General features: G+C 75.7%; 51 protein-coding genes, 3 tRNA genes and 2 riboswitches (2 of these 56 only partly in view). Of the genes, 24 read left to right on the top strand and 30 right to left on the bottom strand.

The genetic code is table 11. The annotated features are described in order from the left end of the window. Together kdpC and IR170_RS19820 are read left to right on the top strand one after the other, a co-directional pair. Window positions 1–481, top strand: the 3' portion of a protein-coding gene (kdpC, locus tag IR170_RS05225; protein ID WP_193661428.1) for a potassium-transporting ATPase subunit KdpC. Its footprint begins 155 nt before the window's first position; only the last 481 of its 636 coding nucleotides appear in the window; its start codon lies off the left edge, out of view; its stop codon occupies window positions 479–481. After that, a complete protein-coding gene (locus IR170_RS19820; protein ID WP_264674740.1) occupies window positions 478–609 on the top strand; it encodes a hypothetical protein in 132 nt (43 codons plus the stop codon). The genes kdpC and IR170_RS19820 overlap by 4 nt, the downstream gene beginning before the upstream one ends. A 15-nt stretch (window positions 610–624) precedes the next feature. Here the strand turns inward: IR170_RS19820 and IR170_RS05220 are convergent, their stop codons facing one another. Beyond that, on the bottom strand, window positions 625–1,047 hold the full coding sequence (locus IR170_RS05220) for a hypothetical protein (RefSeq protein WP_056863681.1): 423 nt from the start codon (window positions 1,045–1,047) through the stop codon (window positions 625–627). Between the two features lie 155 nt (window positions 1,048–1,202). On the opposite strand from IR170_RS05220, the gene IR170_RS05215 reads away from it, so the two are divergent. The 4 genes from IR170_RS05215 (at window position 1,203) to IR170_RS05200 (ending at window position 6,710) form a co-directional block, all read left to right on the top strand. After that, a complete protein-coding gene (locus IR170_RS05215) occupies window positions 1,203–2,105 on the top strand; it encodes a carbohydrate ABC transporter permease (protein WP_193661427.1) in 903 nt (300 codons plus the stop codon). A gap of 1 nt (window position 2,106) precedes the next feature. Further along, entirely contained in the window at window positions 2,107–3,084 is a 978-nt protein-coding gene (locus IR170_RS05210) for a carbohydrate ABC transporter permease (RefSeq protein WP_193661426.1), read from the top strand. Between the two features lie 119 nt (window positions 3,085–3,203). Beyond that, window positions 3,204–4,547, top strand: coding sequence for an ABC transporter substrate-binding protein (locus IR170_RS05205; protein ID WP_193661425.1), 1,344 nt, complete (start codon window positions 3,204–3,206; stop codon window positions 4,545–4,547). Between the two features lie 114 nt (window positions 4,548–4,661). Further along, a complete protein-coding gene (locus IR170_RS05200) occupies window positions 4,662–6,710 on the top strand; it encodes a beta-galactosidase (protein ID WP_193661424.1) in 2,049 nt (682 codons plus the stop codon). A 33-nt stretch (window positions 6,711–6,743) separates the two neighbouring features. On the opposite strand, the gene IR170_RS05195 is transcribed toward IR170_RS05200, so the two are convergent. Then, complete coding sequence (locus IR170_RS05195) at window positions 6,744–7,727, bottom strand: LacI family DNA-binding transcriptional regulator (RefSeq protein ID WP_193661423.1); 984 nt, start codon at window positions 7,725–7,727, stop codon at window positions 6,744–6,746. A 246-nt stretch (window positions 7,728–7,973) separates the two neighbouring features. Between IR170_RS05195 and IR170_RS05190 the strand changes: the two genes are divergently transcribed. Continuing rightward, on the top strand, window positions 7,974–11,819 hold the full coding sequence (locus tag IR170_RS05190; protein WP_193661422.1) for an Ig-like domain-containing protein: 3,846 nt from the start codon (window positions 7,974–7,976) through the stop codon (window positions 11,817–11,819). Window positions 11,820–11,897: 78 nt separating this feature from the next. Here the strand turns inward: IR170_RS05190 and IR170_RS05185 are convergent, their stop codons facing one another. The 5 genes from IR170_RS05185 to IR170_RS05165 all read right to left on the bottom strand — a co-directional run bounded on the left by IR170_RS05185 (window position 11,898) and on the right by IR170_RS05165 (window position 17,745). Next, window positions 11,898–12,452 carry a type 1 glutamine amidotransferase domain-containing protein gene (locus tag IR170_RS05185; protein ID WP_056863687.1) on the bottom strand — a complete coding sequence of 185 codons (555 nt, stop codon included), beginning with the start codon at window positions 12,450–12,452 and terminating at the stop codon, window positions 11,898–11,900. Between the two features lie 157 nt (window positions 12,453–12,609). Beyond that, a complete protein-coding gene (locus tag IR170_RS05180) occupies window positions 12,610–13,713 on the bottom strand; it encodes an SLAC1 family transporter (protein WP_193661421.1) in 1,104 nt (367 codons plus the stop codon). A gap of 84 nt (window positions 13,714–13,797) precedes the next feature. Then, entirely contained in the window at window positions 13,798–15,465 is a 1,668-nt protein-coding gene (locus IR170_RS05175; protein WP_193661420.1) for an HNH endonuclease signature motif containing protein, read from the bottom strand. Between the two features lie 533 nt (window positions 15,466–15,998). Beyond that, window positions 15,999–16,074, bottom strand: a tRNA-Lys gene (locus IR170_RS05170). 66 nt (window positions 16,075–16,140) lie between these two features. Beyond that, entirely contained in the window at window positions 16,141–17,745 is a 1,605-nt protein-coding gene (locus tag IR170_RS05165; protein WP_193661419.1) for a phytoene desaturase family protein, read from the bottom strand. A 165-nt stretch (window positions 17,746–17,910) separates the two neighbouring features. Here IR170_RS05165 and IR170_RS20215 point away from each other — a divergent pair, with 165 nt between their 5' ends. From IR170_RS20215 to IR170_RS05130, 7 genes are all read left to right on the top strand, one after another. Then, window positions 17,911–19,920, top strand: a complete 2,010-nt coding sequence (locus IR170_RS20215) for an ATP-binding protein (RefSeq protein ID WP_193661418.1) — start codon at window positions 17,911–17,913, stop codon at window positions 19,918–19,920. 44 nt (window positions 19,921–19,964) lie between these two features. Beyond that, window positions 19,965–20,912 carry a pirin family protein gene (locus IR170_RS05155; protein ID WP_193661417.1) on the top strand — a complete coding sequence of 316 codons (948 nt, stop codon included), beginning with the start codon at window positions 19,965–19,967 and terminating at the stop codon, window positions 20,910–20,912. Between the two features lie 36 nt (window positions 20,913–20,948). Continuing rightward, window positions 20,949–21,671, top strand: a complete 723-nt coding sequence (locus IR170_RS05150; RefSeq protein WP_251534198.1) for a (2Fe-2S) ferredoxin domain-containing protein — start codon at window positions 20,949–20,951, stop codon at window positions 21,669–21,671. A gap of 174 nt (window positions 21,672–21,845) precedes the next feature. Next, window positions 21,846–25,469 (top strand): cobaltochelatase subunit CobN, encoded by a 3,624-nt coding sequence (cobN, locus tag IR170_RS05145; RefSeq protein WP_193661416.1) that lies wholly within the window; start codon window positions 21,846–21,848, stop codon window positions 25,467–25,469. Then, window positions 25,466–26,278: a precorrin-6A synthase (deacetylating) gene (cobF, locus tag IR170_RS05140; RefSeq protein ID WP_193661415.1), complete on the top strand. Its 813-nt coding sequence runs from the start codon at window positions 25,466–25,468 to the stop codon at window positions 26,276–26,278. Before cobN ends, cobF begins: the two co-directional genes overlap by 4 nt. Then, entirely contained in the window at window positions 26,275–27,732 is a 1,458-nt protein-coding gene (locus IR170_RS05135) for a cobyric acid synthase (RefSeq protein ID WP_193661414.1), read from the top strand. The genes cobF and IR170_RS05135 overlap by 4 nt, the downstream gene beginning before the upstream one ends. Continuing rightward, window positions 27,729–28,454 (top strand): cobalt-precorrin-6A reductase, encoded by a 726-nt coding sequence (locus tag IR170_RS05130; protein ID WP_193661413.1) that lies wholly within the window; start codon window positions 27,729–27,731, stop codon window positions 28,452–28,454. Before IR170_RS05135 ends, IR170_RS05130 begins: the two co-directional genes overlap by 4 nt. Here the strand turns inward: IR170_RS05130 and IR170_RS05125 are convergent. Then, the gene (locus tag IR170_RS05125; protein ID WP_193661412.1) at window positions 28,405–29,340 is read right to left on the bottom strand and encodes a cobalamin biosynthesis protein; all 936 of its coding nucleotides are present in this window, start codon (window positions 29,338–29,340) and stop codon (window positions 28,405–28,407) included. The genes IR170_RS05130 and IR170_RS05125 overlap by 50 nt on opposite strands. Before the next feature lie 14 nt (window positions 29,341–29,354). Between IR170_RS05125 and IR170_RS05120 the strand changes: the two genes are divergently transcribed. Continuing rightward, on the top strand, window positions 29,355–29,903 hold the full coding sequence (locus tag IR170_RS05120; RefSeq protein WP_193661411.1) for a bifunctional adenosylcobinamide kinase/adenosylcobinamide-phosphate guanylyltransferase: 549 nt from the start codon (window positions 29,355–29,357) through the stop codon (window positions 29,901–29,903). 5 nt (window positions 29,904–29,908) lie between these two features. Here IR170_RS05120 and IR170_RS05115 read toward each other — a convergent pair whose 3' ends face one another. The 4 genes from IR170_RS05115 to IR170_RS05100 form a co-directional block, all read right to left on the bottom strand. Next, window positions 29,909–30,664, bottom strand: a complete 756-nt coding sequence (locus tag IR170_RS05115; RefSeq protein WP_193661410.1) for an adenosylcobinamide-GDP ribazoletransferase — start codon at window positions 30,662–30,664, stop codon at window positions 29,909–29,911. After that, the gene (gene cobT / locus IR170_RS05110; RefSeq protein WP_193661409.1) at window positions 30,657–31,739 is read right to left on the bottom strand and encodes a nicotinate-nucleotide--dimethylbenzimidazole phosphoribosyltransferase; all 1,083 of its coding nucleotides are present in this window, start codon (window positions 31,737–31,739) and stop codon (window positions 30,657–30,659) included. The genes IR170_RS05115 and cobT overlap by 8 nt, the downstream gene beginning before the upstream one ends. After that, window positions 31,736–32,539: a CbtA family protein gene (locus IR170_RS05105; protein ID WP_227488414.1), complete on the bottom strand. Its 804-nt coding sequence runs from the start codon at window positions 32,537–32,539 to the stop codon at window positions 31,736–31,738. Before IR170_RS05105 ends, cobT begins: the two co-directional genes overlap by 4 nt. Window positions 32,540–32,632: 93 nt before the next feature. Next, complete coding sequence (locus tag IR170_RS05100) at window positions 32,633–32,869, bottom strand: CbtB domain-containing protein (protein ID WP_193661408.1); 237 nt, start codon at window positions 32,867–32,869, stop codon at window positions 32,633–32,635. A 235-nt stretch (window positions 32,870–33,104) separates the two neighbouring features. Between IR170_RS05100 and IR170_RS05095 the strand changes: the two genes are divergently transcribed. Beyond that, window positions 33,105–33,338, top strand: coding sequence for a hypothetical protein (locus tag IR170_RS05095; RefSeq protein WP_193661407.1), 234 nt, complete (start codon window positions 33,105–33,107; stop codon window positions 33,336–33,338). A 13-nt stretch (window positions 33,339–33,351) separates the two neighbouring features. Here IR170_RS05095 and IR170_RS05090 read toward each other — a convergent pair whose 3' ends face one another. The 5 genes from IR170_RS05090 to IR170_RS05075 are packed head-to-tail and all read right to left on the bottom strand — an operon-like array spanning window position 33,352 to window position 39,085. Next, on the bottom strand, window positions 33,352–34,035 hold the full coding sequence (locus tag IR170_RS05090; protein ID WP_193661406.1) for a hypothetical protein: 684 nt from the start codon (window positions 34,033–34,035) through the stop codon (window positions 33,352–33,354). Further along, entirely contained in the window at window positions 34,032–35,078 is a 1,047-nt protein-coding gene (cobC, locus tag IR170_RS19325) for an Rv2231c family pyridoxal phosphate-dependent protein CobC (protein WP_227488413.1), read from the bottom strand. Before cobC ends, IR170_RS05090 begins: the two co-directional genes overlap by 4 nt. Beyond that, window positions 35,071–36,438 carry a cobyrinate a,c-diamide synthase gene (locus tag IR170_RS19320; protein ID WP_319804911.1) on the bottom strand — a complete coding sequence of 456 codons (1,368 nt, stop codon included), beginning with the start codon at window positions 36,436–36,438 and terminating at the stop codon, window positions 35,071–35,073. Before IR170_RS19320 ends, cobC begins: the two co-directional genes overlap by 8 nt. Then, window positions 36,435–37,052 (bottom strand): cob(I)yrinic acid a,c-diamide adenosyltransferase, encoded by a 618-nt coding sequence (cobO, locus tag IR170_RS05080; RefSeq protein ID WP_193661405.1) that lies wholly within the window; start codon window positions 37,050–37,052, stop codon window positions 36,435–36,437. The genes IR170_RS19320 and cobO overlap by 4 nt, the downstream gene beginning before the upstream one ends. Next, complete coding sequence (locus tag IR170_RS05075) at window positions 37,052–39,085, bottom strand: VWA domain-containing protein (protein ID WP_193661404.1); 2,034 nt, start codon at window positions 39,083–39,085, stop codon at window positions 37,052–37,054. The genes cobO and IR170_RS05075 overlap by 1 nt, the downstream gene beginning before the upstream one ends. A 23-nt stretch (window positions 39,086–39,108) precedes the next feature. Continuing rightward, window positions 39,109–39,254: riboswitch (cobalamin riboswitch) on the bottom strand. A gap of 27 nt (window positions 39,255–39,281) precedes the next feature. On the opposite strand from IR170_RS05075, the gene cbiE reads away from it, so the two are divergent. Together cbiE and cobM are read left to right on the top strand one after the other, a co-directional pair. After that, window positions 39,282–40,613, top strand: coding sequence for a precorrin-6y C5,15-methyltransferase (decarboxylating) subunit CbiE (cbiE, locus tag IR170_RS05070; RefSeq protein WP_319804910.1), 1,332 nt, complete (start codon window positions 39,282–39,284; stop codon window positions 40,611–40,613). Then, window positions 40,610–41,380 carry a precorrin-4 C(11)-methyltransferase gene (gene cobM, locus IR170_RS05065; protein ID WP_193661403.1) on the top strand — a complete coding sequence of 257 codons (771 nt, stop codon included), beginning with the start codon at window positions 40,610–40,612 and terminating at the stop codon, window positions 41,378–41,380. Before cbiE ends, cobM begins: the two co-directional genes overlap by 4 nt. A 6-nt stretch (window positions 41,381–41,386) precedes the next feature. Here cobM and IR170_RS20210 read toward each other — a convergent pair whose 3' ends face one another. From IR170_RS20210 to IR170_RS05050, 3 genes are read right to left on the bottom strand one after another with little or no spacing between them, the layout of a single operon-like run. Beyond that, the gene (locus IR170_RS20210) at window positions 41,387–42,952 is read right to left on the bottom strand and encodes a precorrin-2 C(20)-methyltransferase (RefSeq protein WP_193661402.1); all 1,566 of its coding nucleotides are present in this window, start codon (window positions 42,950–42,952) and stop codon (window positions 41,387–41,389) included. Beyond that, window positions 42,949–43,617 carry a precorrin-8X methylmutase gene (locus tag IR170_RS05055; protein WP_056903584.1) on the bottom strand — a complete coding sequence of 223 codons (669 nt, stop codon included), beginning with the start codon at window positions 43,615–43,617 and terminating at the stop codon, window positions 42,949–42,951. The genes IR170_RS20210 and IR170_RS05055 overlap by 4 nt, the downstream gene beginning before the upstream one ends. Continuing rightward, window positions 43,614–44,534: a nitrite reductase gene (locus tag IR170_RS05050; protein ID WP_193661401.1), complete on the bottom strand. Its 921-nt coding sequence runs from the start codon at window positions 44,532–44,534 to the stop codon at window positions 43,614–43,616. Before IR170_RS05050 ends, IR170_RS05055 begins: the two co-directional genes overlap by 4 nt. A 74-nt stretch (window positions 44,535–44,608) precedes the next feature. Next, window positions 44,609–44,741: riboswitch (cobalamin riboswitch) on the bottom strand. Window positions 44,742–44,856: 115 nt separating this feature from the next. On the opposite strand from IR170_RS05050, the gene IR170_RS05045 reads away from it, so the two are divergent. Beyond that, entirely contained in the window at window positions 44,857–45,462 is a 606-nt protein-coding gene (locus IR170_RS05045) for a hypothetical protein (protein ID WP_193661400.1), read from the top strand. Window positions 45,463–45,466: 4 nt separating this feature from the next. Here IR170_RS05045 and IR170_RS05040 read toward each other — a convergent pair whose 3' ends face one another. The 4 genes from IR170_RS05040 to orn form a co-directional block, all read right to left on the bottom strand. Next, window positions 45,467–46,240, bottom strand: coding sequence for a hypothetical protein (locus IR170_RS05040; RefSeq protein ID WP_193661399.1), 774 nt, complete (start codon window positions 46,238–46,240; stop codon window positions 45,467–45,469). 31 nt (window positions 46,241–46,271) lie between these two features. Next, the gene (locus IR170_RS05035; protein ID WP_193661398.1) at window positions 46,272–46,943 is read right to left on the bottom strand and encodes a Type 1 glutamine amidotransferase-like domain-containing protein; all 672 of its coding nucleotides are present in this window, start codon (window positions 46,941–46,943) and stop codon (window positions 46,272–46,274) included. A 148-nt stretch (window positions 46,944–47,091) separates the two neighbouring features. Further along, window positions 47,092–47,164, bottom strand: a tRNA-His gene (locus IR170_RS05030). Between the two features lie 49 nt (window positions 47,165–47,213). Beyond that, window positions 47,214–47,840, bottom strand: coding sequence for an oligoribonuclease (orn, locus tag IR170_RS05025; protein ID WP_056863712.1), 627 nt, complete (start codon window positions 47,838–47,840; stop codon window positions 47,214–47,216). Between the two features lie 108 nt (window positions 47,841–47,948). Between orn and IR170_RS05020 the strand changes: the two genes are divergently transcribed. Beyond that, entirely contained in the window at window positions 47,949–48,674 is a 726-nt protein-coding gene (locus IR170_RS05020; protein ID WP_056863713.1) for a DsbA family protein, read from the top strand. Further along, entirely contained in the window at window positions 48,671–49,744 is a 1,074-nt protein-coding gene (locus IR170_RS05015; RefSeq protein ID WP_056903589.1) for an adenosine deaminase, read from the top strand. Before IR170_RS05020 ends, IR170_RS05015 begins: the two co-directional genes overlap by 4 nt. On the opposite strand, the gene IR170_RS05010 is transcribed toward IR170_RS05015, so the two are convergent. Beyond that, window positions 49,717–50,535, bottom strand: coding sequence for a PIG-L deacetylase family protein (locus IR170_RS05010; RefSeq protein WP_227488717.1), 819 nt, complete (start codon window positions 50,533–50,535; stop codon window positions 49,717–49,719). The genes IR170_RS05015 and IR170_RS05010 overlap by 28 nt on opposite strands. Before the next feature lie 70 nt (window positions 50,536–50,605). On the opposite strand from IR170_RS05010, the gene IR170_RS05005 reads away from it, so the two are divergent. The 3 genes from IR170_RS05005 to IR170_RS04995 all read left to right on the top strand — a co-directional run bounded on the left by IR170_RS05005 (window position 50,606) and on the right by IR170_RS04995 (window position 53,795). Continuing rightward, entirely contained in the window at window positions 50,606–51,253 is a 648-nt protein-coding gene (locus IR170_RS05005; RefSeq protein ID WP_193661396.1) for a response regulator transcription factor, read from the top strand. Between the two features lie 71 nt (window positions 51,254–51,324). Beyond that, window positions 51,325–51,993, top strand: a complete 669-nt coding sequence (locus tag IR170_RS05000; protein WP_193661395.1) for a helix-turn-helix transcriptional regulator — start codon at window positions 51,325–51,327, stop codon at window positions 51,991–51,993. A gap of 92 nt (window positions 51,994–52,085) precedes the next feature. Beyond that, on the top strand, window positions 52,086–53,795 hold the full coding sequence (locus tag IR170_RS04995; RefSeq protein WP_193661394.1) for a SpoIIE family protein phosphatase: 1,710 nt from the start codon (window positions 52,086–52,088) through the stop codon (window positions 53,793–53,795). Here the strand turns inward: IR170_RS04995 and IR170_RS04990 are convergent. The 5 genes from IR170_RS04990 to IR170_RS04970 form a co-directional block, all read right to left on the bottom strand. Continuing rightward, a complete protein-coding gene (locus IR170_RS04990) occupies window positions 53,726–54,343 on the bottom strand; it encodes a hypothetical protein (protein WP_193661393.1) in 618 nt (205 codons plus the stop codon). The two genes, IR170_RS04995 and IR170_RS04990, sit on opposite strands and share 70 nt — an antisense overlap. Window positions 54,344–54,383: 40 nt before the next feature. Beyond that, window positions 54,384–54,457 (bottom strand) — tRNA-Arg (locus IR170_RS04985). A 67-nt stretch (window positions 54,458–54,524) separates the two neighbouring features. Further along, entirely contained in the window at window positions 54,525–55,586 is a 1,062-nt protein-coding gene (locus IR170_RS04980) for a zinc-binding dehydrogenase (RefSeq protein WP_319804909.1), read from the bottom strand. 13 nt (window positions 55,587–55,599) lie between these two features. Continuing rightward, window positions 55,600–56,637 (bottom strand): hemolysin family protein, encoded by a 1,038-nt coding sequence (locus tag IR170_RS04975; protein ID WP_056863719.1) that lies wholly within the window; start codon window positions 56,635–56,637, stop codon window positions 55,600–55,602. Then, window positions 56,634–56,869, bottom strand: the 3' portion of a protein-coding gene (locus IR170_RS04970; RefSeq protein WP_193661392.1) for a hemolysin family protein. 1,108 nt of this gene lie beyond the right edge of the window; only the last 236 of its 1,344 coding nucleotides appear in the window; its start codon lies off the right edge, out of view — the gene reads right to left on this strand; the stop codon is at window positions 56,634–56,636. Before IR170_RS04970 ends, IR170_RS04975 begins: the two co-directional genes overlap by 4 nt.

Here is a 56,869-nt window from a genome sequence, read left to right as displayed (position 1 = left end):
CGAGGGGGAGCGCACCACCGACCCCGACGAGGCCGCGGGCTCCGCCCTCGTCGGACAGCTCGTCGACGACGACCGGCTCTTCCGGCCCCGTCCCTCGGCCGCCGGCGAGGGCTACGACATGCTCGCGACCTACGGCTCCAACCTCGGCCCCGAGAGCCCCGAGCTGCTCGACCTCATCGCCGCGCGGCAGGCCGAGGTCGCCGCCCGCGAGGGCGTCGACGTCGCCGACGTGCCGCCCGACGCGGTCACCGCGTCGGCCTCCGGGCTCGACCCCGACATCTCGCCGCGGTACGCCGCCCTGCAGGTGCCGCGCGTCGCCGCGGCGAGCGGCCTGCCGGAGGCGGCCGTGCGCGAGCTGGTGGCCGAGCACACCGCCGGTCGCACGCTCGGCGTGCTCGGCGAGCCCCGCGTCGACGTGCTCGGGCTCAACCTCGCCGTGGTGGACGCGGCGGGGCTGGAGACCACGGGGGGCGACCGGTGAGGCGCCCGTCGTCACCCCACCCGGGACCGCGGGCACGCATCGCCCACGACGGCGGGCTGCTGCTCGTCGCGGCCGCGTGCGCCCTGGCCGCGCTCCTCGCGACCGGCCTGCGGGTGCTGCTCGACTGAGGCGGTGCCGGGCCCTCAGGCCGGCCGGGCGGTGAAGTAGCCCGCGTCGGCGAGCATCGAGGCGCAGCGGGCGCACAGCTCGACCCGCTCGCCGCCGAGGACGTCGGCGGCCCCCCGCTGACGGACCCCGGTGACCTCGGCGGCGACGGGGGAGAGGTGATGACCGCTCGCGCAGCGCCGCGGGCGGTCGGGGGCGGCGGACGCAGCCGTGGGTCGCAGCGGCAGCGGGTCGCGGGCCGGCGGGGCCCAGGTGAGCGCGAGCGGGAGTCCGGTGAGCAGCAGCGGGTCGCTCGCGTCGCGGGTGGCCAGCCCTTGGAGGAGCAGGGTCGCCGCGACCGCGGGCGTGCGCACGCGGAAGGGGAACCCGGCCTCGGCCGAGCGGCGGCAGTGCTGCAGCAGGGCGGGGTCGACGAGCGGGCTGGTCGGGGTGCTGGACACGGGTGGCTCCTCAGGGGCGGAGACCTGTCCAACGAGTCCCGGGCGAGGAAGTGACGGTCGGGGCGTTGACGGACGCCGGGGCGGGATGTAACCATCCTCACAACGCGATGTTTACGCAAACATCGCATCCGGCGACACCCCGAGGAGGCAGGCCGATGGCGGTCCAGCAACCGATCGCAGACCGCGCCCCGCGCAACCGCCGCCGGTGGACGGGCTGGGGCTTCCTGGCGCCGTTCGTCGCGGTCTTCGCGCTGGTGTTCCTGGCTCCGATCGTCTACTCGGTCCACCTCAGCCTCTTCCGCGACCAGCTCATCGGCGGCACGTCGTTCGTCGGGCTCGACAACTACACCCAGGTGCTCGGCGACGACGCCTTCTGGGAGTCGCTCACCCGCGTCGGCCTCTTCCTGGTCGTGCAGGTGCCGGTGATGCTGCTGCTCGCGCTGCTGGTGGCGCTGGCCATCGACAGCGGGCGGCTCTACGGCGCGTCGTTCTTCCGGATCTCGATCTTCCTGCCCTACGCCGTGCCCGCCGTCGTGGCCTCGCTCATGTGGGGCTTCATGTACGGCGACCGCTTCGGCCTGGTCGGCAACGTCAACGACGCCTTCGGCACCTCGCTGCCCGACCCGCTCAGCCCCACCTGGGTGCTGGCCTCGATCGGCAACATCGTGACCTGGGAGTTCGTCGGCTACAACATGCTGATCTTCTTCGCCGCCCTGCGCACCATCCCCACCAGCCTCTACGAGGCCGCCTCCATCGACGGGGCCAGCGAGTGGCGGGTGATCACCTCGATCAAGCTGCCCGCCATCCGCGGCGCGCTCGTGGTGGCGACGATCTTCTCGATCATCGGCAGCTTCCAGCTCTTCAACGAGCCGAGCATCCTGCAGAGCCTGGCGCCCAACGCGATCACCACCGACTTCACGCCCAACCTCTACGCCTACTCGCTGTCCTTCTCCGGCCAGCAGTACAACTACTCCGCCACCGTCGCGATCGTGATGGGCCTGGTGACCATGGTCATCGCCTACGTGGTGCAGCTGCGCGGCATGCGCAAGGAGCTCTGACGTGACCACCACGCCCCTGGCCCCCACCCCGCCCGACCGTGGCGCGGCCCCCGTCCGCCCGGGCCCCCGCCTGCGCTCCAGCCGCTCCGGCGCTCGCCGCGGCGGCGTCCCGGTGACCGGGGCCCCCGCCGAGCGCCGCGCCCGGCGCAGCCCGCTGCTGACCGCTCTCACCGGCATCGTGCTCGTCTACAGCGTGGTGCCCCTGCTGTGGCTGGTCATCAACGCCACCAAGACCCAGGGCGACCTCTTCACCTCCTTCGGGCTGTGGTTCTCCGACGACTTCTCGCTGTGGTCCAACCTCACCGAGACCTTCACCTACGACGACGGCATCTTCCTGCGCTGGCTCCTCAACACGCTGCTCTACGTCGTGCTCGGCGCCGGTGGCGCCACCGCGCTGGCGGTGCTGGGCGGCTACGCCCTGGCGCGCTTCGACTTCCCGGGCAAGAAGGCGGTCTTCGCCGTCGTCATCGGGGCCGTCGCGGTGCCGGGCACGGCGCTGGCGGTGCCGACCTTCCTGATGTTCAGCCAGATGGGGCTCACCAACACGCCGTGGGCGGTGATCATCCCGTCGCTCATCTCGCCCTTCGGCCTCTACCTGATGTGGACCTTCGCCACCGACGCCATCCCCACCGAGCTCATGGAGGCCGCGCGCGTCGACGGCGCCTCGGAGTTCCGGGTGTTCTGGCAGATCTGCCTGCCGCTGCTCATGCCGGGCGTCGTCACCGTGCTGCTCTTCACCATGGTCGCGACCTGGAACAACTACTTCCTCCCGCTGATCATGCTCAAGGACCCCGACTGGTACCCCCTCACCCTCGGGCTCAACGCGTGGAACGCCCAGGCGTCCACCGCGGGCAGCGAGGCCGTCTTCAACCTCGTCATCACCGGCTCGGTGGTCACCATCCTGCCGCTGGTCGCCGTCTTCCTGCTGCTCCAGCGCTACTGGCAGTCGGGCCTGGCCGCCGGCTCCGTCAAGGAGTGAGCGCGCACCCGCGCCCCACCACCCCGCACCACCACCCGCACCACCACCCGCAGCACCCCACCGATCCCCCCGGGACGCACCGTCCAGGGCAGGCACGATCCGAGAGGACCACCCACACCATGAAGAACACGAACCGACGCAACCGCTGGCTCGGAGCGGTCGCCGTCGCCGCCGTCGGGGCGCTCAGCCTGAGCGCCTGCGGCTCGGGGGACGACTCCGCCTCCGGCGGGGAGCAGGTCTCCGCCGACGCCGTCGACGCCGCGCTCGAGGAGGGCGGCACCCTCACCGTGTGGGCGTGGGAGCCCACCCTGGAGAAGGTCGTCAGCGACTTCGAGGCGGAGTACCCCAACGTCGACGTCGAGCTGGTCAACGCCGGCACCGGCAACGACCAGTACACCGCCCTGCAGAACGCGGTCTCGGCCGGCAAGGGCGTGCCCGACGTCGCCCAGGTCGAGTACTACGCCCTGCCGCAGTTCTCCCTGGCCGGCAGCGTGAGCGAGCTGAGCGGGTTCGGCGCCGCCGACCTCGAGGACACCTTCACCCCCGGCCCCTGGTCCTCGGTGCAGCAGGACGACGGCATCTACGGCCTGCCCATGGACTCCGGCCCGATGGCGATGTTCTACAACCAGGAGGTCTTCGAGGAGTACGGCATCGAGGTGCCGACCACCTGGGAGGAGTTCATGCAGGCCGGTCGCGACCTCCAGGCCGCCGACCCCGACGTCTACATCACCAACGACACCGGCGACGCCGGCTTCGCGACCAGCCTCATGTGGCAGGCCGGGGCCCAGCCGTTCGCCTCCGAGGGCGAGGACGTCACCATCGAGTTCTCCGACGAGGGCGCGCAGACCTACGCCGACACCTGGCAGACCATGATCGACGAGGAGCTCCTCGCCCCGATCAGCTCGTGGAGCGACGAGTGGTTCTCCGGCCTCAACGACGGCACCGTGGCCACCCTGGTCACCGGCGCCTGGATGCCGGCCAACCTCGAGTCCGGCGCCCCCGACGGCAAGGGCGACTGGCGCGTCGCGCCGATGCCGCAGTGGGAGGCCGGCGCCGAGACCACCGCCGAGAACGGCGGCTCCTCGCTGACCATCCCGACCGACGCCCAGGAGAAGGAGCTGGCCTACGCCTTCCTGGAGTACGCCAACGTCGAGGACGGCGTGCAGACCCGCGTCGACGGCGGTGCCTTCCCCGCCACCGTCGCGGAGATCGAGTCCGACGAGTTCGTCGGCAAGGAGTTCCCGTACTTCGGCGACCAGAAGGTCAACGAGGTGCTCTCCGAGTCGGCCGGCCAGGTCGCCGAGGGCTGGTCCTACCTGCCCTTCCAGGTCTACGCCAACAGCATCTTCAACGACACCGTCGGTCAGGCCTACGTCTCCGACGAGCCCCTCGCCGACGGCCTCGCCGCCTGGCAGGAGCAGATGACCGAGTACGGCGAGCAGCAGGGCTTCTCCGTCTCCTGACCTGACCCGCCTCCCGCTGCACGCAGCACCCCGCCCCACCCCCGTCGGTGCGACGGGACCGGCCCGGCCCGGTCCCGTCGTACCGACGGTCCCTTCCTCCGAGGAGCACGCACCATGACCGCCCCGACCTCCCACCGCTGGCTGCGCTGGCCCACCCGGCCCGACGAGCCGCGCATGGCCTTCGGCGCCGACTACAACCCCGAGCAGTGGCCGCGGGAGGTGTGGGCCGAGGACGTCGCCGCGATGCGCGGCGCGGGGGTCAACGTCGTGTCGGTCGCGATCTTCTCCTGGGCCCGGCTCCAGCCGGCGCCCGACCGCTTCGACTTCGCCTGGCTCGACGAGGTCATGGACCTCATGCACGCCCACGACATCGCCGTCGACCTGGCCACCGCCACCGCCTCGCCGCCGCCGTGGCTGACCACCCTGCACTCCGAGGTGCTGCCGGTGAGCTTCGAGGGCCACACCGTGTGGCCCGGGGCCCGCCAGCACTGGCGCCCCACCTCGCCGGTCTTCCGCGAGCACGCGCTGCGCCTGGTGCGCGCCGTGGCCGAGCGCTACGCCGAGCACCCCGCGCTGGCCGCCTGGCACGTGAGCAACGAGCTGGGCTGCCACAACGTCCACGACTACTCCGACGACGCCGCGCGCGCCTTCCGCACCTGGCTCCAGGCGCGCTACGGCAGCGTCGAGGCCCTCAACCACGCCTGGGCCACCAGCTTCTGGTCGCAGCGCTACGGCGCGTGGGAGGAGGTGCTGCCGCCGCGCTTCGCCGGCCACGGCTCCTTCATCAACCCCACCCAGCGCCTGGACTTCCAGCGCTTCTCCTCCGACGCCCTCGCCGAGCACCTGCGCGCGGAGCGCGACGTACTGGTCGCGATCACCCCCGACGTGCCGGTCACCACCAACTTCATGGTGATGGGGGAGACGCGCGGCATGGACTACGCCGCCTGGGCCGCCGACGTCGACTTCGTCTCCAACGACCACTACGTGCAGGACGGCGAGCGCCCGCTCGACGAGCTGTCCTTCTCGGCCAACCTCACCGGCGGCATCGCCGGCGGCCGGCCGTGGTTCCTCATGGAGCACTCCACCAGCGCGGTCAACTGGAAGTCGGTCAACGTCCCCAAGCGCCCCGGCCACCTCGTGCGCGACTCGCTCACCCACGTGGGTCACGGCGCCGACGCGGTCTGCTACTTCCAGTGGCGCCAGTCGCAGGGCGGCGCCGAGAAGTACCACTCCGCGATGCTGCCCCACGCCGGCACCGGCACCGCCCTGCACCGCACCGTGCAGGAGCTCGGCGCGCGCCTGGCCGCCCTGTCGCCGGTCGTGGGCAGCAGCCGGCGCCCCGCCGACATCGCCATCGTCTTCGACTGGGACTCCTGGTGGGCCGCCGAGGGCAGCGGCACCCCCACCCAGGAGCTGCGCTACCGCCAGGAGGCGCTCGACTGGTACTCCGCCTGCCTCGACCTGGGGCTGCGCGCCGACGTCGTGCCCCTGACCGCCGACCTGTCGGGCTACGCCCTGGTCGTGGCGCCGGTGCTGCACGTCGTGCCGGCGGCCCTGGCCGAGCGGCTGGAGGCCTACGTCGCCGGCGGCGGCCACCTGGTGACCACCTACTTCTCCGGTGTCGTCGACGAGCACGACCACGTCTGGCTCGGCGGCTACCCCGGCGCGCTGCGCGACCTGCTCGGCCTGCGGATCGAGGAGTTCGGCCCGCTGGAGCCCGGCACGAGCGTCGACCTCGACAACGGCTCGGCGGGCTCGGTGTGGGCCGACGGCGTCGACGTCGTCGACCCGGCCGTCGAGGTGCGCGTGCGCTACAAGGACGGCGTGCACGCCGGCTCGCCCGCCGTGACCCGCCGCCCGGTCGGTGCGGGCTCCGCGTCGTACGTCGGGACCCGGCTGGGCGCGAGCGGCGTCGCGCCGGTGCTGGCCGACCTGGCCCGAGACGCGGGCGTGGTCTCCGAGCTGCCCGAGGAGGCGCGCGGCGCGGTGGAGCTGATCCGTCGTGAGCGCGACGGCGAGCAGTACCGCTTCCTCGTCAACCGCACCGACGGCTACGTCGAGCTCCCGGCCCCGGCCGGCGAGGTGATCGACGGCGCCGCCCCCGCCTCCGACCGGCTCGTGATCGCCCCGCGCGAGGTGGTCGTCGTGCGCAGCGCCGACTGAGCCGGGCCCGCCGGGCCTCCGTCGGGGTGGGCCTCAGTCGGGCGGGGGAGCGGTGCTCTCGCGCACGACGAGCTCGGTGGGCACCAGCACCGTGGTGGGCGGGGTGCGCCGGTCGCGCAGCTGGGCCAGCACCCCGGCCACCGAGTGGCGCCCGACGCCGGCGAAGTCCTGCCGCACCGTGGTGAGCGGAGGGATGTAGCTCGCCGCGTCGGGCACGTCGTCGAAGCCGACGACGCTGACGTCCTGCGGCACGCGACGGCCGGCCTCGTGGAAGGCACGCAGCAGACCGAGGGCCATCTGGTCGTTGGCGGCGAACACCGCGGTGCAGCCCGGCTCGCCGGCCAGCCGCTGGCCCGCCGCGTAGCCCGACTCCGCGCTCCAGTCGCCGCGCAGCAGGGGCGGCGCCGTGCGACCGGCCGCCTCGAGGGTCGTGCGCCACGCCTCGCAGCGGCTCTCCCCGGCGTAGGAGGCCTCGGGGCCGGCGACGTGCCAGACGGTCTCGTGACCGAGGTCGAGCAGGTGCTGCACGGCTTGCCGGGCGCCGAGGTGCTGGTCGGTGTCGACGACGGAGTGGCGGTCGGTGCCGCCGGAGTCGACCACGACCATGGTCATGCCGGGCGGGAGCACGGCCTGGGCGGTGTCGAGCAGGTGCACCTCCATGATGGCGATGACGCCGTCGACCGCGAGCTCGCTGAGCCGGTCGAAGGCGCCGGCGACCTTGGCCTGGGTGGGGGCCACGGGCAGGAGCGTGATCGCGTAGCCCTGCTCGGCGGCGGAGTCGGCGATGCCCTCGAGCGTGCGCATGTTGCCGGTGGTCGACAGCGTGAAGAGCACGACGCCGATCGTGCGGAACTCGCCGCGCTTGAGGGCCCGTGCGGCGCCGTTGGGCCGGTAGCCGAGCTCGTCCATCGCCCGCAGGACCCGCTCGCGGGTGGCGTCGACGACGTCGCCGGCCCCGTTGGAGACCCGCGAGACCGTCTGCGCCGAGACGCCGGCGAGCTTGGCGACGTCGGCCATGGACACGCGCCGGTGCGGGGCCGGGGGAGGGGGTTCGGTGGTGGTCAACGGGCCTGCTCTCGGTGGTGGTGGCGCCACCACGATCCTCGCCTGCCGGGGACCTCCCCGGCAAGGCGGGGGCTTGACGGTCGCGGGGTGCGGTGAGACGGTCGTCACAGATGATGTTTGCGCAAACATCCTGTCACGGACGGGGCGGGAGCGCACCCCTCGTCGCGCCCTTCCGTCCTCTCCAGAGAGCAGCGCAGCATGAGAGCACCCACCCCCCGACGCGGGCTCGCAGCCCTCGCGGTCTCGGCGGTCGTCGCCGGGCTCGCCTGCCAGCCCACCGCCGCAGCGGCCGCGCCCGCCGCGGCACCCACCGCCGCACCCACCGCCGCACCCGCCCCGTCGGCCGCCGCCGACGACGGGGTGCCCGACGTGACCGTCACGCCCGACCCGTCGTACCAGGGCGGACCCTTCGAGGGCTGGGGCACCAGCCTGGTGTGGTTCGCCAACGCCACGGGCGACTACCCCGACGCGATCCGCCAGGAGCTGCGCGACCTGGTCTTCGGCGACGAGGGCCTCGACCTCAACATCGCGCGCTACAACATCGGCGGCGGCAACGCTCCGTCGGTCGAGGACTACCTGCGCCCCGGTGGCGCGGTCGAGGGCTGGTGGAAGGCGCCCGCGGGCCCGCAGCTCACGCCGCAGGACAAGGACTGGTGGGACCCCGCCGACCCGGCGCTGTGGAACGACGACGCCGACGCCACCCAGCGCTGGTGGATCGACGCGATCAAGGCCGACATCACCCACTGGGAGGCCTTCAACAACTCCCCGCCGTGGTTCCAGACCGTCTCGGGCTACGTCTCGGGCGGCTTCGACCCCAGCGCCGAGCAGATCCGCGCCGACACCGTCGACGACTTCGCCGCCTACCTCGTCGGCGCCATGGAGCGGCTCGAGGCCGCCCACGGCATCACCTTCGACACCGTCGACCCCCTCAACGAGCCCAACACGCCCTACTGGGGCACCCAGCTCGGCGCCGACGGCCAGCCGACCGGCGGACGCCAGGAGGGCGCGCACGCCGGCCCCGCCATGCAGGCCCGGGTCATCACGGCCCTCGAGGAGGCGCTGGCGGCCAGCGATCTCGACACCCCGATCTCGGCCATGGACGAGACCAACCCCGGCACCTTCGTGCGCAACTGGTACGCCTACGACCAGCCGACGCAGGACCTCGTCGAGCAGCTCAACGTGCACACCTACGGCACCGGCCAGCGCACGTCGGCGCGCGACCTCGCCAAGGGCGAGGGCAAGCCGCTGTGGATGAGCGAGGTCGAGGGCTCGTGGGGCGCGGGCCAGAGCTTCACCGACATGGCGCCCGGACTGGGCATGGCCGAGCGGATCACCGACGACCTGCGCGAGCTCGAGCCCGACGCCTGGGTCTTCTGGCAGCCGGTCGAGGACCTCAAGAACATGGAGCCCGGCGGCGAGAGCGCCGCCGGGGCCAACTGGGGCAGCATCCAGCTCGACTTCGACTGCGGTGACGGCGACGTGCTCGTGCGCGACCCCGCCGCCCCGCCCGCCGAGGGCACCTGCCGGATCAAGACCAACACCAAGTTCGACACCGTGCGCAACTACACGCACTACATCGAGCCCGGCGACCGCCTGGTCGCCACCGACTCCACCGACTCCACCGCGGCGCTCACCGACGAGGGCGTCACCATCGTGCACGTCAACGACTCCGACGCCGCCCGCGACGTCACCCTCGACCTCGCGAAGTTCGCGTCGGTGCCCGACGGCGCCACCGTCACGCCGGTGGTCACCAGCACCGCCGGCGCGCTGCGCACGGGCACACCGACCGCGGTGCGCGACGGCGAGGCCACGCTGCGCCTGCCCGCCCGCTCGGTGACCACGCTGCTGGTCTCGGACGTCTCCGGCGTCGCCGAGGACGCGGCACTGGTGCAGGAGGACCACGTCTACCGCCTGCGCGGCGTGCAGAGCGGGAAGTCGCTCGCCCCGGCCGCGACCGGGTCGGGCGTCGTGATCCGCACCGACAGCGCCTCGGCCCCCGACCAGGTCTGGCGGCTGCGGCCGCTCGCCGACTCGGTGAGCAACCGGCAGCGCTACACGCTGGGCACCGGTGACGGTGAGCTGCTGCTCGCCGCCGGGGCCGACGACCCGACGCTGGTCGCCGCCGACGCCGGGTCGACCCCGGCCGAGACCGCGCAGTGGATGCTCTCCACCACCGGTGACGGCACCTACACCGTCGTCAACGCCGGCACCGGTCAGCTCCTCGACGTGCCCGGCGGGGCCACCGCCGACGGCACCCGGGTGGCGTTCTACACGCCGACCTCGGGCGACAACCAGCGCTGGCGGGTCCTCGACGAGACCGTGCAGGGTGTCCGGCCCACCGCCGTCGTCACCCCCGTCGGGGTCGCTCCCTCCCTGCCCGCGACCGTCACCGGGATCTACGCCGGCGGCGACCGCGACGGCCTGCCCGTGGTCTGGGACCTGCCGGCCGACTCCGCGTGGCAGCAGCCCGGCACGGTCGTCGTGCCCGGCACCGTGACCACCTCCGACGGACAGCGCCTCACCACGACCGCCGAGGTCACGGTCGACACCCTGGTGTCCACCCGCCCGGCGCGCGCGGCGACGTACGTCGGTCAGGCCCCGACCCTGCCCACCACCGTCACCGCGGTGGGGGAGTCGGGCGCCACCGTCGAGCGGTCCGTCACCTGGGAGGCCGCGCCCGCGGGTGCCTTCGACCGGACCGGCGTGGTCGAGCTGGAGGGCGTCGCCGACGCCGGGGCCGGGCGCACCCTGCCCGCGACCGTCGCGGTGCGGGTGACCGAGCCCGTGCCCGGCGTGGTGCCCACGCCGGAGGGCACCACCGTGGCTGCGACCTTCACCGAGCCCGGCTACGGCACCGCCGGGCTGCTCGACGGAGACCTGGGCGACAAGGCGTGGTCGAACTGGAGGTCGTCGGCCAAGAACACCTCCGACACCCTCACGCTGACGTTCCCCGCCGCCCGCACGCTGACCGGCCTGCGGGGTGTGTTCTTCAAGGACGGCGCGAGCGACAGCTACCCCGCCTCGGTGCGCGTCGAGGTGCCCACCGGCGACGGTGGGTGGCGACAGGTCGGGGAGACCACGACGATGGCCGCCGGGCTCGCCTCGCCGGTCGTCACCGTCAGCTTCCCCGGGGTCGAGGTCGACCGGGCCCGCCTGGTGATGACGGCTCGCGACAACACCCACCTGACCATGAGCGAGCTGCAGGTGCTGGGTCAGGTCGCCGCCGAGGGCTCCGACGCCGGCCTCGCCGAGCTGCGTGTGGCCGGCACCCCGCTGCCCGGCTTCGACCCCGCCCGCGAGTCCTACACCGTCACCTCCACGCAGGTGCAGCAGGTCGCGGCCCGCGCCGCCGACCCCTTCGCCACCGTCGAGGTGCAGCAGGCCGGCGACGGTCGCACCGCCCGGGTCGTGGTCACCAGCGAGGACGGCTCGGCGACCCGCACCTATGCGGTGACGTTCCAGGCTCCGGGCACCGACCCCGAGCCCGTCCTCGTCGACGGCTTCGAGGAGCCCGGTCGTCTCGACGGCGCCTGGGTCGGCAGCACCTCACGCGCCGACTACCGCGTGACGCCCCGCGGTCTGCGGGTGGGGCGTGGGGGCCCGATCCTGCACACCGGGTCCCGCCAGGGCGCCGACCAGCAGGCCGCCGTCACCCTCGAGCGCGTCGCCCCCGGCGCCCGCTCGCTCGGCCTGCTCCTCGAGGCCCAGGGCCAGGACGGCTTCCGACGCGGCCTGGCCGTCACCTGGAACCCCCAGACCCAGCGCGTGCGTCTCGCGGTGAAGCGCTCGGTGGCCTCGGCCTGGACCCGCTCGGTCGGTCCGAGGGTGGACCTCGCCGAGGGCGACGTGCTCGGCGCCCGCACCGTCGGCGACCGGGTCGAGGTGCTGCGCGACGGCGTGGTCGCGGCGACCTTCGTGCTCGAGGGCCGCGACGCCACGGCGTTCGTCGGGCGCGGTGGCCACGTGGGGATCTGGGCGCAGCGCGCCACCGGCTCGGTGCTCGACGACCTGGTGGTCGGGCCGGAGACCCGCTCGCAGGAGTGAGCGGCTGACCCTCGCACGACCCGCACACGACGGCGGCGGCAGGACCGAGGTCCTGCCGCCGCCGTCGACGTGCGTGGGTCAGCCCGCGAAGGCCGCCACGGCGGCCTCGCCGAAGGCCGGGAGGTCGTCGGGGTTGCGGCTGGTGACGAGCTGCCAGCCGTTGGCCGGGCAGGTGAAGGACTGCTCGTCGACCCAGCTGCCACCGGCGTTGGAGATGTCGGTCTTCAGGCTGGGCCAGCTGGTGAGGGTCTTGCCGCCGAGCACGCCGGCCTCGACCAGGGTCCAGGGGCCGTGGCAGATCGCGGCGATCGGCTTGCCGGCGTCGGCGAAGGCCTTGACGAGGGCGACGGCCTTCTCGTCGAGGCGCAGGGCGTCGGGGTTGGTCGTGCCGCCGGGCAGCACCAGGCCGTCGAAGTCGTCGACCGACGCGTCGGCCACGGCGAGGTCGGGCTCGAAGGTGTCGGCCTTGTCCACGTCGTTCTCGAAGGCCTGGATGGTGCTCTTCTCGGGCGCGATGAGCGTGGTGGTGGCGCCGGCCGCGTCGATGGTCTTGCGCGGCTCGGTGAGCTCCACCTGCTCCACGCCGGAGTTGGCGACCAGGAAGGCGATGCGCTTGCCGTCGAGCTGGGGCATGTCGGGACCTTTCGTCGAGTGCGGGGCGGCGGTGCGCTCGCCCCGGGGCCGTCGGGGCCCGTCTCCCCAGCCTGCCGCGCCGACTCGGGCGCACCACCGCCTGACGGGGTGAGGACGCACCGACGTCCCGACGCCCGGATGCCCCGGTGTCCCGGTGTCAGCGGGCGAGGAGCCAGGTCGTCGTGCGCACGGCGACCACGAGCCAGAGGGTGGCGAGGGCGGCGAGGAGGACGACGGCGAGGTCGAGCAGCGCGGTACTCCCGGTCACCTCGGCCAGGGCGGCGGAGCCCGTCACCACGGTGCCGACGGGGAAGGTGAAGGCCCACCACGCCAGGCTGAAGGGCAGCCCGCCGTCGCGCCGAGCCGCGCGGACGACCAGGGCGCCCGCCACGATCAGCCAGGCCACGGCGAGGGTCAGCACCAGCGCGCCGTACGGCACCACCGCGCCGGCCGCCCACGCTCCCCACGGGCGCGGCAGGACGGCGGGGGAGAGGTCGCCGAGGTGGTGCACCGCGGTCACCGACTGGCCCAGCGGGCCGAGCACGATGAGCAGCGTCGGGGCGGCGGTCGCCGCGATGCCGTGGCGTCGGAGCCGGCGCAGCACCAGGGGGAGGACGACGAGGGTGGCGACCAGCGCGACGCCGGCCAGGCCCCAGCAGCAGAGCAGGAACGCCGCTCGCAGGTCGCCCGCGGGCACCCGCGGCACCAGCAGCGCGCCGGTCGCGGCGCTCACCATGGGGGGCACGACCGGCATCAGCCAGCTGGGGGTCGCGTCGTCCAGCCCGACGCGGTGGGAGACGAGGGCCACGGTCGGCACCACGACCGTGGTGGCGAGGCCCATCAGGGTCCCGGCCACCCACAGCGCCGCGCCCACGGTCAGCGCCGGCGTGACGCCCAGGACGCGGTGACCCACCAGGAGCGCTCCCGCGCCGACCGTCATCAGGGCCATCGCGGGCGCGCCGAAGAAGTGCGCCATGACCGGGTCGGCGAGGTGGGCCCGCACGCTGCCCGGGTGGCGTCGCGACTGGGCGACGGTCGCCGCCATGAGCACGACGAGCAGCGTCGCCGCCACCAGCCAGGCCGCGAGGGCCAGCAGGCCACGCCCCGGGACGGCCACGGGCACGGCGGTGAGCGCGACCGCGAGGATGCCGGTGCCCATGACCGACGCGAACCAGTTGGGTCCGATCGGGCCCGCGGCCGGCGTCGCGAGGTCGGATCGACTCGGGGTCGTCTCGGTGGGGGACATCGCGGTCGTCGTCACCGTCCCAGGATGGGCGGGCGTCGAGGTCGGCGGTAGACGGTGCGGCACTGTGCCGACACAGGCGCGGCCTGTGGGTCGGTGCGCTCAGCCGGTGCGGACCAGCGTGGTCCAGCCGTGGGGGTTGGTCCACGCGTAGGTGCCGTCGGGATGCCGGGTGTAGCTCCAGGCCGGGCTGCCCTCCGAGCCGGTCGTCTTCAATCGGTGGTGGTGGCGGCACAGCGGCGCGAGGTTCGACGGGTGCGTCTGGCCGGGGCGTCCGCCCTGGTCGAGGGGTCGGTAGGGGGTGATGTGGTCGAGGTCGCAGCGGCGTGAGGGCACGGTGCAGCCGGGGAACACGCATCTCGAGTCACGGATGACGACGTGTTCGCGCATCCAGGGTGGTGGGTCGTGTCGGTCGACGGCGCCGGCGGTGGTGGGGTCGAGGTCGATGACGGGCCTCACGAACACCTTGGTGCCCAGGAGCCAGCGGCGCAGGGTGGTGGTGGAGACCACCCCGAGACCTTCGACGACCGCGGTGCCCGGTGGTGGGCCGGTGCGGTCGATCTGGGACAGGTGGCTGGTCTCGTGGTGGCGGTGGACCGGGGTGGGGCGTAGGTCGGGTCCGGTGGTGCGGTAGGGGTCGCTCGCGGGGTGCGCGTGCGCTGCGTGCTCGTGCGCGGGCTGTTCGTCGGTGGGCTGTTCCTCGGGGGTGGGGTGGCTTCGAGACGCTCGCTGCGCTCGCTCCTCAGCCACCGGGGTCGTGGTCTGCCCGGCGGGCGTGGTCTCGTGGTCTACGGGGGTGGGGAGGTCCCGGGGGTCCGGTGGGGGTTCTCCGGCCGGGGCCTCGGCGGGTGGCGGTGGCTCCTCCGGCGCTGGTTCTTTTCCGTTCAAGCGGTCCGTGTCGAGGGCGGCGAGGGTGTCGGCGCGTGCGAGGTCCTCGGGGTGCAGGTGGACGTAGACCACCCGCTCCTTCGCGGTCGTGGGCTCCACCGAGTCCAGTGCGGTCAGTCCTTGGGCGCGGTCGGTGATGACGCCGATGGCGCGGGCCTTGCGGACCTCCAGCGACTCGACCACGGCTCCGGTCGAGGTCTGGTGGCGGCCGAGCTCGGCGGCGGTGGCGCAGATGAGGTCGTGGAACCGGGTGAGGTCCTGGGTGTCACCGAGCACCTCCAACCACGAGGTGCCGGACGCGGAGCCGCGGTCGATGTCGTGGGTGAGACGCACGTTCCACCCACCGCGGGCCCGCTCCTCCAGCGCCGCCTGGGCGTGGGGGTCGTGCTTGGCCGCGGCTTCCGCGACGAACAGCTCGATGCGTCGCGCCCCGAGGCCTTGGACCTTCGCCCCGAGTGCGGCGACCTTGCGGTCGACGTACGCGGCCCCGGTGTCGTTGAGGACCTGGGTCTGGGAGGCGATCCGCCGCGCCCGCCAGCCGGGGAGGGTGAGGTCCTCGACCATCGCCCACACCCGGGGCAGGCGGTGGACGAGCTCCATGACTTCCGCGAGGTTGCAGCCGGCGGTGACCGGGGAGATGTCCAGGGCCAGGGCCAACGGTTCGGCGGCGAACTCGTCCAGCCCGTGGCGGATCATGCCCGGCACCGACCAGGCGTAGGCCCGGTCGGGGTTCAGTGCTCCCCAGCGGGCCATGACCCGCAGGGTGCGACGCTCCGCGGCGCGAACCGACCTCGCCGTGTCGGCGGCGTACTCCAGGACGTCGTCGGCCTCGAGGGACTCCACGTCGACCACGGCGCCGGTGGTGTCGAGGTCGAGGAGCATGGACCTAGTTTATTCGAACACGCATTCGATGACTAGGTCTGCCGGTGGATCTGTGGAGAGGGTTGCGCTGTCGCGTGAGGGTGGTTTCGAGACGGTCGCTGGCGCTCCCTCCTCAACCACCGGGGTGCGGGCGCTCCCTCCTCGACCACCGGGGTCCGGCCCGGCGCTCCCTCCTCGACCACCGGGGTGCTGGCGCTCCCTCCTCAACCACCGGGGTGCTGGCGCTCCCTCCTCAACCACCGGGTCGCTGGCGCTCCCTCCTCAACCACCGGGTCGCTGGCGCTCCCTCCTCAACCACCGGGTGCTGGCGCTCCCTCCTCAACCACCGGGGTGCTGGCGCTCCCTCCTCAACCACCGGGGTGCTGGCGCTCCCTCCTCAACCACCGGAGTGCTGGCGCTCCCTGCTCGGCCACCGGGGTGCTGGGGACTCCCGCTCGGTCGCCGTGGGCTGTGCGGGCTCGACCCCGGCAGGGAAGGAGTAGGGCGGGAATGGCGAGAGGCCCTCCCGGTGAACCGGGAGGGCCTCTCGTGGGTGGTACGGCATCAGGGACTCGAACCCCGAACCCGCTGATTAAGAGTCAGCTGCTCTGCCAATTGAGCTAATGCCGCGCGGTGAAGCGAGAAGAACATTACCAGCGGGCCACCGGGCGGCGAAATCGACGGACCGGCGACCGGTCAGCGGGAGGCGAGGACGGCCTGGGCGGCGTTGTGGCCGGCGATCCCGGAGACGGCGCCGCCGCGACGGGCGCCGGAGCCGCAGAGTAGGACGGCGTCGTGGGCGGTCTGCACGCCCCACTGCTGCGCGGGGGTGTCGAGGCGCGCACGGGCCGGGGCCCACGGCCACTCGAGGTCGCCGTGGAAGATGTGGCCCCCGGGCATGGCCAGGTCGGCCTCGACGTCCTGGGGGATCTTGGCCTCGATGCACGGCTGGCCGTCGGCGTCGCGGGCCACGCACGACGCGAGCGGCTCGACGAGGTGCTCGTCGAGGGAGGCGATGGCCCGGGCGACCGCCTCGGCCTTGGCGGCCTCGCGGCGAGCGGGGTCGGCGAAGAGCGAGGCGGGCGTGTGGAGGCCGAAGTAGGTCATCGTGTGGGTGCCCGAGCCGGCGGCCGACCCGAGGATCGAGGGGTCGGTGAGGGTGTGGCAGTAGACCTCGCCGGGGAGGGCGGTGGGCACGGACCCGCCGGCGGCGTCGGCGTAGGCGCGCTCCAGCTGGGTGTAGTCCTCGGCGAGGTGGAGGGTGCCGGCGAAGGCCACGGCGGGGTCGACACCGGAGCGCAGGGCGGGCAGTCGATCGAGGAGCAGGTTGATCTTGAGCTGCGAGCCCTCGGGCTTCGTCGCCGCGTCCTCCGCGCCGCCGAGGAGGATCTCCAGCACCCACGGCGCGACGTTGGCCAGGACGTGGCGCCCGCTCACGACGTGGTCGCGACCGCCGGCGTGGAAGGTCACCTCGGCGCCGGAGTCGGCGCCCTCGCCGGTGGGACGGATCGCCGAGACGCCCGCGCCGGTCAGCAGCTCGGCGCCCGCGCGCCCGGCCGCCGCGGCGAGCGCGTCGGTCATTGCGCCCATGCCCCCGACGGGCACCCGCCACTCGCCGGTGCCGTTGCCGATCAGGTGGTAGAGGAAGCAGCGGTTCTGCACGCGCGACGGGTCGTGCAGCGAGGCGAAGGTGCCGATGAGGGCGTCGGTGGCCACCACGCCGCGCACCGTGTCGTCGCGGAAGCGCCGCTCGACGGCCTCGCCCAGCGGGCGCTCGACCAGGTCGCGCCAGATGTCGGGGTCGACCCGGTCGCGCAGCGCCCGCTCGCCGGGCAGCGGCTCCAGGAGGGTCGGGGCGACGGCGTGGGCGAGGTCGGCGACGTCGGCGTAGAACTCGCGCCAGGCGGCGTACTCCTCCTCGCCCCCGGTGAGGTCGGCGAAGGACCGCGCGGTGGCGGGGCCCTCCGGGCGCTCCACGAGCAGCCCGCCGGCCTTCCCGTCGCGTGACGTCGGGGTGTAGGAGGCGGTGGTGCGCGACTCCAGGCGCACCTGGAGGTCGAGGTCGCGCATGAGTGCCTCGGGCATGAGCGAGACGAGGTAGGAGTAGCGCGAGAGGCGCACGTCGTGGCCGCGGAAGGCGGGGGCCGAGACGGCGGCGCCGCCGGTGTGGTCGAGGCGCTCGAGCACCAGGACCGAGAGACCTGCGCGCGCGAGGTAGGCCGCCGAGACCAGGCCGTTGTGGCCGCCGCCGACCACGACGACGTCGTAGGAGGACCGCGTGGGCGCACCCGAAGAGCTCATCGGGCCACGGTAGTGCTCGCGGCGCCGAGCCGCGCCACGCGCCTCGCCCGACCGCGGCTGAGACGTCTCTCAGCGTGCCGTGGCGCCCGAGTCGTGGTGAACCGGCGCCGCCGACGCGGCGGGCGTGCTTCACTCAGGCCGGGACCGACACCGGGAGGGGGAGTCGTGCCGGGTCTTCGCCTGCTCGCCGTCGCGGCTCTCGCGCTGCTCACCGGCGCCATGGGCCTCGCCGCGGTGTCGGCAGCGCCCGACACCGGCCACGCCATCGGCATCTGGCCCGTGGGCCTGGCCAGCGGCCTGCTGCTGCTCGCCCCTCGTCGCGCCGTGCCGGTGCTCGCGCTGCTCGTGCTCGCCCTCGCGGTGCTGACCATCCGGCTCGGCGGGCGCCCCGGCGACGTCGCGGTGGGGTACGGCGCCGGCATCGCGCTGGAGACCGTCGTGGTGTGGGCGGTCCTGTCGCAGGGTGAGGAGGGCCGCTGGCGGCTGCGCCACGACGCCGACCTGCGCCGCTACGTCGTGGCGTGCCTCGCGGGGGCGGCCGTCGGCGCCTCGGCGGGTGGGCTCACCTCGGCGCTCACCGGCTTCGGCGACCCGGCCCTGGTCGTCCTGGCCCTCGCCGTCTCGCACCTGGGCTCCCAGCTGGTGCTGACCCCGATGTGGTCGCGGCTGCCCGACCACGCGGCCATCGCCGGTCGCGGCGAGCGCGTGGTGCAGTGGGCGGCCGTGCTGACCGTCGCCCCCGCGGTGTTCGTGCCGACCGACCTGCCCTCGATCGTCTTCCTCGTCGTGCCGGTGCTGGCCTGGAGCGCCCTGCGGCTGCGCGCCCCCGAGGCCCTCGCCCAGCTGGTGGCGGTGCTGGCGTTCGCGGTGCTGATGAGTGCCTCCGGTCGCGGGCCGTTCACCGACGCGCCCGGACGCTTCGACCTCGACCCCGACCTGCGCGGCGTGCTGCTCTCGGCCTTCATCGCGACCTGCGCCCTGATCGTCGTGCCGCTGCTGCTGCGCGTGGGCGAGCACATCCGCGCCGCCCGCACCGCTGCCGCCGAGCGCGACACCCTGGAGCGGGTCGTGCACAGCGCCTCCGACGCCATCATCGGAGCCGACCTCGAGCGTCGCATCACGCTCTTCAACCCCGGCGCCGAGCAGTTGCTCGGCTACACCGCCGAGGAGGTGATGGGGCGCGAGTCCACCATGCTGCACAGCCCTCACGGGGTGCGGGCCAAGGCGGCCGAGCTGGGGGTGGCCGACGACTTCGACACCGTGGCAGGACAGATGCTCGAGCCCGGTCAGGCCGGCGCCTACATCGGCTTCGTGCGCAAGGACGGCACGGAGCGCACCCACTCGATGACCCTCGACCGGATCCTCGACGACCGCGGTCGTCCGGTCGGCTACCTGAGCATCTCCGAGGACGTCACCGAGCGGCTCGAGGCCGAGCGGGCGGTGCAGGACGCCCTGGAGCGGCTCCGCGAGGTCGACGCGGTCAAGGACGCCTTCATCTCCAGCGTCAGCCACGAGCTGCGCACCCCCATCACGAGCATCGTGGGCTACCTCGAGATGCTCGAGGAGGGCGACTTCGGCGCCCTGGAGGACGCCCAGCTCCGCGCGGTGCGCCGGGTCATCGGCAACAGCGACCGCCTGCTCGGCCTCGTCGACGACCTGCTCACGCTCTCCACCGTGCAGCACGACGGCCTCGGGATGGCCGAGAAGGTCCTCGACCTGGGCGAGGTGGTGCGCGCCGGCTGCGCCGTGGTGTCGCCCGGGCTGGAGCGGGGCTCGACCGTGCTCGAGGTCGACCTGCCCGACGAGCCGCTGCCGGTGGTCGGCGACCGCGACCTGCTCGAGCGCGTCGTGATCAACCTCGTCGGCAACGCCGTGAAGTTCACCCCCGACGGCGGTCGGGTGGGCGTGCGCCTCGTCGCGGGCGCCGGGCCGGGCGAGGCCTGTCACGTGCTCACCGTCAGCGACACCGGGATCGGCATCCCCGCCGCCGAGCTCGAGCACCTCTTCACCCGCTTCTTCCGCTCCTCCAACGCCCAGAAGCAGGCCATCCCCGGCAGCGGGCTCGGGCTCTCGATCGCCCACGCCGTCGTCGCCCGCCACGGCGGCCGGATGGAGGTCGACTCGGCGCTCGGCGAGGGCGCGACCTTCACCGTGCACCTCCCGGCCGTCACCTGACGCGAGCCGTTGAATGTTCAACTAGGCGCGGCTAGGATCGGGGCATGCCTGCGATCACCGTCGACGACCTGACCACCCTCGACCGGGTGCGCGGCCCCGGGCTGGGCGACCAGCCGCGCCCGGTGCTGCAGGTGACCACGGCGCCCCAGGGCTACGAGGGAGAGGGCTTCCCCGTGCGCCGCGCCTTCGCGGGCATCGACCTGGCCCGTCTCGACCCGTTCATCATGATGGACCAGATGGGCGAGGTGGAGTACGCGCCGGGCGAGCCGAAGGGCACCGCCTGGCACCCCCACCGCGGCTTCGAGACCGTCACCTACATCATCGACGGCACCTTCGACCACCACGACTCCCACGGTGGTGGCGGCACGATCACCAACGGCGACACCCAGTGGATGACCGCCGGCTCCGGGCTGCTGCACATCGAGGCCCCGCCGGAGTGGCTCGTGCAGTCCGGCGGGCTCTTCCACGGCCTCCAGCTGTGGGTGAACCTGCCCCGCGACGCCAAGATGAGCACCCCGAAGTACCAGGACATCCGCTCCGGGGAGGTGCAGCTGCTGACCTCCGCCGACGCCGGGGCGCTCGTGCGCGTCATCGCCGGCACCGTCGACGGCCACGCCGGGCCGGGGTCGACGTACACCCCGATGGCGCTGGTGCACGCCTCGCTCGAGCCCGGCGCCCGCCTCGACCTGCCCTGGGACGTCGACTTCAACGCGCTCGTCTACGTGCTCAACGGCGACGGCACCGTGGGGGAGGAGGGCCGGCCGCTGCGCACCGGCCAGGCCGCCGTGCTCGGCGCCGGCGACTACCTCACGGTCTCGGCCGCGGGCCGTCAGGAGAGCCGTTCGCCGCGCCTCGACGTGGTCGTGCTCGGCGGTCGCCCGATCCGCGAGCCGCTGGCGTGGGCCGGACCCTTCGTGATGAACACCAAGGCCGAGGTGATGGAGGCCTACCAGGCCTTCCAGCGCGGCAGCTTCGGGCACCCGACGAGCTGAGCGGGCGTCGGCGGGGGCGCTGCTAGGTTCCCCCGCGTGGACGAGCAGGTCGTGCTGGTGACGATGTCGGTGCGCGAGGTGCGCGCCGGCGCGGAGCTGGCCGCGCTCGCCGCCGAGGTCGGCGCGAGCGTCGCCCACCTCCAGCAGGGCGACCCCTCGCCGGCCCGCGAGCTGACCCGCCTCGCCGGCTCCGGCGTACGCCGCGTCGTCGTGGTCGGCGTCGCGACCGGGCCGCTGGCCCCCGGGGCGTCGTGGCTGCGGCGCGTGGTCGCCCACTGGTGGCGCGAGCGGGGCGACGACGCACCGCAGGTGCGCGTCGCCGGCGCGCTGCTGGCCGACCTCGACCCGGCCGCCGGCGCGGGGGAGCGGGTCGCGCGGCTGGTCGCCGCGGCCACGCCGGTGACCGGCGCCGAGGCGGGGCTGACCTCGCCGGCGTGGGAGGAGGTCACCGCCCACCGCCACCAGGTGCTGGTGTGCCGCGGACCGCGGTGCAGCGCGCGCGGCTCCGACGACACCGCCGAGGCGGTGGTGCTGGCCCTGATGGCCCACGGGCTCGGCGACGACGACGTGCTGCTGACCCAGACCGGCTGCCTGCTGCCGTGCAACCACGCCCCGGTCGTCGCGGTGCAGCCCGACGACGTCTGGTACGCCCGCGTCGGTGCCGGCTCGGTCGACCGGATCGTCGCCGAGCACCTGGTCGACGGGCGTCCGGTCGCCGCCCAGCGGCTGGCCCGCCCCGCGCCGCGCGGGATGGCCTAGGCTGCCGCTACACGTCTCGTGGACCCAGGAACCCGGTGCGGCAGCGATGCCCAGTCCGGGGCGGTTCCGCCACTGTGACGCCGTCGCGAGGCCCTGCGCCTCCGACGGCCCAGCCAGATACTGGCCACGGGACTCCGCCACTACCACCGGGGCGAGAACCCCGAGGAGGCCCTCGTGCGCATCGCGCTGCTCTCCACCTCAGACACCGACCTGCTCTCGGCCCGCGCCAGCGGCGCCGACTGGGTCTGGGCCAACCCCGCCCGCCCCGGCCACCAGTCGATGGCCGAGACCATCGAGGGCTGCGACCTCGTCGTGGGCCGGGTGCTCGGCTCCCCGCAGGACCTCTGCTCGGGCTTCGCCCGCATCCGCGCCACCGGCATGCCCGTGGTCGTGCTCGGCGGGGAGCAGCAGCCCAGCGCGGAGCTGATGGAGCAGTCGTCGGTGCCGATCGGGGTGGCCGCCGAGGCCCACCGCTACCTCGCCGAGGGCGGCCCGGACAACCTGGCCCAGCTGCACGCCTTCCTCTCCGACACCGTGCTGCTCACCGGCGAGGGCTTCGAGGCGCCGGCGGCCCTGCCGGAGTGGGGCCTGGCCGAGCGGCCCGCCGACCTGCCCGCTGACCTGCCGCGGGTGGGGATCCTCTACTACCGGGCCCACCAGGCCAGCGGCAACACCGCCTTCGTGCACGCCCTGGCCGACGCCGTCGACGCCACCGGCCGCGCGGTCGGCGTGCCGATCTTCTCCTCCAGCCTGCGCTCGGCCCCCGACGAGCTCTACGCCGCGCTGGGCACCCTCGACGCCCTCGTGGTGACCGTGCTGGCCGCGGGCGGGTCGACCCCGGCCACGGCCAGCGCCGGCGGCGACGACGAGGCGTGGGACGTCGCCCGCATGGCCGCGCTCGACATCCCGATCCTGCAGGGCCTGTGCCTGACCAGCAGCCGCGCGGAGTGGGAGGCCTCCGACGACGGGGTGACCCCGATGGACTCCGCGACCCAGATCGCGATCCCCGAGTTCGACGGGCGCATCATCACCGCGCCGTTCTCCTTCAAGGAGATCGACGCCGACGGCCTGCCCCGCTACGTCGCCGACGCCGAGCGCTGCGCCCGGGTGGCCGGCATCGCGGTCGGCCACGCCCGGCTGCGACGCGTGCCGCCCGCCGAGCGGCGGGTGGCGCTGATGCTCTCGGCGTACCCCACCAAGCACAGCCGGGTCGGCAACGCCGTGGGCCTCGACACCCCGGTCTCGACCGTGCGGCTGCTGCGGCGCATGCGCGAGGAGGGCTACGACCTCGGCCCGGCCGGCGTGGTCCCGGGGCTCGACCTCGACGACGACACCGAGGCGGGCGACGCGCTGATCCACGCCCTCATCGACGCCGGCGGGCAGGACGAGGAGTGGCTGACCCACGCCCAGCTCACCGACGCCCACGTGCGGATCACCCAGCAGCAGTACGACGGCTGGACCGCCGACCTGCCCGCCGCGCTGCGCGACGACGTCGTGGCGACCTGGGGGGAGTCGCCCGGCGAGCTCTTCGTCAACGACGCCGGCGAGATCGTGCTGGCCACCATCCAGGCCGGCAACGTCGTGCTGCTCATCCAGCCGCCCCGCGGCTTCGGGGAGAACCCCGTCGCGATCTACCACGACCCCGACATGGCGCCCTCGCACCACTACCTCGCGGCCTACCGCTGGGTCGGCGGCGACGTGGAGACCGGTGGCTTCGGCGCCCACGCGGTGGTGCACCTGGGCAAGCACGGCTCGATGGAGTGGCTGCCGGGCAAGAACGCCGCGCTGTCGGCGAGCTGCGCCACCGACCAGGCCATCGCCGACCTGCCGCTGATCTACCCCTTCCTGGTCAACGACCCCGGCGAGGGCGCCCAGGCCAAGCGCCGCGCCCACGCCACGATCGTGGACCACCTCATCCCGCCGATGGCGCGTGCGGAGACCTACGGCGACATCGCCCGACTCGAGCAGCTGCTCGACGAGCACGCCAACATCGCGGCGATGGACCCCGCCAAGCTGCCCGCCGTGCGCGGGGAGATCTGGCAGCTCATGCACGCCGCGGAGATGCACCGCGACCTCGGGCTCGACGAGCGCCCCGGCGACGAGGAGTTCGACGACTTCCTGCTCCACGTCGACGGCTGGCTGTGCGAGATCAAGGACGCCCAGATCCGCGACGGGCTGCACGTGCTGGGCCAGGCGCCCGAGGGCGAGGCCCGGGTCAACCTGGTGCTGGCCATCCTGCGCGCCTCCCAGGTCTGGGGCGGCGAGACCGCGTCGGTGCCGGGGCTGCGCTCGGCGCTGGGCCTCAAGGAGGGCGCCGAGGCGACCACGGTCATCGACGGCGTCGAGGAGCGGGCCCGCGCGCTCGTGCAGGGCATGGAGGCCGCCGGCTGGGACCCCGCCGCCGCGGCGGGGCTGCACGACGACCCCGAGGTGCAGCGGGTGCTGGCCTTCGCCGCGACCCAGGTCGTGCCGCGCCTGGCCCGCACCACCGACGAGCTCGACGCGGTGCTCCACGCCCTCGACGGCGGCTTCGTGCCGGCCGGCCCCTCGGGCTCGCCGCTGCGCGGGCTGGTCAACGTGCTCCCGACGGGGCGCAACTTCTACACCGTCGACCCCCGCGCCGTGCCCTCGCGGCTGGCCTGGCAGACCGGGCTGGCCATGGCCGAGTCGCTCGTGCAGCGCTACCTCGACGACACCGGCGACTACCCCGCCTCGGTGGGGCTCTCGGTGTGGGGCACCAGCGCGATGCGCACCTCCGGCGACGACGTCGCGGAGGTCCTGGCCCTGCTCGGCGTGCGTCCGTCGTGGGACGAGGCCTCGCGGCGCGTCAACGACCTGACGGTCGTGCCGCTGGAGGAGCTGGGCCGCCCGCGCATCGACGTCACGGTGCGGATCTCCGGCTTCTTCCGCGACGCCTTCCCCCACGTCGTGGCCATGCTCGACGACGCCGTGCGCCTCGTCGCCGGCCTCGAGGAGCCGCACGCCAGCAACTACGTGCGCGCCCACGCCCAGGCCGACCTCGCCGAGCACGGCGACGAGCGCCGGGCCACCACCCGGATCTTCGGCTCCAAGCCGGGCTCCTACGGCGCCGGCATCCTGCAGCTGGTGGAGTCGGGCACCTGGCGCGACGACGCCGACCTGGCCGAGGTCTACACCGCCTGGGGCGGCTTCGCCTACGGCCGCGACCTCGACGGCGCCGCGGCCGCCGACGACATGCGGGCCAACTACCGCCGGATCAAGGTCGCGGCGAAGAACATCGACACCCGCGAGCACGACATCGCCGACAGCGACGACTACTACCAGTACCACGGCGGCATGGTCGCCACGGTGCGTGCGCTGACCGGCGCCGCGCCGCAGGCCTACGTCGGCGACTCCACCACGCCCGACGCCGTGCGCACCCGCACCCTGCAGGAGGAGACCAACCGGGTCTTCCGCGCCCGCGTGGTCAACCCGCGCTGGATCTCCGCGATGCAGCGCCACGGCTACAAGGGCGCCTTCGAGCTGGCCGCCACCGTCGACTACCTCTTCGGCTTCGACGCCACGACCGGCGTCGTGCACGACTGGATGTACGACACCCTGGCCCAGGAGTACGTGCTCGACGAGACCAACCAGGAGTTCATGCGCCGCTCCAACCCCTGGGCGCTGCGCGGCATCGTGGAGAAGCTCCACGAGGCGAGGGACCGCGGCCTGTGGGCCGAGCCCGACCCCGAGGTGCTGGCCGCGATGCAGGAGGTCTACCTCGACCTGGAGGGCGACCTCGAGGACCGGGCCGAGGACCGGGCCGAGGACCGGGCGTGAAGCGGGTCCGGGTGATCGGGGTGGGGCCGGGCGACCCCGACCAGGTCACGCTGGAGGCGGTGCGGGCGATGCGGGACTCGGCGTACTTCGTGGTCTCCGACAAGTCCGCCGCGCTGACCTCCGAGCGCGGCGGCATGCCCGACCCGCTGGTCGTGGCGCGCGAGCGGCTGCTCGACCGCCACCTCGACGCCGCCCCCGTCGTCGTGCGCATCGAGGACCCCTCGCGCGAGCGGCGCCCGGAGCGCACCGGCACCCAGGAGGAGTACGACGCGGCCGTCGAGGCCTGGCACGACGCGCGGGCCCGCGCCTACGAGGACGCCCTGCGCGGTCACGACGGCGACGCGGGCTTCCTGGTCTGGGGCGACCCCGCCTTCTACGACTCCACGATCCGCGTGCTCGAGCGGGTGGGCCGCCGGCTGCCGCTGGAGGTGAGCGTCGTGCCGGGGATCTCCTCGGTGCAGCTGCTGGCCGCGCGCCACCGCCTCGTGCTGCACGAGGTGGGCCAGGCCCTCCACGTCACGACACGGCGCCGGCTGGCCGAGGCCGTGCTGCCCCCGCCGCACGGGCAGGGCCAGGACAACGTCGTGGTCATGCTCAACCGCGTCGTCGACCTCACCGGGCCCGAGCTCGACCTGGGCGACTGGTCGATCTGGTGGGGCGGCAACCTCGGCACGCCGAGCGAGGAGCTCGTGGCCGGTCGCGTGCGCGACGTCGTGGCCGAGGTGGAGGCCGCCCGCGCGCGGTGCAAGGAGGCGGCCGGCTGGGTGATGGACATCTACCTGCTGCGCGCCCCGGAGCCGGCGGCGTGAGCGGTCTGCTCGTCGCCGGGACGACCTCCGACGCGGGCAAGAGCGTGGTGACCACCGGGCTGTGCCGGGCGCTGGCCCGCCGCGGGCTGCGCGTGGCGCCCTACAAGGCGCAGAACATGTCCAACAACTCCATGGTCACCCGCGACGGCCTGGAGATGGGGCGGGCGCAGTGGGTGCAGGCCCTGGCCGCGCGCATCGAGCCCGAGGTGGCCATGAACCCGGTGCTGCTCAAGCCCGGCTCCGAGCGGCGCAGCCACGTGGTCGTGATGGGCCGCCCGGCCGGCGAGGTCTCGGCGCGCGACTTCGTCGACGGCCGGCGCCACCTGGCCGCCGCCGCGCACGCGGCCTACGACGACCTGGCCGGCCGCGTCGACGTGGTCGTCGCCGAGGGCGCGGGCAGCCCCGCGGAGATCAACCTGCGCGCCGGCGACTACGTCAACATGGGCCTCGCGCGCCACGCCGGCCTGCCCACGGTGGTGGTGGGCGACATCGACCGCGGCGGGGTCTTCGCGGCCTTCCTCGGCACGGTCGCCCTGCTCCCGCCGGGCGACCAGGCCCTGGTGGCGGGCTTCGTGGTCAACAAGTTTCGCGGCGACGTCTCGCTCCTCGCGCCGGGCCTCGACCAGCTGGCCGCGGCGACCGGGCGGCGCACCTTCGGCGTGCTGCCCTGGAGCCCCGACCTGTGGCTCGACGGCGAGGACGCTCTCGACCTGGAGGCGCGTCGCGAGCGCTCCGGGCGCTCCGAGTGCTCCGGGGGAGACCGGGCGGTGGTCGCGGTCGTGCGCTTCCCGCGGATCAGCAACGTCACCGACGCCGACGCGCTCGACCTCGAGCCCGGCCTCGACGTGCGCTTCGTGAGCACCCCGCAGGGCCTGGCCGACGCCGACCTCGTCGTGCTGCCCGGCACCCGCGCGACCCTCGCCGACCTGGCCTGGCTGCGCGAGCGCGGCCTCGACCGGGCCGTGCTCGACCACGCCGCGGCCGGGCGCCCGGTGCTCGGGATCTGCGGCGGCTGCCAGGTGCTCGGTCGGCGCATCGCCGACCCCCACGGCGTGGAGGGGGACCCCGGCGCCGAGGTCGAGGGGCTCGGCCTGCTCGACCTCGAGACCGTCTTCGGCCCCGACAAGGTGCTGCGCACCCACGAGCCGGCGGGCTACGAGATCCACCACGGCCGCACCACCGGCGAGCGGGTCGCCGGCGCCGTCACCGGCACGATGGTGCACGGCCGGCTCGAGGACGACGCCCACCGCGCGGCCTACCTGCGCGAGGCCCTCGGCGTCACCTCCACCGCCTCCTTCCCGGCCGCCCGCGAGCGGCGCCTCGACCTGCTCGGCGACCTCGTCGAGCAGCACCTCGACGTCGACGCCCTGCTCGACCTCGCGACCCGCGGCGCACCGGCGGGGCTCCCGGTGCTGGCGCCGGGGGCGGCCGAGCCTGCGGGGACCCGCGCGTGAGGGTGCTGCTGCTCGGCGGCACGGCCGAGGCGCGCGCCCTGGCGGCGGCGCTGGTCACCGAGGGCGTCGAGGTGGTCTCCTCGCTGGCCGGGCGGGTCGCCCGCCCGGCGCTGCCGGTGGGGGAGGTGCGCGTCGGCGGCTTCGGCGGGCCGGAGGGCCTGCGCGAGCACGCCCGCGGCTACGACGCCGTCGTCGACGCCACGCACCCCTTCGCCGCGCGGATCTCCCACAGCGCCGCCGGCGTCGACGTGCCGCTGCTGCGGCTGGCCCGGCCCGGCTGGTCCGACGCCCCGGGGGCCGGGGCCTGGCACTGGGTGGAGGGCCACGACGAGGCCGCCGCGCTGACCGCGCGGCTGGGCCGGCGCCCGTTCCTCACCGTGGGCCGCCAGGAGCTCGGCCGGTTCACCGGCCCGCTGCGCGCCCACGCGGTGCTCGCCCGGGTCGTCGACGAGCCCGAGGTCGCCCTGCCCGAGGCGTGGACGCTGCTGCGCAGCCGCGGTCCCTACACCCTCGCCGGCGAGCGGGCGCTGGTCGAGGAGCACCGCGCCGACGTCCTGGTGACCAAGGACTCCGGCGGGGTCCACACCTGGCCCAAGCTGGAGGCCGCCGCCGCGGGCGGCCTGGCGGTGGTCGTCGTACGCCGCCCGGCGGAGCCGGCCGGGGTCGCGACGGTCAGCGACGTCGCGGCCGCGTGCGCCTGGCTGCGAGAGGTGCGAGCGTGACGAGCGCGCCGAGGCCCACCCGTGCGGCGAGCGCCCGGGCGCGGGGCAGGTCGTGAACGCCGGGCGCGCGGCCGTCGCCGAGCAGCGGGCGCTGCTCGACGCGGGTGGGGTAGACGGTCTCGCCGCCCAGGCGCAGCCCGAGGGCGCCCGCGAAGGCCGCCTCCACCGGGCCGGCGTTGGGGCTGGGGTGGGTGCGCGCGTCGCGGCGCCACGCCCGCACCGCCGCGCGCGGGTCGTCGCCGAGCACCACGGCCAGCAGCGCGCACAGCCGCGCGCCGGGCAGGTTGAGCAGGTCGTCGAGGCGCGCCGCCGCCCAGCCGAAGCGCTCGTGGCGCGGGGTGCGGTGGCCGACCATCGCGTCGAGGGTGTTGGCGGCGCGGTAGCCCAGCAGCCCCGGCACCCCGGCCATGGCGCCGAGCACGAGGGGGGCCACGACGGCGTCGGAGGTGTTCTCGGCCACCGACTCGACCGCCGCGCGGGCCACCCCGTCGGCGTCGAGCACGCGGGTGTCGCGGCCCACGAGGTGGGTCAGCCGCTGCCGGGCGTCGTCGAGGCGACCCGCGCGCAGCAGGTCGTCGACCGCCCCGGCCTCGCGGCCCAGCGACGTGCCGCCCAGCACCACCCAGGTCGCCACCGCCGTGGCCAGCGCGTGGGCCACCGGCCGCTCCCGGGTCGCGCGCTCGACCGCGACGCCGGCGCCGGTCGTGGCGCCGACCAGCACCACGACGTACGCCGCGCCGCGGGGCCGCGCGTCGGCCCACGCCCGCCGCTCCAGGGCGCCCGCGAGGGAGCCGAAGCCGGCCACCGGGTGCCACCGGGCGGGGTCGCCAAGCGCCCGGTCGGCGGCGAAGCCGACGGCCAGGCCCACCGCGCGGCTGCACGTCATGGGAGGCTCCGGTGGTGAGGGTGCTGGTGACCGGGGGAGTGCGCTCGGGCAAGTCGCGCCACGCGGAGGGGCTGCTCGCGGGGCGCGAGGACGTCACCTACGTCGCGCCCGGCCCGGTGCTCGACGACGCCGACTGGGCCGCCCGTGTGGCCGCCCACCGGGCGCGACGGCCGGCGGCCTGGCGCACGCTGGAGACCGGCGACCTCGCCGGCGCCCTGGCCGGCGCCGGGCACGGCCCTGGTCACGGCGCTGGTCACGGCGCGGTGCTCGTGGACTGCCTCGGCACCTGGCTGACCCGGCTGCTCGACGACGCCGAGGCCTGGGAGGAGCCGAGCGAGGCGCTGCACGCGCTGGTCGGCGCGCGGCTCGACGAGGCGGCCGCGGCGCTGGCCGGGGCGGCGGGCGACGTGGTGCTGGTGACCAACGAGGTCGGTCTCGGCGTGGTGCCCGCGCACCGCTCGGGCCGGGTCTTCCGCGACCTGCTCGGCCTGGCCAACCAGCGCCTGGCCGCGGAGTGCGAGGCGGTGCACCTCGTGGTGGCCGGCCGCGTGCTCGTGCTCTGAGCGGCTCACGACAGCGCCACCAGCAGCGCGGCGAGCGCCAGCTCGACGGCGGCGCCGAAGACGTCGCCGGTGACCCCGCCGAGGCGCCGGGTGGTGCGCCGCACGAGCAGGCCGACGACGGCCACGGCGGCGAGCGCGGCGACCGGGGCGCGCCACGCCTCGAGGCCGACCGCGGCGGCGACGGCGACGAGCGCGGCCGTGCCCAGGAGCCACGACACCGCCGCGGCGAGCGGCGCCACGGTGCCGGTGAAGCCCGACCCGAGCCCGTCGCCCCGCGCGCCGGGCACCCCGCGCAGGCAGGTCAGCACCAGGGCGCAGCGCGAGACCGCGACGGCGAGGCCGGCCAGCCACCAGCCGCCGTCGAGGCGCAGCAGCGAGGCGAGAGCGGCGACCTGGGCGAGGAGCACGACGACGGTGGCCACGACGCCGGCGGGGCCCGACGTGCCCGTGCGCATCACCGCCAGCGACCGCTCGCGGTCGTAGGAGGCGGTGAGGCCGTCGACGGTGTCCGACAGGCCGTCCCAGTGCAGGGCGCGGGTGCCCGCGGCGAGGACCCCCACGGCGACCACGGCCACCGCGAGCCGGTCGAGACCGGCCCCGGCGCCGGCCCAGCCGACGAGGGCCACCAGCAGCCCGAGCGGCGCCGCGGCCAGGGGCGCCAGCAGCATCGCGCGCGCGGCGGTGGAGCGGTCGACGTGGCCGGGCGGGGCGACGGGGATCGCGGTCAGCGTGCCGAGGGCCAGGCGCCAGGCGTCACGCACCGAGGGGCCCCGGATCGAGCCCCGGGGCGGGCACCAGGTCGGCCAGCTGCGCGACGTCGCGCAGCAGGGCCACCGCGCTGCGCAGCACCGGCACCGCCGCCACCGCGCCGCTGCCCTCGCCCAGGCGCAGCCCGAGGTCGAGCAGCGGCTCGAGGCCCAGGTGGGCCAGCGCCAGCGACTGGGCCGGCTCGGGGGAGCGGTGAGCGGCGACGAACCACGCGGCGGACCCCGGCGCGAGCCGCTCCGCGGTGAGCGCGCACGCCACCGACATCAGCCCGTCGAGCAGCACCGGCACGCCGCTGCGGGCGGCCTCGGTGAGCAGGCCGACGGTGGCGGCGAGGTCGGCGCTGCCGAGCGCGGTGAGGGTCTCGACGGGGTCGGCGACGCGGTCGCCGGCGCGGGCGAGCGCCTGGGCCACGACCTCGCGCTTGCGGGCCAGGCCGGCGTCGTCGACGCCGGTGCCGCGGCCGGTGACCTCGTCGGCGCCCAGCCCGAGGCCGGCGGCGACCAGGCAGGCGGCGGGGGTGGTGTTGCCGATGCCCATGTCGCCGGTGAGCAGGAGGTCGGCCCCGGCCGCGACCTCCTCGCGGGCCACGGCGCGCCCGGCCTCGAGGGCGGCGCGTGTCTGCTCGGGGGTGAGCGCGTCCTCGAGGTGGAGCGCCCCGCTGCCGCGGCGCACCTTGTGGGCGGTGAGCGCGGCGTGCACCTCGGGCGCGAGGCCGTCGAGGTCGTCGTCGACGCCGAGGTCGAGCACCCGCACGTGCACGCCGTGAGCGGCGGCCAGCGCCGAGACCCCGGCGCGTCCGGCGAGGAAGGTGCGGACCATGGCCCCGGTGATCGCGGGCGGGTACGCCGACACCCCGTGGCCGGCGACCCCGTGGTCGCCGGCCAGCACGACCAGCCGCACCCGCTCGAGCGGCCGCGGCGGCACGCAGTCCTGCGCCGCGGCCAGCCACACGCCGAGCTCGCCCAGGCGCCCGAGCGCACCCGCCGGCGTGGCCAGGCCGGCCAGCCGCTCGGCCGCGGCCGCGCGCGCGGCGGCCGACGGCGCGGCGGGGCCGGTCGGGCCGGTCACAGGCTGGCCGCCAGCTCGCGGCGGGCCCGCAGGGCGCTCTCCTGGCGGCCCAGCCGGTCGACGGCACCGGCCAGGCCGAGGACGAGCACGCCCCACAGGGCGAGCAGCGTGAGCAGCGACCCGCGGCGGAAGCTCCACAGCAGGTCGGCCGGCACGTCGCCCGCGGAGGCCGGGCCCGGCAGCAGGACGGCGGCGACCACGACGACCAGCAGGTAGAGGGCGGTGCCGACGAGCACGGCGGCGTACCCGCCCTGGGTCGGGAGCAGGCGACGGGCCACGAGCACGGCGAGCACGGCGGCGGCCACCGAGACGGCGACGAAGGTGAAGTAGAGCGCGGTGCGCGAACCGATGGTCTCCGCGCTGCCCACGCCCGGCGGGAGCGCGGGGTACTTCAGGAACGGCACGAGGGCCACCGACACGAAGCCGGCGCCGGCCACGAGCGCCGCGGTCGGCCCCGGTCGCAGCGGGCCGAGGCGGCCCACCGCGGCGGCCGCACCCAGGGCGAGCAGACCGCCGAGGGCCACGCCGACGGCGACCGAGCCGGTGAGCAGGCCCCAGGTGCGCTGGGTGCTGCGCGAGACGACCTCCTCCTCGGCGCCGTCGCCCGCGGTGGGTTCGTGGGTGTGCTCCGGCGTGCCGGCGGCGTGGTCGTGGCCGCCCTCGCGGGCGACGGCGGCCTCGACCGCGGGCTCACCGGCCCAGGTGGCGACGAGGAAGGCGGCGCAGCCTGCGAGCAGGCCGACGAGCAGGCCGCTGACCAGGAAGGCGCGCGGGGTCATCCGGGTGGTGGCTGGGGACATGAGGGCTCCGTTCGGGTGCCGGCGCCGGGGCGCACCTCAGCGGGCCCCGGCACCGAGGAGGTGAGGGGTGGTGGCGAGCAGGCCCGGACGGGCTCAGTGGCAGGGGTAGCCCAGCAGGTGGCGGCCGTCGTGCACGAACTCGTGCAGCGCGGTGCCGGAGAAGACCGAGACCGCGCCCTGGTCGGTGCTGACGAAGAACAGCACGAGGCTGCACAGCAGCCCGGAGAAGAGGGCCCAGGGGGCGAGCCGGCCGAGCGGGATCGCGGGGACCTCGACGGCCGGGGAGAGGCCCGGGGAGAGGGGAGCGGTGGGTGCAGACGACTGCGACATGTGTCCTCCTGAGGGATGGGTGCGTCCCTGACGAAGCGGATGGATGACGGACACTCGGGTCTGACTCCAGCTCGCCCGGACCGACCGTGGTCGACCGCGGAGGAGCTGTCACAGTAGCGCGACTGTGCCGGATTCCCACCGGCTTCCTCGTGCCCGCGGGCTCACCCTAGGCCATCGGGGCCCCGCGTGGGGGCCGTCCCGTCCCGGGCTCCGGGGCGGTCGCTAGCGTGGTGCCGTGGACCCCCGCGACCGCTCCCGCAGCACGCCCCGCAGCACTCCCGCCAGCACCGCCCGCCGCGACCCCACGGCCTGGCTGGTCGCGGGCATGGGCGTCGTGCTGCTGGTGCTCGCCGTGCTCCTGGCCGTGGTCGGCCCGATCGACGCCGTGCCGATCGGCACCGGCGTGATGGGGCTGCTCGGTGTCGGCGTCGGGTGGCGGCTGCACGTGCTCCAGTCGCGCCAGCGCTGAGCCCGCGGGCGGGTCAGGCCGGCTCGACCACGACGGCGCGGCCGGCGTAGTAGCGAGCGAGCACGTCGACGGGCAGCCGGGCGTGCTGGCTGTGGCCGGGCAGGCCCGAGGGGTTGGTGAGCCGCACCCCGTCGTCGTCGGCCGCCCACAGCGTCACGAGGTGGCCGCCGCGCGCGGGCGGCGGCTCGGGGGCGCGGCGGACGGCCGGGTGCACGGAGGCGATCGCGAGCGCGCCGGCGGCGACCTCGCGGGCCAGGTCGGCGGCGGGGAGGTCGACGGCCACCCGCGCCCCGATGCCCCACCGGGTGCGCAGCAGCTCGACGAGGGGTGCGTAGACCAGGCCGTGGACGCGCTCGGGGGTGAGGACGTAGCCGCCGACGTCGAGCAGGTCCTCGGCGGTCGGCACGAGCTCGAGCCGCTCGCCGCGGCGGTGCTCCACGAGCCCGGCCAGGGCCGCGACGCCGCACATGCGGTGGGCCCAGAACGCGTAGCCGGCCGGGCAGCAGGCGCCCGTGGTGGCCCAGGCGGGGTCGTCCTCGGCCCGCGCGCTGCCGTCGACCAGCCGGGGGATGAGGGCGGGCGTGGCGTACTGGCTGACGTGGGGGTAGGGCTCCCCGTCCCGGCGTCGCAGCCGGGTGTCGGGCTCGGGGGCCGCGGCGGGGTGGGGGCAGTCGCGGCGGCGGTGGAAGGCGATCACCGCTCCACCGCCGTGGGTGGTGTGGCGGGCGTGGCGAGCGCGGCGAGCAGCCGGTCGCTGACCGCGGGCGCGCGCACCGCGACCCGGACCCAGGTGTCGTCGAGGCCGGGGAAGGTGTCGGCCCGGCGCACGGCGATCCCGCGCTCGCGCAGCCGTCCGTGGGCGCCGTGGCCGGCGCGCACGAGCACGAAGGGGGCCGCGGAGGTCACGTGGTCGACGCCGAGGTCGGCCAGGCCGCGCTCGAGGTGCTCGCGGTGGGCGACGACCTCGCTGGCGCGTCGGGCGCCCTCGGCGACCGCGGCGGGGGTGGAGCAGGCGGTCATCGCGGCGGCGGCCGTGGTGGCGACCGACCAGGGCACCTGCCCGCGGCGCAGGGCGGCGACCGAGCGGCGCGAGGCCAGCAGGTAGCCCGCGCGCACGCCGGGGACGCCCCAGTGCTTGGTGAGGCTGCGCACGACCACCAGGCCCGGGGCGCGCAGCCCGGCCACCGACGCGGTCTCGCCGGGCACGGCGTCCATGAAGGCCTCGTCGACCAGCACCACCCGCCCCGGGCGCAGCAGGGCCTGCACGGCCTCGGCCGGGTGGAGGACCCCGGTGGGGTTGGTCGGGTTGCCCAGCACCACGAGGTCGGCGTCGTCGGGCACCGCGGCCGGGTCGAGCACGAACGGCTCCGGCAGCAGCACCGGCGTGACGTCGTGACCGGCCTGCTCCAGCGCCGCGTGGGGCTCGGTGAACTGCGGGTGCACCACCACCGGGCGGCGCCACGCGCGCCACCGCGCGACGAGGGAGAAGGCCTCGGCCGCGCCGGCGGTGGCCAGCACCTCCTCGGCCGGCCGGTCGTGGCGCCGGGCCAGCGCGGCCTCCGCCTCGGTGGGGCTGGGGTAGGCGCCCGAGGCGTCCACGGCGGCGTGGAGCGCCGTGTCGAGCCACGCCGGCCGGGGGCCGTCGTGGACGTTGACGGCCAGGTCGAGCAGCCCGCTGCCGCGCACCTCGGCGTCGCCGTGGTGGCGCAGCGGGTCGACGGGCGGGGCTTCGTCAGCCATGGGCCAGGTCACGGGCCCGGGCGTGCACCGCGTCGGCGAAGCGCTGGGCGAGGTGGGGGTGGCCGGCCCAGTGGGTGTGCAGGTAGGAGGCGTGCAGGCTGGCGGTGCCGAAGCCGACCGCCTCGCCGTCGACCTCCCAGGTGGCGGTGTCGCCCCTCACCGGCTCGACGTGGGTGCGGTGGAACTCGTGGCCGGTGACCTGCTCCCCGCGCCGGGTGAGCAGGCTGTCGCCGACCGCGGTCGCCACGGGGTAGCGCATGGTCAGTCGCGGCGTCATCTCCGCGGTGGCCGGCAGCGCCCCCACCATCGGCGCCCCGTCGAGGGTGTCGCAGAGGTAGAGCAGCCCCGCGCACTCCGCCACCGTCGGCACGCCGTCGAGCACGGCCGCGCGCAGGGCGGCGCGCAGCGCCTCGTTGCCGCCCAGCTCCCCGACGTGGACCTCGGGGAAGCCGCCGCCGAGGTAGACCCCCGCCGTGCCGGCGGGCAGCGCCGTGTCGTGCATCGGGTCGAAGCCCACCACCTCGCAGCCGGCCGCGCGCAGCAGCTCCTCGGTCTCGGCGTAGCGGAACGTGAAGGCCCGCCCGCCCGCGACGGCCACGACCGGGCGGCCGGCCCCCTCGGGGCGGCGTAGGACGGCCTCCGGCGCCCACGGGTCCTCGGCGAGGTCGGGCGCGGTGGCGGCGAGGGCGAGGACGGCCTCGAGGTCGACGTGGGCGGCGACGTGGTCGGCGAGGTGGTCCAGCGACTCCGCCGACAGGGCGCGCTCGTCGGCGGGCACGAGGCCGAGGTGGCGCGAGGGCGCGGAGACGCCGGCGTCGCGGGGGATGGTGCCGAGCACGGGCAGGTCGATGCTGGAGCGCACCTCGGCGGCGTGGCGCGGGGAGCCGGCCTGGTTGAGCACGACACCGGCCACGGTGACGGTGGGGTCCCAGGTGGCCATGCCGTGCACGACGGCGCCGATGGAGCGCGAGGAGCGCGAGATGTCGACGACGAGCACGACCGGGCTGCGGGTGAGGGCGGCGACGTGGGCGGTGGAGGAGAAGCCGCGGGTGCCGACCCGGCCGTCGTAGAGGCCCATGACGCCCTCGACGACGGCGACGTCGGCCTGCTCGGGGGTGCGGGCGCCGTGCAGCAGCAGCGGCACGACGAGGTCCTCGCCGACGAGGTGCGGGTCGAGGTTGCGGCCCGGTCGGCCGCAGGCGAGGGCGTGGTAGCCGGGGTCGATGTAGTCGGGGCCGACCTTGTGGCCGCTGACGACGTGACCGGCGCGGCGCAGCGCGGCCATCAGCCCGGTGGAGACCGTGGTCTTGCCCTGGCCGGTGGAGGGGGCGGCGACGACGACGCGGGGGAGCCGGGTCACCACTCGATCCCCTTCTGGCCCTTCTGGCCGCGGTCCATCTGGTGCTTGACCTTGGTCATCTCGGTGACCAGGTCGGCGGCCTCGACCAGCGCCGGGTGGGCGCGGCGGCCGGTGACCACGACGTACTGCCGCCCGGGCCGCTCGCGCAGGGTGGTGACGACGTCGTCGACGTCGACCCAGCCCCACTCCATGGGGTAGGTGAACTCGTCGAGCACGTAGAGGTCGTGGCGCTCCTCGGCCAGGCGCCGCTTGACCTCGGCCCAGCCCTCGGCGGCCTCGGTGGCGTGGTCGGCCTCCGAGCCCTCCTTGCGCGACCACGACCAGCCGGCGCCCATCTTGTGCCACTCCACCGGACCGCCCTCGCCGGTCTGGTCGTGCAGCTCGCCGAGGCGCTCGAGCACGGTCTGCTCCCCGATGCGCCACTTGGCCGACTTCACGAACTGGAAGACCCCGACGTCCCAGCCCTGGTTCCAGGCCCGGATCGCGAGCCCGAAGGCCGCGGTCGACTTCCCCTTGCCGTCGCCGGTGTGCACCATCAGCAGCGGCTGGGTGCGCCGCTGGGCCGTGGTCAGGCCGTCGTCGGGCACGGCCAGCGGCTGCCCCTTCGGCGCCATCAGGCGACCCGCTCGCGCACGGTGGCGGTGAGGGCGCCGGCGCTGACCTCGGCCAGCGGCACGTGCTCGGCGCCCAGGTGGGCCGCCAGGACGCCCCCGAGGCCCAGGCGCATGGGCCCGCTCTCGCAGTCGACGACCAGGGCGGCCTGGCCGGCGGCGGCGAGCGCGGCGGCGGCGCGTCGGGAGCGGGCGACGGCGTCGGTCCCGGCGGTGGCGCGGCCGTCGGTCACCACGACGAGCAGGGAGCGGCGGCGCGGGTCGCGCAGCCGCTCGGTGGCCAGGGTCCGGGCGGCCTCCTCGAGGCCCTCGGCGAGCGGGGTGCGCCCGCCGCCGGGCAGCACCTCGAGCCGGGCGGCGGCCACGTCGACCGAGCGGGTGGGCGGCAGGGTCAGCTCGGCGCCGGCCCCGCGGAAGGTGACCAGCCCGACCTTGTCGCGGCGCCGGTAGGCGTCGAGCAGCAGGCTGAGGATCGCGGCCTTGACCTGCTCCATGCGGCGCCGTGCGGCCATGGAGCCGGAGGCGTCGACGCAGAAGAGCACGAGGTTGGACTCCTGGCCCTCCCGCACCGCCACCCGCAGGTCGTCGGCGTCGAGCAGCAGCCGTCCGCCGGCGCCCGGCGCACGCCCGCGCAGCGCCTGGTGGGGCACGGCCGCGCGCACGGTCTCGGCGAGGTGGATCGCACCGGTGCGGCCCGGCCGCGCGCCGACGCGGCGTCCGGTGTCGGTCTCGGCCCGGCTGCGGCGTCCGCTCTCCCCGCGGCCGGTGCCGCGCACCGTGAACAGCCGCGCCCGGTACGTCGCGCCCGCCGCCACCGTCGTGCCCGCCCCCGCGGGGGACGGGGTCGGCTGCGGGGTCGGCTGCGGGGTCGGCTCCTCGGGCGCCTCCGCGGTCGGGTCCGGGCGGCCGGGGGTGTCGTCGGCCCCGCTCGCCGGCTCGGGCGGCTCGGCGGGTCCTGACTGCGACGGCGCCTCCGGCTGCTCGCCCGGCCCTCGGTCCGGCCCGCCCTCGGACCCCTCACCCGGTCCGTCGGGGTCGTCCTCGGGGCCCTCGTCGGGCTCGGGGCCGAGCACGTCGTCGAGGAGGTCCTCGTCGAGGCCGGGGGCGTCGAAGGGGTTGCGACGACGGCGGTGGGGGAGGGCGAGCCGGGCGGCGGCGCGCACGTCCTCGACGGTGACGCGGGTCCGGCCGTGCCAGGCGGCGTGGGCCACCGCGGTGCGGGCGGTGACGAGGTCGGCGCGCAGGCCGTCGACCTCGAAGGCCGCGCAGAGCTCGGCGACCTTGAGCAGCACGTCGTCGTCGAGCACGACGTCGGGCAGCAGGGCCTGGGCGGCCGCGACGCGGCGGGTGAGGTCGGCCTCGGCGCCGGCCCACCGCCGCGCGAAGGCCTCGGGGTCGGCGTCGTGGGCCATCCGGCGTCGCACGACCTCGACGCGCAGCGCCGGGTCGCGGGGGGCGGCCACCTCCACGGTGAGCCCGAAGCGGTCGAGCAGCTGCGGGCGCAGCTCGCCCTCCTCGGGGTTCATGGTGCCCACGAGCACGAAGCGGGCGGCGTGGGTCACCGAGACCCCGTCGCGCTCGACGGTGGCGCGGCCCGTGGCGGCGGCGTCGAGCAGCACGTCGACGAGGTGGTCGTGGAGCAGGTTGACCTCGTCGACGTAGAGGATGCCGCGGTGGGCGCGGGCGAGCAGGCCCGGCTCGTACTCCGCCGCGCCCTGCGCGAGCGCCTTCTCCAGGTGCAGCGAGCCGAGCACGCGGTCCTCGGTGGCGCCGACCGGCAGCTCGACGAGCCTGACCGGGCGCTGCTCGGTCGGGGCGTCGGGCCGCTCGGCGGGGTCGGTGGAGAAGGCGTCGCCCGCGACCACCTCGATCGGCGGCAGCACGCCGACGAGACCGCGCACGATCGTGGACTTGGCCGTGCCCTTCTCGCCGCGCACGAGGACGCCGCCGATCTCGGGCGAGATCGCGCTCAGCACGAGCGCGAGCGACATGTCGGCGGAGCCGACGACGGCAGAGAAGGGGTAGTGCTGTGGCATGAGAGGCTCCCGCTCGTCCGCCATCGGAAAGGAACCCCGAGGCCGGTCTTCGGACTCCCCGGGTCGACGCTCGCGCATCGCCCGGGTCACCGCAGCGGGCCTGTGCCGGACTCTCACCGGCTTCCCAGATTCTCCCGTCGGTCTCGCGACCTCGGGGCACCTCGGAGCTGTGGCGGTCACGATAGCGTCACGCAGCGTGCCCCCCGACCTGTCCCCCCTCGACGGCCCCCCGCACGCCTCCGAGCGGGGGGCGGCGCCGCGGCGCGTCGACGTCGTCGGCATCGGCGCCGACGGCTGGTCCTCGCTCGCCGAGGCCTCCCGCGCGCTGGTGGGCGAGGCGTCCGTGGTGCTCGGCAGCGCCCGGCAGCTGGCCCTCCTGCCCGCCGTCGAGGGCCAGCGTCGCCGGCCGTGGGGCCGACCCTTCGGCGCGTCGCTGCCCCTCACCCTGGCCGCCCACGCCGACGACGAGGTCGTGGTGCTCGCCTCCGGCGACCCCACCGTCTCGGGCATCGCCTCCACCCTGCGCGCCCTGGTGCCGCGCGAGCGGCTCGTCGTGCACCCGGCGGTGTCCTCGCTCGCGCTGGCCCGTGCCCGGCTGCACTGGTCCGACGAGGAGTGCGAGGCGCTCACCCTGGTCGGGCGCGACACCGACCGGCTGCGTCGCCACCTCGCGCCCGGGGTGCGCCTGCTCCTGCTGACCTCCGACGCCGGCACCCCCGCGACCGTGGCGGCCCTGCTCGTCGAGGAGGGGTACGCCGCGAGCGCCCTCACCGTGCTCGGCGACCTCGGCGCGGCCCACGAGTCGCGCCTGGAGGCCACCGCCGGCGGCTGGGCCGACGTCGCCGCCGCCGACGTGCCCGCCCTGCACGTGCTCGCCCTCGAGGTGCGCCCCACCGGCGGCGACGTGGCACCGACGGGCTCGTGGACCACCGGTCTGCCCGACGACGCCTTCGAGCACGACGGGCAGCTGACCAAGCGCGACCTGCGCGCGAGCGCCCTCTCCCGCCTGGCCCCCCGGCCCCACGAGGTGCTCTGGGACGTCGGCGCCGGCGCCGGCTCGATCGGCATCGAGTGGCTGCGCGCCCACCCCTCGCTCCAGGCCTGGGCCTTCGAGGCCGACCCCGGGCGCGCCGAGCGGGTGCGGCGCAACGCCCGCCGTCTCGGCGTGCCCCACCTGCAGGTGCGCGAGGGCCGGGCGCCCGCGGTGCTGGAGCGGCAGCCCAGCCCGCACGCCGTCTTCGTCGGCGGCGGCGCCACCGCGCCGGGCCTGCTCGAGCACTGCCGCGCCGCGCTGCGACCCGGTGGTCGGCTCGTGGTGCACGGCGTCACGCTCGAGACCGAGCAGCTGCTCGCCGCCGCCTACGCCGAGCACGGGGGCGAGCTGACCCGCCACGGTGTCGAGACCGCCGCCCCGATCGGCACCTTCACGGGCTGGACCCCCGCCCGCGCCGTCACCCAGTGGGCCTGGACCGCCCCGCCCGACCACCCGACCCGCTGGCCGGGCGACCCCGACTGGAGCACCCCGTGAGCCCCGAGCCCCCGCCCCCGACCGTCCGCTTCGTCGGGGCCGGCCCCGGCGCCGCCGACCTGCTGACCCTGCGCGCGGCGCGCATGCTGGCCGAGGCCGACGTGGTGCTCTACCCCGGCACCTACCTCGACGCCGAGGTGCTCGGCCACTGCCGCCCGCAGGCCCGCCTGGTCGACACCCAGGGCCTCGACCTCGACGCGATGGTCGAGGTGATGCGTGCGGCCCACGAGGCGGGGGAGCAGGTCGTGCGGCTCACCAGCGGCGACCCCTCGCTCTACTCCGCGCTCGCCGAGCAGACCCGCCGGCTCGACGCGGCCGGGGTCACCTGGGACGTCACCCCCGGCGTGCCCTCCTACGCCGCCGCGGCGGCCCTGGTCGGCCGCGAGCTCACCGTGCCCCTCGTGGCCCAGTCGGTGGTGCTCACCCGCGTGCAGGCCCGCTCCACCGCGATGCCGGAGGGGGAGTCGCTGGCCGCCTACGCCGCCACCGGCGCCACCCTGGCGCTGCACCTGGCCGTCGCCCGCACGCGCGAGACCATGGCCGAGCTCGCCGGCCACTACGGCGCCGACTGCCCCGTGGCCGTCGTCTTCCGGGCCAGCCAGCCCGGCGAGCTCGTCCTGCGCGGCACCGTCGCCGACATCGCCGAGCAGGTGGAGGCGGCCGGGCTGCGCCAGGCCGCGGTCATCCTCGTCGGTCGCGCCCTGGCCCGCGACACCGACGCCTCGGGTGAGTCGTGGCTCTACTCCGCCACCCGCCCCCGCTCCTGAGCCGACTCAGCCCTCGGCCCGGTCCGGCACCGAGCGGGAGGTCCACACCCGACCCGACGAGGTGACCCGGGTCTGGGCGCAGCCCACGATCAGCAGGCACTTCATGTCGATCGAGGCGGCGTCGAGCTCGGCCAGGGTCGTGACGCGCAGCGACTCCTCGGCGCGCCCCACGTCGCGCCCCACGACGACCACGGTGTCGGCGGGCAGCACCTCCAGCAGCGTCTTCTGGGCCCGCACCACCTGCTCGGTGCGCGAGCGTGACGCGGGGTTGTAGACCGCGAGCACCAGGTCGGCCTCGGCCACGGCGCGCAGCCGCCGCTCCACCACGGCCCAGGGCTTGAGCCGGTCCGACAGGCTCATCACCGCGAAGTCGCCGCCGATCGGCGCTCCCGCCCGCGCGGCCACGGCCTGCACGGCGCTGACCCCGGGCAGCACCCGCACCGGGACACCGGCCAGGTCCTCGCGCCCCTCGGCGCCCGCGGCCTCCGCGGCCTCGTGCACCGCGGTCGCCATGCCGAAGACCCCGGCGTCGCCGCCGGAGACCACCGCGACCCGCTCGCCGCGCGCGGCCAGCTCGAGGGCCAGGCGGGCCCGGTCGATCTCGACGCTGTTGCCCGACGCGTGGCGGGTCAGCCCGGCGCGCTGCGGCACGCGGTCGACGTAGGGCGCGTAGCCCACCACGTGGTCGACCTCGGCCAGCGCTGCGCTCACCTCGGCGGTCAGCCACCGGTCGGGGCCGGGCCCCAGCCCCACCACCAGCAGCTCCGCCGCCTCGGTGGCCGCCGGGACCCCTGCTGCGGCCGCCACGTCCGGCAGCCCGGTGTCGCGGGTGCGGCGTCCGTGGCGGCTGTCGCCGGCCACGACGACCAGCGAGAAGTACGGCACCGTCGCGGGATCGACGTCGGCCACCGGGAGCCAGCGCTGCGCGGGCATCGAGGCGCGCTCGACGTACATCGCGTGCTCCAGGCGCCCGGCCGCCGCCAGCGCGCGACGCACGGCGGGGAAGGTGCGGCCCAGCTTCATGATGATCGCGCCGTCGGTGTCGGCCAGGCGACGCGCCAGCTCCGGCTCGGGCAGCGTGCCGGGCAGCACCGTGAGCACGTCGGTCTGGCGCACCAGCGGCGAGGCCACGGCCGCGGCGGCCGCGGCGAAGGCCGGCACCCCCGGCACGACCTCGGTCTCGAAGCGCTCGGCCAGCCGGTCGTGCATGTACATGTAGGACCCGTAGAACAGCGGGTCGCCCTCGGAGAGCAGCACGACGTCGCGACCGGCCTCGAGGTGGGCGGCCAGGCGCTGCGCCGACTCCTCGTAGAACACCGCGAGCGCGCCGGTGTAGCCGCCCGGGTGCTCGGTGGCGCCGGTGGTCACGGGGTAGACCAGCACCTCCTCGACGACGCCGGGCCGCAGCAGGCCCGCCGCCGTACGCCGTGCGTTCGACTCCTTGCCGGGCCCGGCGTGGTAGGCCACGACGTCGGCGTCGCCGATGAGGCGCGCGGCCTTCAGCGTGAGCAGCTCGGGGTCGCCGGGCCCGACGCCGACGCCGTGGAAGCGGCCGGACGCCGGGCTGGTCACTCCGCCTCCTGGGCCAGGGCGTTGACGGCGGCCGAGGCCATCGCCGAGCCGCCACGGCGGCCCCGCACGGTCGCGAAGGGCACGTCGATCCCGTGGTCGGCGGCCAGCGAGGCCAGCGCCTGCTTCGACTCCGCGGCGCCGATGAAGCCCACCGGGCAGCCCACGACCGCGGCCGGTCGCGGGGCGCCGTCGATGAGCATCTCCATCAGGTGGAAGAGCGCGGTGGGGGCGTTGCCGATCGCGACGACCGCGCCCTCGAGGTGGGGCTCCCACAGCGACACCGCGGCCGCGCTGCGGGTGGTGCCCCAGTCGTGGGCCAGGGCGGGCACCCGCTCGTCGGTGAGGAAGCAGCGGACCTCGTTGCCGGCCGGCAGCCGGCCCGCCGTGATGCCCATGGCCACCATGCGGGCGTCGGTGAGGATCGGGGCGCCGGCGGCCAGCGCCTCGCGCCCGGCGCGGCCGAGGTCGGGGTGGAGCACGAGGTCGGCGGCCAGGTCGACCTGGCCGCTGGCGTGGATCATCCGCACCGCGACCTTCTCGGCCTCCTCGGGCACGCCCGACAGGTCGGCCTCGCGGCGGATGGTGGCGAAGGAGTCGAGGTAGATCTCCGGGCCGAGGGCGACGTAGGGGTAGTGGCGGCCGGGCCGGCGCAGCAGCGTGGTCATCGCGTGGTCTCCTGGGCGGGGGCGGGGGCGGGGGCGGGGGCGAGGTCGGGCACGAGCACGCCGCGCCACGGGGTGACCACGAGGTCGGTGCCCGTGCGGCACAGCGCGCGGGCCAGGGCGGGGTCGAGGCGGCCCTCGGGGGCGAGCACGTGGGTGCCGCCCGGCACACGGCCGGCCGGCAGGGGGTCGGCGGTGACCAGCGCGGCCGGGTCGGGGTCGGTCGGGCGCGCGAGCGGGTGGGCGAGCGGCACGCCGAGACCGGCCAGCTCGTCGACGTGCCACGGGGCGTCGGGTCCCCCGCCGCGCAGGCGCAGGAAGTCGCGGGCGAGGTCGAGCACGGCCTGCGGCGCCCGGGGCAGGTCGACCACCGCGCCCCAGCCCCGGGCGCCGACGCGCAGCTGGGCCCGGGTGGCGTCGAGGGCGACCAGGCCGAGGTCGGTGGGCGCCTCGTGCAGGTCGCCGCGACCGTCGTCGAGGGTCAGCAGGAAGCGCCCCGGCAGCGCGGTGAGGTCGTCGTCGGCGCGCAGCAGGGTGTCGAGCAGGGCGGCCACGGGCCGCAGGTCGGCGCGCCCGCCGGCCAGGCCCGACTGCGGCGAGACCATGACGTTGCGCACCAGGTCGTGGCTCGGCGCCGGCACCAGCCCGGTCGCGGCGAGGGCCTCGGCGACGGGGGGCGTGAGGCGGTCGCCGTCGTGGGGCAGCGCCCGCAGCTGCAGGTTGGCGCGAGCGGTGAGGTGCACGTCGCCGTCGCCCCAGCGCTGGGCGACCTCGCTGAGCCGCAGCAGGGCGGGCGCCGGCAGCGCGCCGCCCACCAGGCGCAGGCGCACCAGGGCGCCGTCGTCGGCCAGCCACGGGCGGGTCACCCCCGGGCAGCGGTCGCGCCGCCGGCGCGCGGTGGGGAGGGTCGGGTCGGGCATGGAGGTCACTCCGGAGGCCGGGGCTCGTGCGCGAAGCCCGTCACGACCTCACGGCGGCTGCCGCAAGGGCCAGCAGGTCTTCGGACTCGGGATCACCCGGCGCGGGACACCTTCCCGGACTCTCGTCCAGTGGCCTGTCGTGAGACAGAGGTCCCGCCCGTCACCCATACCGCTGCGCGTCAGTCCCGGACTCTCACCGGGTTCCCTGACCTCCGGGCCCGCCTCGCGGCGCACCCGGGGGTCGACTGGCGCTGCGCACGTTACCAACGACCGCTCCCGCGCGCGCCCCACGTCCGCGTCGGGCGGGTGGCAGGATGCGCCCGTGACCGAGTGCGAGTCCGAGCCCGTCGCCACCGACGTCGCCCGGCCCGACCCGCGCGACCCGCGCGACCCGGGCCGGCGCGACCCGCGGGGCCCAGCCCTCGCGGCCACCGCGGCCCTGCTGCTCGTCCTGGCTGTGGTGGCCGGGGCGGTGCTCGCGCTGAGCCACGCCGACGGCTACCGCTGGTCGCAGGCCGCCCTCGTGCCCGCCGACGGCCGCCCCCACGTCGTCGAGCTCGCCGACGACGGCCCCGCGCTGGTGTGGACCTACGACGCCGAGGTCGTCCCGGCCTGCACGGTCCGCGACACCGGGGGCGGCGCCGCGCTCGAGCCCGGCCCCGTCGACGGCGCCCACCGCCGCGAGGGCGGCAGCGCGGGCGACTGGGTCGCCACCTCGAGCATCCGGCCGGCGTCGTCGTCGGTCGAGGTCACCTGCGAGCGCGCCGCCGCGCCCGTCGCGGTCGAGTCGGCCCCCGCGCTGCCTCCGCCGCTCGCCGGCCTCGGCGCGTGGGTCGCCCTCCCGCTCGGCCTGGGTCTGGCCGGCCTCGCCCTCGCGGGCGGCGCGGCGCTGCTCGGCGTACGCCGGGGGCGCGGGGTCGCGCGCTGAGTCCTCAGCGCACGACCACCCGCCCGACGTCGTCGGTCGCGGTGCGCGCGAGGAAGCGGCGGGCGGCGGCCTCCTGGCCGTCGGCGACGTCGACTTCAAGGTCGGGGCCCCGGCCCGAGACGTCGGCGCCGAGCAGGTCGAAGCGCTCGGCGACGGCCAGCACCGCGGCCTCGCGGGCGGCGACCCGCTCGGCCGAGCCGTCGACGGCCTCGCGCCGGAGCACGAGGTCGCCGGAGGAGACGGTGACCGACTCGAGGTCGTCGAGGAGCAGGTAGCGGTCGGCGACCGAGACGACCTCGGCGAAGGACACCGGCGCCAGCCCGACCTGCACGAGCGGGAGGTCGGGGTAGTCCTGCAGCAGGTAGGACGTCACCACCGGGTCGGCCTGGGCGCGCACCAGGTCCTCCACCTCGCGCAGCGACACCTCCACCCCCTCGCCCGAGGCCAGCGAGGCGCCCGTGGCCCCCTCCAGGGTGACCGACACCGACACGACGTCGCCGGCCTCGACCTGGTCGTCGTAGGCGTCGAAGAGGGCCATGACCTCCTCGGCCGTGGCGTCGGCGCGCATCACCGCGCGCACGTGGTGGCTGGCTGCGGAGAGGGGCCCGGCGCCGTCGTCGGCGGCGTCGGGCTCGACCACGACGTCGACCACGCTCGGGGAGCGCTCGCCGCGCGCGGCGAGGTCGTCGGCCGACGCCGCGCACCCGGTGAGCGCACCCGTCAGCAGGCCGATGAGCCCGACGACGGGGGTCGCGGTGGACGCGGCGGAGGGCCTCATGCCCCCAGCATCCCCGGGCGCACCAGCCCGGTCAGGCCCCGAGCCGCTCCCAGCGCCCCTCGGAGACGACCCTGACCTCGCCGTCGTCGACCACGAGGGCCGAGTCGTCGTCGAGGGCGTAGGAGGGGTGGTCGAGGCCCGCGGCCCAGCTGCGGGCCGCGGCCAGGGTGTTCTCCGGCATCTGCGGGTGGTCGAGGTGGGGGAAGATCGACACGTCGACCCAGCCGAGGGTGCGGTCGTCCTCGGCGCCGGCCCACTCCACGAAGTCGGCCCCGATCCGCGGCGTCGCCACCATGCTCCCGGCGCTCGTGCCCACCCAGACCAGCGCGGGCATCGTCGCGAGCACGTCGAGCAGGCCCGAGGCCCGCAGCCAGTGCGCCAGGTACGTCGCGTCGCCGCCGTCGACCAGCAGCACGTCGGTGCCGCGCACCCACGGCTCCCAGCGCTCGGGGCCGATGCTGGGCAGCGCGGTGAGCTCGAGCAGCCCGACCGAGGCCCAGGGCAGGGACACGCCCGACTGGTCGTGCGGCGCCGCACCGACCACGGCCCCGCGCACCGAGCCGGGCCCGCACATCGGGTGGCCCCACTGGGCGGTCGGCACCAGGAGGGCGCGGCACTCCTCGACCGGCCGGGGCAGCAGGTCGACGAGGGCGGCCTCGATCGCGGCGTTGGTGACGCCGCCGGAGGTGAGCAGGAGCTTCACGAGGTGCCTCCAGGGCGGGTGGGGGAGCCGGGCACAGGAGCAGACCGACGGTGCCACCCCGACTCATCGGTGCCGGACGCGGCGCCGGAGGTGACGCCGGACGCAGCGAGCCCCCGACCTGGGGACCAGGTCGGGGGCTCGGTGTCGGGGTGAGTAACGGGACTTGAACCCGCGACATCTGCCACCACAAGGCAGCGCTCTACCAGCTGAGCTATACCCACCATGCGCGCGCCGGACGGAGCCGGAACCGCGCGATGAAGTGTAGGGGACTCAGCTCCCGGAGGTGGAATCGAGGCCCGTGATCGACCCGCCGTGGGTGGCGGCGATGGCGCGGGCCGCGGCGCTGTCGGGCCCGGGCTGGGGCACGAAGACCGCCTCGCGGTAGTAGCGCAGCTCCTCGATGCTCTCCTGGATGTCGGCCAGGGCGCGGTGGTTGCCGCGCTTCTCGGGGGCGGCGTAGTAGGCCCGGGGGTACCAGCGCCGGGCCAGCTCCTTGATCGAGGAGACGTCGATGATCCGGTAGTGCAGGAAGGCCTCGAGCTCGGGCATGTCGCGGGCCAGGAAGGCGCGGTCGGTGCCCACGGTGTTGCCGGCCAGCGGCGGTCGGCTGCCGTCGCCGCAGTGCTCGCGCACGTAGGCCAGGACGGCGGCCTCGGCGTCGGCCATGGTCAGCCCGGCGTCGAGCTCGGTGAGCAGCCCCGACTTCTCGTGCATGTCGCGCACGAAGTCGCCCATCTGCTCCAGCGCGGCGGCCGGCGGGCGCACGACGAGGTCGACGCCCTCGCCGAGCACGTTGAGGTCGAAGTCGGTCACGAGGGCCGCCACCTCGATCAGGGCGTCGGCGCCGAGGTCGAGCCCGGTCATCTCGCAGTCGATCCAGACCAGTCGATCATTCATGGCGCGCACCCTACGCGCCGAGGCGCTCGGCCCGACTCAGCGACGGCTCAGGTCGGGCCCCTAGAGTTCTGGACGCCAGCCGTCGACCCGCACCGCCGAGGAAACCCCATGGCCAAGAAGCCCAGTCAGCAGGAGCGCTCGCAGCGCGCCGCCGCCGCCCTCGAGGACCAGAAGCGCGCGGAGCGCCGCCGCACGATCCGCAGCATCACGCTGGTCGTGTTCGCGCTCGTCGTCGTGGTCGGGATCGCCTTCGGGGTCCAGAGCCTGCGGGGCGGGGGAGAGGTCACCGCCTCCCCGGCCGGCCAGAGCGAGTACGGCGTCACCATCGGCGAGGAGGACGCCCCCCACCAGGTCGTCATCTACGAGGACTTCCTCTGCCCCTTCTGCGGCCAGCTCGAGGCCGGCACCGGCGAGGAGCTCCAGCAGCTCGCCGACGACGGGTCGGTGCTGGTGGAGTACCGCCCCTTCAACCTGCTGAGCCGGATCGGCGACTACTCCGAGCGCGCCACCAGCGCCTTCGCCGTCGTGCTCGAGGAGAGCGGCCCGGAGACCGCCAAGGAGTTCCACGACCTGCTCTACGCCAACCAGCCCTCCGAGGAGGGCCCCTTCCCCGACAACCAGGCGCTGCTCGACCTGGCCGTCGAGGCCGGCGCCGAGGAGTCGGCGGTCAGCGACGGCATCCTCGGCGAGTCGATGGTCGACTGGGTCGAGGCCGCCACCACCGCCGCCCAGGACGCCGGCGTGCAGGGCACCCCGACGGTGCTCCTCGACGGTGAGCAGATCTCCGGCGACCCCGAGCAGATCCTCGACCAGATCAACGAGACCGTGGGGTGAGCGACTCCTCCACGACGGGGCTCGGCCCCCGTCCCGACCTGCGCGCCTTCGTCGCCGGGCTGCCCAAGGCCGAGCTGCACGTGCACCACGTCGGCTCGGCCAGCCCCGCCATCGTCAGCGAGCTGGCCGAGCGCCACCCCGGCACCGTGCCGAGCGACCCCGACGCGCTGCGCGACTTCTTCGCCTTCCGCGACTTCGCCCACTTCATCGAGGTCTACCTCGCGGTGGTCGACCTCGTGCGCACCCCCGAGGACATCCGCTTCCTCACCTACGAGATCGCGCGCGAGATGGCCACCACGCAGTCCCTGCGCTACGCCGAGCTGACCTGCACCCCCTACACCTCGGTGCAGGCGCTGCGGGGCGAGCCCCACGTCGCGATCGGGGCCTTCAACGAGGCCATCGAGGACGCCCGCGTCGCCGCCGAGCGCGACTTCGGGATCGTGCTCCGCTGGATCTACGACATCCCCGGCGAGGCCGGCCTGCCCGCGGCCGACCTGACCCTGGACCTCGCGCTGCGCCACCCCACCGACGGGCTGGTCGGCTTCGGGCTCGGCGGTCCGGAGATCGGCGTGCCGCGCCCGCAGTTCGAGCCCCACTTCGCCGCCGCGCGCGCCGCGGGCCTCCACAGCGTGCCCCACGCCGGCGAGACCACCGGGCCGCAGACGGTCTGGGACGCGCTGCGCCTGCTGGGGGCCGAGCGCATCGGCCACGGCACCTCCGCGGCCCAGGACCCCGCCCTGCTGGCCCACTTGGCCGAGACCGGGGTGCCGCTGGAGGTCTGCCCGTCGTCGAACGTCGCCACCCGCGCCGTCGCCACCCTGGCCGACCACCCGCTGCGCGCCTTCCGCGACGCCGGGGTGGTGGTGACGATCAACTCCGACGACCCGCCGATGTTCGGCACGACGCTCAACCGCGAGTACGAGATCGCCGCCGACCTGCTCGACCTCGACGAGGCCGGGGTCAAGGACCTCGCCCGCGCCGGCGTGCGCGCGTCGTTCGCCGACGACGCCACCCGGGCGCGCGTGCTCGCCGAGATCGACGCCTACGCCGGACCGGCGTCCTCGGCCTGACCCTCGACCGGCACCTCGGCCGGAGTCTCGACGTAGTGCTCGACCGGCCCGCGGAAGTGGGCCAGGACCCGCTCGGGCAGGGTGGAGAGCTGGCTGACGTGGCTCTGCAGCGCCCGGGCCTTCGTCGCGACGAGGTCGGGGTCGAGGTCGAGGCGCACCATCTGCTCCCAGGGCGCGTCCTGGGGGCCGCGGGTGGGCCACAGCGACACGGGGTACTCCAGCAGCCGCGCGCCGCTGCGCTGCGCCGCCACGGCCGCGGCACGCCCGGCGGCCTCGTGGTCGGGGTGCCCGTCGTGGCGCCACGGCGCGGCCAGCAGGGTGCTGGACCCGTCGCCCACCAGGCCGGCGAGGCTCGCGGCGACGGCCTGCTCCTGGGCGGCGACCTCGCCGTCGGCGGCGCCGAGGAACACCAGGGGGGCCTCGGGCGCGAGACGGGCCAGGGCGTTCTCCATCTCGGCCAGCCGGGTGGTCGCCAGCGCGTGGCGCGTCATGAGCTGCGAGGGGCGGTGGCTGGCCTCGCCGGCGGTGAGCAGCACGACGTAGACGGGGACGCCCTGGCGGTGGGCCGTGGCCATGAGGCCCGCGGCCCCGAGGCTCTCGTCGTCGGGGTGGGCGCTGACGACGACCAGCCGGGTGCAGGCCCGCTCGCCGTGGCTCAGCCGCAGCAGCGGCACGGCGCCGTAGCGGGGATGGGCCTGCCAGTCGGCGACCGACGAGGTGGCCGGGGCGTCGCCGGCACGGTCGCCGGCGCTCGACGGGTGCGCGCGCTCCCCGTCCCGGTCCGACGTCATCGTCACCGACAGAACCTAGATTCCGGCGGCCCGTGGGCACTTCCTCCCGCCGGGTGAATACTGTCGTGCCATGAGCAACCCGGCCGGCCCCGTGCGCGTCGCGGTCGTCAACGACTACGAGATCGTCGTCGCCGGCGTCGCCGCGCTGCTCGCGCCGTACCGCTCGCGCGTCGACGTGGTGGAGCTCGACATCGGCGTCGGCGTGGTCGGCGACGTCGACGTGGTGCTCTACGACACCTTCGGCCAGGTGCAGGGCGACGGGATCGAGCTGGAGGACCTCGTCGCCGACGGCTCGCCCAAGGTCGTGGTCTTCAGCTGGAACGTGCAGGCCGACCTCGTCGAGCGCACGATCGCCCGCGGGGCGTCGGGCTACCTGTCCAAGCAGTCCGACGCGCGCGACATCGTCGAGGCCATCACCCGGGTCTGCGCCGGGGAGACCGTGCGACCCGGTGAGGTCGAGGACCTCGACGAGCACGACCGCGGCGCGTGGCCGGGTCGCGACCACGGCCTGTCGGCGCGCGAGGCCGAGGTGATCGCGCTGATCACCCAGGGCCTGTCCAACCAGGAGATCGCCGACCGGTCCTACCTCAGCATCAACTCGGTGAAGACCTACATCCGCACCGGCTACCGCAAGATCGGGGTCTCCCGCCGGGCCCAGGCGGTGGCGTGGGGCATGCAGCACGGCTTCTCGCCCGACCACGCCCGGGTGCTCCGCTGACCTCACCCGATCGGGTGAGGACTGCAGGGGCGTCGTGCTTTACGCCACGGCGTCTGTATACATTCGACGGCGTGAGTCCCTCCGCACCCGTCGTCGCGACGCTCGTCGACGACTTCCACGTCGTCCTGCCGGGCGTGCGTGCGCTGCTCGAGCCCTACCGCTCGCGGGTGGTGCTGGTGGAGCTCGGTGACGCGCTGGTGGAGCCGCGGGCGGTCGACGTCATCCTCTACGAGCCGGTGCGGCTCTCGCAGAGCAGCCACTCGATGCTCCGCTCGCTCGCCGCCTCCTCGGGCGCGCGCCCGGTCGTCTACACCTGGCGCGAGCACAGCGCCCAGGGCGCGCCCGCCGGGCCCGTCGTCGGCCGGCTCTCCAAGTCGCTCACCGGCGCCCAGCTCGTGGCCGGCATCGAGGCGGTCCACCGCCACGTCGGCCCCCCGCCGGGCCCCCGCCCCACCGTCGACCGGGCGGCCCACGCCGCCGTCGTCGCCCGCGGCGGCGCCGCCGACAACGGCCTCACCCCGCGCGAGGCGCAGATCCTGGCCCTCATCACCCAGGGCTACACCAACGTCGAGATCGGCAAGCGGCTCTACCTGTCGATCAACTCGGTGAAGACCTACGTGCGCGGCGCCTACCGCAAGATCGACGTCGAGCGCCGCACCCAGGCCGTCGCCTGGGGCCTGCAGCACGGCCTCGGCGACGCCGAGATGGTCCGCCAGCCCACGGGCACGCGCGCCTCCTGACCTGCCGCCCCGGCGCTCGGCGGTGAGACCGGTCCAGACCACCTCGACCGGACGATGGCCGGGACGCCCGCGCGTCTGCCTAGCCTGAGCCGATGGACCCCTTCGCCCACGCCGGTGCGCTGGCCGACGCCTACCGCGCGGTCGACTGGTCGCGCTCGCCCGTCGGGGACCCGTCCACGTGGAGCCCGACCCTGCTCCAGGCCCTCGAGACGGCGTGGAGCAGCCGCTTCCCGATCACGCTGATCTGGGGCCCGGAGCTGGTGCTGCTCTACAACGAGGCCTACGTCGCCCTCATCGGCGACAAGCACCCCGCCGCCCTGGGCGAGCGGACCCGCACGGTGTTCCCGGAGGCGTGGGACGGCATCGCGCCGCTGCTCGAGCAGGCGACGCGGGGCGAGGCCACGTGGAGCGCCGACGCCCTCATCCCGCTCGTGCGCCACGGCCACCTCGAGGACTGCTACTTCACCTTCTCCTACTCGCCGGTCCGCTCCGCGGCCGGTGTCATCGAGGGGGTCGTCGACATCTCGGTGGAGACGACCCGCCAGGTCGTCGACGCCCGGCGCCTGGCCCTGCTCTCCGAGCTCGGCATCGCCCTGAGCGGCTCCGCCTCGGCGACCCAGGTCGCGCAGCGCGCCGCCGAGGTGCTCGCCGGCGACCCCGCCGACCTGCCCGCGCTCGCGCTGCGGCTGCCGCGCTCGACCCCCGCCGCGGAGGCCGTGGACGAGGCCGGCGCCGGCGCGCCCGTGCTCCCGGCCGCCCCCTCCGCGCCGTGGGACGGCGACCGTCCGCTGCTGGAGCCGGTCGACGGGGGAGTGCTCGCCTGGCTGCCGGTGCGGGTCACCGGCGCGCGCAGCGAGCGGGGCGGCCACCTCGTCGTACGCCTCCCCCCGGCGCTGGCCGCCGACCCCGACCACCTCGCCTTCCTGGCCCTCGTGGCGCGCGCGGTCGAGCGCGCCCTCGACGCCGTCGCCGTCCTCGAGGCCGAGCGTCGGGCGGTGGCCGACGAGCGCCGTCTCTCCGAGGTGCTCCAGCACAGCCTGCTGACCCCGCCCGCCCAGCCCGCGGGCGTGGCGGTGGCCGTGCGCTACGAGCCCGCGGGCGAGCAGGCCAGCATCGGCGGGGACTGGTACGACGCGTTCGTGCTGCCCGACGGCGACCTGGTGGTCGCGATCGGCGACGTCGCCGGCCACGACCGCGACGCCGCGGCCCTCATGGGGCAGGCGCGCAACCTGCTGCGCGGGATCGCCTACGCCACGCGGGCCGCGGCGTCGCGGGTGCTGTCGCTGCTCGACGAGGCGCTCGAGGGGCTCGGCCTCGACACCACCGCGACCGCCGTCGTCGCGCGGCTCGGGCCCCCCGTCGACCACGACGGCGTGCAGGGCCGCTCCCTGCGCTGGTCCAACGCCGGACATCCGCCGCCGCTGCTGCTCGGCGCCGACGGCCGGGTGCGGCTGCTGGACCACCGCAGCGACCTGCTGCTCGGCCTCGACCCGGCCGCCGCGCGTGCCGACCACGAGGTGCTGCTCGCGCCGGGCGACACGCTGGTCATGTGCACCGACGGCCTCGTCGAGCACCGACACCAGCCGCTCGACGTCGGTCTGGGACGCCTCGCCGACCTCCTGCACGGCCAGCAGGACCTCGACGTGGAGACCCTCTGCGACCGGTTGGTGGCCGGGTCGGAGCGCCACACCGAGGACGACGTGGTCGTGCTGGTGGTGCGGGTGCAGGCCGGTCAGGGCAGCGAGAGCGCCGCGGTGCGCCGGGTGACGTCGAGGCCGACCGGGTCCTCGCCGTCGGCGTAGGCCCTCACCCCGCGGCTCCACACCCGCAGCCGCACCTGGTCGACGTCGGCCCCGTCGGCCGCGCGCGCCAGGCACCGCACGGGGAGCCGGAAGCCGATCGTGTCGGCGGCCAGGTCGACGGTGACGGCGTCGCCCGTGCAGTCGGCGGCGGCGTCGCCGGCCACGAGCGTGGCGATGGGGCCCTCGGCGGAGGGGGTGCGGGTGATGACGTAGGCGATGTCGGAGGGGGCGACCCCGGAGACCAGCACGCTGAGGTACTGCCTGTAGCGGCGCCCGCCGGGGTGCACCAGCGTGCGCAGGTCCTCGAAGCGCACGCGCCCGACGAGGGCCCGCGGCTGCTCGGCGGCCCGGAAGCCCACGCGGCGCACGTCGACGCTGGGGCGCAGCACGGTGTCGTCGGCGGCGGTCTGGGCGAGGTCGCCGGCCGGGTCCTGCCGCGACACGGAGGTGGGCTGCGGCGCCAGCGCGCCGACCGGGGGCGCCACGAGGCCGGCGAGCACCGCGGTGAGGAGCACAGGGACGAGCACGGCGGGGGGAGTGCGCAGCACCGTGGCCTCCGAGAGGGGTGGGTCGGGTCCGTGGACGGGGCGCCCCCGGCAGGACTCGAACCTGCGACCGGCGGATTAGAAGGCCGCTGCTCTATCCAGCTGAGCTACGGAGGCGTGGACCGGCCCGGGCCGGTCGGGCGTCAGTATGCCGCACCGGCGCGGCCACCCGGTCGCGACCGGGTCAGGGCACGACGACGATCTTGCCGACGTGGCCGCGCTCGGCCAGATGGGCCTGCGCGAGGGCCAGGTCCTCGAGGGCGAAGGTCTCGGCGACGACGGGTCGCACCAGGCCGCGCCGGGCGATGTCGACCAGGGCCGCGAAGACCCGCCGCGTGTGCATGGTCGAGCCGACCAGGGACAGGTCGGCCAGGTAGAGCCGGCGTACGTCGAGCCCGACGGCCCAGCCGTCGAGGGAGCCCGCCACGACCCACCGGCCGCCGCGGCGCAGCAGGTCGAGGCCCTCGGCGAGGAAGGGCCCGGCGACCACGTCGACCGCGGCGTCGTAGCCCTCGGGGGCGGCGGCCGCGGCGTCGGCGAGCACCTCCCCGCGCCCCCGGTCGACGACCACGTCGGCTCCGGCGGCGCGGACGGCCTGGGCCTTGCTGCCGCTGCACACCGCGACGACGCGCGCGCCGCGGGCGCGGCCCAGCTGCACCGCCGCGAGCCCGACCCCGCCGGAGGCGCCGGTGACCAGCACGGTGTGACCCTCGCCGACCCCGCCCCGCTCGAGCATGCCCAGGGCCGTGCCGTAGGCGATCGGCAGCGCGGCGAGCTCCACGTCGGACAGGGGCGAGTCGTCGACCCGGTGCGCGCACGCGGCGGGCACCACGACGTGCTCGGCGAAGCCCCCGTCGCGCTCGCTGCCCAGCACGTCGACCACGGCGGCGTCGGGGCCCGGGTCGGCGTAGAGGGCGGGGTCGACCAGCACCCGTGCGCCCACGAGGTCGGGGGCGGTGCCGCTGCCGACCGCGACGACCGTGCCGGTCACGTCGGCGCCCTGCACGCGCGGGAAGTCGAGCGGGCCCAGCCAGCCGCCGCGGGCGTCGGGGTCCTCGGCCGAGGCGGCGTAGGAGCCCTCACGGGTCCAGAGGTCGGTGTTGTTGCACCCGGCCGCCGCGACCCGGACCAGCACGTCGTCGGGGCCGGGTCGCGGCAGCTCGACCTCACGCAGCTCGATCGCGTCGAGGCCGCCGTGGTGGGTGATCACGGCGGCCCGCATCGAGGGGACGTCCGGCGAGGTCACGGGGCGGCCCGCCTCAGGCCGCGGTCATGTCGTTGATCTCGCCCACGAGCACCTCGATGGCGTCCTCGAGGAAGAGCAGGCCGTGGGTGCGGCCGTCGGCGTCCACCGACTTGGCGACGTGCGAGCCGTGCTGGCGCATGCGCGACAGGGCGTCCTCGAGCTCCACCTCGCGGGGGATGGCCACGAGGCGGCGCAGGCGCTTGGCCGGCACCGGCACCTCGAAGTCGTCCAGCGGCAGCTCCATGACGTCCTTCATGTGCACGTAGCCCACGGGCTCGCCCGACTCGTCGGTGACGACGTAGCGGCTGAAGCCGTGCTGGACGACGGCGCGCTGCACGTCGAGCGGGGTCGCCGACGGCGGCAGGAGCACGAGGTCGGCCAACGGCACCTCGATGTCGGCGGCCAGCTTGTCGGTGAACTCGAAGGCACCGGTGAGTGGGCCGGGGGCGTCGTCGAGGGTGCCCTCGCGGCGCGACTGCTCGACGATGCCGGCGACCTCCTCGAGGGTGAAGGTGCTGGTGGCCTCGTCCTTCGGCTCCACCCGGAAGAGGCGCAGCACGCCGTTGGCGATGGCGTTGAGCGTCCAGATCAGCGGCCGCACCACGCGGGAGACGAAGACCAGCGCCGGGGCGAGGATCAGCGCGGCGCGGTCGGGCACGGAGAAGGCGAGGTTCTTGGGCACCATCTCGCCGAGCACGACGTGGAGGTAGGTCACCAGCAGCAGCGCGATGACGAAGGCCACGACGCTGATGACGTCGGCGGTGAGCGGCGTGAGGCCGAGGGGGTACTCCAGCAGGTGATGGATCGCCGGCTCGGAGACGTTGAGGATGAGCAGCGAGCACACGGTGATGCCCAGCTGGCTGGTGGCCAGCATGAGGGTCGCGTGCTCCATCGCCCACAGGGTGGTCTTGGCGGCACGGCTGCCGGCCGCGGCGCGCGGCTCGATCTGCGAGCGGCGCGCGGAGATCACGGCGAACTCCGCGCCCACGAAGAACGCGTTGCCCGCCAGCAGGACGACCAGCCAGACGAGGCCGGGGAGGTACTCGCTCATGCGTGCTCCTGGGCGATCGGGTCGGCGGGGACCGGGTCGGCGGGCACCGGGTCGTCGGGCACGTAGCGCACCCGGGTCACCCTGTTCTCCTCCGCGCGCTCGACGCGCAGCAGGCCGCCGTCGACGACGACCTCGTCGCCGGCTTCGGGGATGCGGCCCAGCTCGGCGGACAGGAAGCCCGCGACGGTGTCCCAGTCCTCGCCCTCGGGCACGGCCACGCCGGCGCGGCTGA

It is taken from the genome of Nocardioides kribbensis (assembly GCF_015070375.1).
Classification (GTDB): domain Bacteria; phylum Actinomycetota; class Actinomycetes; order Propionibacteriales; family Nocardioidaceae; genus Nocardioides; species Nocardioides kribbensis.
This window is presented reverse-complemented; position numbering and strand designations above follow the sequence as displayed.

Excerpts from the sequence above, each read along its gene's own strand:
- IR170_RS05215 (WP_193661427.1), top strand. The coding sequence starts at position 1,203 with ATGGCGGTCCAGCAACCGATCGCAGACCGCGCCCCGCGCAACCGCCGC.
- IR170_RS05205 (WP_193661425.1), top strand. The coding sequence starts at position 3,204 with ATGAAGAACACGAACCGACGCAACCGCTGGCTCGGAGCGGTCGCCGTC.
- IR170_RS05200 (WP_193661424.1), top strand. The coding sequence starts at position 4,662 with ATGACCGCCCCGACCTCCCACCGCTGGCTGCGCTGGCCCACCCGGCCC.
- IR170_RS05195 (WP_193661423.1), bottom strand. The coding sequence starts at position 7,727 with ATGGCCGACGTCGCCAAGCTCGCCGGCGTCTCGGCGCAGACGGTCTCG.
- IR170_RS05190 (WP_193661422.1), top strand. The coding sequence starts at position 7,974 with ATGAGAGCACCCACCCCCCGACGCGGGCTCGCAGCCCTCGCGGTCTCG.
- IR170_RS05185 (WP_056863687.1), bottom strand. The coding sequence starts at position 12,452 with ATGCCCCAGCTCGACGGCAAGCGCATCGCCTTCCTGGTCGCCAACTCC.
- IR170_RS05175 (WP_193661420.1), bottom strand. The coding sequence starts at position 15,465 with ATGCTCCTCGACCTCGACACCACCGGCGCCGTGGTCGACGTGGAGTCC.
- IR170_RS05165 (WP_193661419.1), bottom strand. The coding sequence starts at position 17,745 with ATGAGCTCTTCGGGTGCGCCCACGCGGTCCTCCTACGACGTCGTCGTG.
- IR170_RS05155 (WP_193661417.1), top strand. The coding sequence starts at position 19,965 with ATGCCTGCGATCACCGTCGACGACCTGACCACCCTCGACCGGGTGCGC.
- IR170_RS05125 (WP_193661412.1), bottom strand. The coding sequence starts at position 29,340 with ATGACGTGCAGCCGCGCGGTGGGCCTGGCCGTCGGCTTCGCCGCCGAC.
- IR170_RS05105 (WP_227488414.1), bottom strand. The coding sequence starts at position 32,539 with ATGTCCCCAGCCACCACCCGGATGACCCCGCGCGCCTTCCTGGTCAGC.
- IR170_RS05100 (WP_193661408.1), bottom strand. The coding sequence starts at position 32,869 with ATGTCGCAGTCGTCTGCACCCACCGCTCCCCTCTCCCCGGGCCTCTCC.
- cobC (WP_227488413.1), bottom strand. The coding sequence starts at position 35,078 with ATGGCTGACGAAGCCCCGCCCGTCGACCCGCTGCGCCACCACGGCGAC.
- cobO (WP_193661405.1), bottom strand. The coding sequence starts at position 37,052 with ATGGCGCCGAAGGGGCAGCCGCTGGCCGTGCCCGACGACGGCCTGACC.
- IR170_RS05075 (WP_193661404.1), bottom strand. The coding sequence starts at position 39,085 with ATGCCACAGCACTACCCCTTCTCTGCCGTCGTCGGCTCCGCCGACATG.
- IR170_RS05055 (WP_056903584.1), bottom strand. The coding sequence starts at position 43,617 with ATGACCACGCTGCTGCGCCGGCCCGGCCGCCACTACCCCTACGTCGCC.
- IR170_RS05050 (WP_193661401.1), bottom strand. The coding sequence starts at position 44,534 with ATGCCCGACCCGACCCTCCCCACCGCGCGCCGGCGGCGCGACCGCTGC.
- IR170_RS05040 (WP_193661399.1), bottom strand. The coding sequence starts at position 46,240 with ATGAGGCCCTCCGCCGCGTCCACCGCGACCCCCGTCGTCGGGCTCATC.
- orn (WP_056863712.1), bottom strand. The coding sequence starts at position 47,840 with ATGAATGATCGACTGGTCTGGATCGACTGCGAGATGACCGGGCTCGAC.
- IR170_RS05020 (WP_056863713.1), top strand. The coding sequence starts at position 47,949 with ATGGCCAAGAAGCCCAGTCAGCAGGAGCGCTCGCAGCGCGCCGCCGCC.
- IR170_RS05010 (WP_227488717.1), bottom strand. The coding sequence starts at position 50,535 with ATGACGTCGGACCGGGACGGGGAGCGCGCGCACCCGTCGAGCGCCGGC.
- IR170_RS05005 (WP_193661396.1), top strand. The coding sequence starts at position 50,606 with ATGAGCAACCCGGCCGGCCCCGTGCGCGTCGCGGTCGTCAACGACTAC.
- IR170_RS04995 (WP_193661394.1), top strand. The coding sequence starts at position 52,086 with ATGGACCCCTTCGCCCACGCCGGTGCGCTGGCCGACGCCTACCGCGCG.
- IR170_RS04975 (WP_056863719.1), bottom strand. The coding sequence starts at position 56,637 with ATGAGCGAGTACCTCCCCGGCCTCGTCTGGCTGGTCGTCCTGCTGGCG.